At 58.6% G+C, this 56,329-nt stretch carries 55 protein-coding genes, 2 tRNA genes, 1 pseudogene and 1 riboswitch (2 of these 59 cut by a window edge); of the genes and pseudogenes, 39 read left to right on the plus strand and 19 right to left on the minus strand.

Going from position 1 to position 56,329, the window contains the following annotated elements; translation table 11 throughout:
* Positions 1-80, plus strand: the final stretch of a protein-coding gene (ppa, locus tag BLL52_RS13290) for an inorganic diphosphatase (RefSeq protein WP_075587070.1). It extends 457 nt beyond the left edge of the window; 80 of the gene's 537 nt are visible here — the last part of the coding sequence; its start codon lies beyond the left edge, outside the window; the stop codon is at positions 78-80.
* 297 nt (positions 81-377) lie between these two features.
* On the opposite strand, the gene BLL52_RS13295 is transcribed toward ppa, so the two are convergent.
* Complete coding sequence (locus BLL52_RS13295) at positions 378-1,646, minus strand: GNAT family N-acetyltransferase (protein WP_173861800.1); 1,269 nt, start codon at positions 1,644-1,646, stop codon at positions 378-380.
* Positions 1,647-1,664: 18 nt separating this feature from the next.
* Here BLL52_RS13295 and BLL52_RS13300 point away from each other — a divergent pair, with 18 nt between their 5' ends.
* Both BLL52_RS13300 and BLL52_RS13305 read left to right on the plus strand, forming a co-directional pair.
* Entirely contained in the window at positions 1,665-3,341 is a 1,677-nt protein-coding gene (locus BLL52_RS13300; protein WP_075587072.1) for an NAD+ synthase, read from the plus strand.
* 109 nt (positions 3,342-3,450) lie between these two features.
* Positions 3,451-3,789 (plus strand): P-II family nitrogen regulator, encoded by a 339-nt coding sequence (locus BLL52_RS13305; RefSeq protein WP_075587073.1) that lies wholly within the window; start codon positions 3,451-3,453, stop codon positions 3,787-3,789.
* A 9-nt stretch (positions 3,790-3,798) separates the two neighbouring features.
* On the opposite strand, the gene BLL52_RS13310 is transcribed toward BLL52_RS13305, so the two are convergent.
* A complete protein-coding gene (locus tag BLL52_RS13310; RefSeq protein ID WP_083633935.1) occupies positions 3,799-4,368 on the minus strand; it encodes an RDD family protein in 570 nt (189 codons plus the stop codon).
* 249 nt (positions 4,369-4,617) lie between these two features.
* Between BLL52_RS13310 and BLL52_RS13315 the strand changes: the two genes are divergently transcribed.
* From BLL52_RS13315 to pbpG, 6 genes are all read left to right on the plus strand, one after another.
* A complete protein-coding gene (locus tag BLL52_RS13315) occupies positions 4,618-6,420 on the plus strand; it encodes an acetolactate synthase 3 catalytic subunit (protein WP_075587074.1) in 1,803 nt (600 codons plus the stop codon).
* A 102-nt stretch (positions 6,421-6,522) separates the two neighbouring features.
* A complete protein-coding gene (ilvN, locus tag BLL52_RS13320; protein ID WP_075587075.1) occupies positions 6,523-7,014 on the plus strand; it encodes an acetolactate synthase small subunit in 492 nt (163 codons plus the stop codon).
* 109 nt (positions 7,015-7,123) lie between these two features.
* On the plus strand, positions 7,124-8,140 hold the full coding sequence (gene ilvC, locus BLL52_RS13325) for a ketol-acid reductoisomerase (RefSeq protein ID WP_075587076.1): 1,017 nt from the start codon (positions 7,124-7,126) through the stop codon (positions 8,138-8,140).
* 74 nt (positions 8,141-8,214) lie between these two features.
* Positions 8,215-9,027 carry a CDP-diacylglycerol--serine O-phosphatidyltransferase gene (pssA, locus tag BLL52_RS13330; RefSeq protein ID WP_075587266.1) on the plus strand — a complete coding sequence of 271 codons (813 nt, stop codon included), beginning with the start codon at positions 8,215-8,217 and terminating at the stop codon, positions 9,025-9,027.
* A 196-nt stretch (positions 9,028-9,223) separates the two neighbouring features.
* Positions 9,224-10,762 (plus strand): 2-isopropylmalate synthase, encoded by a 1,539-nt coding sequence (locus BLL52_RS13335; RefSeq protein WP_075587077.1) that lies wholly within the window; start codon positions 9,224-9,226, stop codon positions 10,760-10,762.
* 102 nt (positions 10,763-10,864) lie between these two features.
* Positions 10,865-11,944 carry a D-alanyl-D-alanine endopeptidase gene (gene pbpG / locus BLL52_RS13340; RefSeq protein ID WP_406681809.1) on the plus strand — a complete coding sequence of 360 codons (1,080 nt, stop codon included), beginning with the start codon at positions 10,865-10,867 and terminating at the stop codon, positions 11,942-11,944.
* Between the two features lie 44 nt (positions 11,945-11,988).
* Here the strand turns inward: pbpG and BLL52_RS13345 are convergent, their stop codons facing one another.
* From BLL52_RS13345 to aat, 3 genes are read right to left on the minus strand one after another with little or no spacing between them, the layout of a single operon-like run.
* Positions 11,989-12,768, minus strand: coding sequence for an IclR family transcriptional regulator (locus tag BLL52_RS13345; RefSeq protein WP_075587079.1), 780 nt, complete (start codon positions 12,766-12,768; stop codon positions 11,989-11,991).
* 34 nt (positions 12,769-12,802) lie between these two features.
* Positions 12,803-13,546 carry an arginyltransferase gene (locus BLL52_RS13350; protein WP_075587080.1) on the minus strand — a complete coding sequence of 248 codons (744 nt, stop codon included), beginning with the start codon at positions 13,544-13,546 and terminating at the stop codon, positions 12,803-12,805.
* On the minus strand, positions 13,543-14,307 hold the full coding sequence (gene aat, locus BLL52_RS13355; RefSeq protein ID WP_075587081.1) for a leucyl/phenylalanyl-tRNA--protein transferase: 765 nt from the start codon (positions 14,305-14,307) through the stop codon (positions 13,543-13,545). The genes BLL52_RS13350 and aat overlap by 4 nt, the downstream gene beginning before the upstream one ends.
* Before the next feature lie 136 nt (positions 14,308-14,443).
* On the opposite strand from aat, the gene BLL52_RS13360 reads away from it, so the two are divergent.
* Positions 14,444-14,520 (plus strand) — tRNA-Pro (locus BLL52_RS13360).
* Positions 14,521-14,537: 17 nt separating this feature from the next.
* Positions 14,538-14,614, plus strand: a tRNA-Arg gene (locus BLL52_RS13365).
* A 30-nt stretch (positions 14,615-14,644) separates the two neighbouring features.
* Here the strand turns inward: BLL52_RS13365 and BLL52_RS13370 are convergent.
* Entirely contained in the window at positions 14,645-15,292 is a 648-nt protein-coding gene (locus tag BLL52_RS13370; RefSeq protein WP_075587082.1) for a GntR family transcriptional regulator, read from the minus strand.
* A 140-nt stretch (positions 15,293-15,432) separates the two neighbouring features.
* Between BLL52_RS13370 and scpA the strand changes: the two genes are divergently transcribed.
* From scpA to BLL52_RS13395, 5 genes are all read left to right on the plus strand, one after another.
* Positions 15,433-17,595 (plus strand): methylmalonyl-CoA mutase, encoded by a 2,163-nt coding sequence (scpA, locus tag BLL52_RS13375; protein ID WP_075587083.1) that lies wholly within the window; start codon positions 15,433-15,435, stop codon positions 17,593-17,595.
* Positions 17,596-17,764: 169 nt separating this feature from the next.
* Positions 17,765-18,757 (plus strand): methylmalonyl Co-A mutase-associated GTPase MeaB, encoded by a 993-nt coding sequence (meaB, locus tag BLL52_RS13380; protein ID WP_075587084.1) that lies wholly within the window; start codon positions 17,765-17,767, stop codon positions 18,755-18,757.
* A gap of 66 nt (positions 18,758-18,823) precedes the next feature.
* Positions 18,824-20,356 (plus strand): acyl-CoA carboxylase subunit beta, encoded by a 1,533-nt coding sequence (locus tag BLL52_RS13385; RefSeq protein ID WP_075587085.1) that lies wholly within the window; start codon positions 18,824-18,826, stop codon positions 20,354-20,356.
* Between the two features lie 154 nt (positions 20,357-20,510).
* On the plus strand, positions 20,511-22,559 hold the full coding sequence (locus BLL52_RS13390; RefSeq protein WP_075587267.1) for an acetyl-CoA carboxylase biotin carboxylase subunit: 2,049 nt from the start codon (positions 20,511-20,513) through the stop codon (positions 22,557-22,559).
* A 75-nt stretch (positions 22,560-22,634) separates the two neighbouring features.
* Positions 22,635-23,117 carry a VOC family protein gene (locus tag BLL52_RS13395; RefSeq protein WP_075587086.1) on the plus strand — a complete coding sequence of 161 codons (483 nt, stop codon included), beginning with the start codon at positions 22,635-22,637 and terminating at the stop codon, positions 23,115-23,117.
* Between the two features lie 160 nt (positions 23,118-23,277).
* On the opposite strand, the gene rsxB is transcribed toward BLL52_RS13395, so the two are convergent.
* The 5 genes from rsxB to BLL52_RS13420 all read right to left on the minus strand — a co-directional run bounded on the left by rsxB (position 23,278) and on the right by BLL52_RS13420 (position 28,536).
* On the minus strand, positions 23,278-23,949 hold the full coding sequence (rsxB, locus tag BLL52_RS13400; protein ID WP_075587087.1) for an electron transport complex subunit RsxB: 672 nt from the start codon (positions 23,947-23,949) through the stop codon (positions 23,278-23,280).
* The gene (locus BLL52_RS13405) at positions 23,949-25,433 is read right to left on the minus strand and encodes a polyhydroxyalkanoate depolymerase (RefSeq protein WP_075587268.1); all 1,485 of its coding nucleotides are present in this window, start codon (positions 25,431-25,433) and stop codon (positions 23,949-23,951) included. The genes rsxB and BLL52_RS13405 overlap by 1 nt, the downstream gene beginning before the upstream one ends.
* A 387-nt stretch (positions 25,434-25,820) precedes the next feature.
* The gene (locus tag BLL52_RS13410; RefSeq protein WP_075587088.1) at positions 25,821-26,210 is read right to left on the minus strand and encodes a bacteriohemerythrin; all 390 of its coding nucleotides are present in this window, start codon (positions 26,208-26,210) and stop codon (positions 25,821-25,823) included.
* 209 nt (positions 26,211-26,419) lie between these two features.
* Positions 26,420-27,253 (minus strand): Rossmann-like and DUF2520 domain-containing protein, encoded by an 834-nt coding sequence (locus BLL52_RS13415; protein ID WP_075587089.1) that lies wholly within the window; start codon positions 27,251-27,253, stop codon positions 26,420-26,422.
* 86 nt (positions 27,254-27,339) lie between these two features.
* Positions 27,340-28,536 (minus strand): amino acid aminotransferase, encoded by a 1,197-nt coding sequence (locus tag BLL52_RS13420; RefSeq protein WP_075587090.1) that lies wholly within the window; start codon positions 28,534-28,536, stop codon positions 27,340-27,342.
* 232 nt (positions 28,537-28,768) lie between these two features.
* Here BLL52_RS13420 and uvrB point away from each other — a divergent pair, with 232 nt between their 5' ends.
* The 20 genes and pseudogenes from uvrB (at position 28,769) to BLL52_RS13515 (ending at position 45,600) form a co-directional block, all read left to right on the plus strand.
* Positions 28,769-30,898, plus strand: coding sequence for an excinuclease ABC subunit UvrB (gene uvrB, locus BLL52_RS13425; RefSeq protein WP_075587091.1), 2,130 nt, complete (start codon positions 28,769-28,771; stop codon positions 30,896-30,898).
* Between the two features lie 187 nt (positions 30,899-31,085).
* Positions 31,086-31,619: a Fe-S cluster assembly transcription factor gene (locus BLL52_RS13430; RefSeq protein ID WP_075587092.1), complete on the plus strand. Its 534-nt coding sequence runs from the start codon at positions 31,086-31,088 to the stop codon at positions 31,617-31,619.
* Between the two features lie 32 nt (positions 31,620-31,651).
* Entirely contained in the window at positions 31,652-32,872 is a 1,221-nt protein-coding gene (locus tag BLL52_RS13435; RefSeq protein WP_075587093.1) for an IscS subfamily cysteine desulfurase, read from the plus strand.
* A gap of 12 nt (positions 32,873-32,884) precedes the next feature.
* Positions 32,885-33,283: a Fe-S cluster assembly scaffold IscU gene (gene iscU / locus BLL52_RS13440; RefSeq protein WP_075587094.1), complete on the plus strand. Its 399-nt coding sequence runs from the start codon at positions 32,885-32,887 to the stop codon at positions 33,281-33,283.
* 66 nt (positions 33,284-33,349) lie between these two features.
* The gene (gene iscA / locus BLL52_RS13445; RefSeq protein ID WP_075587269.1) at positions 33,350-33,673 is read left to right on the plus strand and encodes an iron-sulfur cluster assembly protein IscA; all 324 of its coding nucleotides are present in this window, start codon (positions 33,350-33,352) and stop codon (positions 33,671-33,673) included.
* A 140-nt stretch (positions 33,674-33,813) separates the two neighbouring features.
* Entirely contained in the window at positions 33,814-34,338 is a 525-nt protein-coding gene (gene hscB / locus BLL52_RS13450) for a Fe-S protein assembly co-chaperone HscB (RefSeq protein WP_075587095.1), read from the plus strand.
* A gap of 5 nt (positions 34,339-34,343) precedes the next feature.
* A complete protein-coding gene (hscA, locus tag BLL52_RS13455) occupies positions 34,344-36,284 on the plus strand; it encodes a Fe-S protein assembly chaperone HscA (RefSeq protein WP_075587096.1) in 1,941 nt (646 codons plus the stop codon).
* 26 nt (positions 36,285-36,310) lie between these two features.
* Positions 36,311-36,649 carry an ISC system 2Fe-2S type ferredoxin gene (gene fdx / locus BLL52_RS13460; protein WP_075587097.1) on the plus strand — a complete coding sequence of 113 codons (339 nt, stop codon included), beginning with the start codon at positions 36,311-36,313 and terminating at the stop codon, positions 36,647-36,649.
* Between the two features lie 131 nt (positions 36,650-36,780).
* Positions 36,781-37,497: a DNA polymerase III subunit epsilon gene (gene dnaQ, locus BLL52_RS13465; protein ID WP_075587270.1), complete on the plus strand. Its 717-nt coding sequence runs from the start codon at positions 36,781-36,783 to the stop codon at positions 37,495-37,497.
* Between the two features lie 41 nt (positions 37,498-37,538).
* A riboswitch (TPP riboswitch) is annotated at positions 37,539-37,636 on the plus strand.
* Between the two features lie 54 nt (positions 37,637-37,690).
* A complete protein-coding gene (gene thiM / locus BLL52_RS13470; RefSeq protein WP_075587271.1) occupies positions 37,691-38,521 on the plus strand; it encodes a hydroxyethylthiazole kinase in 831 nt (276 codons plus the stop codon).
* 109 nt (positions 38,522-38,630) lie between these two features.
* Entirely contained in the window at positions 38,631-38,909 is a 279-nt protein-coding gene (locus BLL52_RS21770; protein WP_274534893.1) for a thiamine phosphate synthase, read from the plus strand.
* Complete coding sequence (locus BLL52_RS13475; protein WP_274534894.1) at positions 38,806-39,156, plus strand: thiamine phosphate synthase; 351 nt, start codon at positions 38,806-38,808, stop codon at positions 39,154-39,156. The genes BLL52_RS21770 and BLL52_RS13475 overlap by 104 nt, the downstream gene beginning before the upstream one ends.
* A gap of 192 nt (positions 39,157-39,348) precedes the next feature.
* Entirely contained in the window at positions 39,349-40,992 is a 1,644-nt protein-coding gene (gene istA / locus BLL52_RS13480; RefSeq protein ID WP_083633936.1) for an IS21 family transposase, read from the plus strand.
* Between the two features lie 65 nt (positions 40,993-41,057).
* Positions 41,058-41,855, plus strand: coding sequence for an IS21-like element helper ATPase IstB (istB, locus tag BLL52_RS13485; RefSeq protein ID WP_075587099.1), 798 nt, complete (start codon positions 41,058-41,060; stop codon positions 41,853-41,855).
* Positions 41,856-41,918: 63 nt separating this feature from the next.
* On the plus strand, positions 41,919-42,209 hold the full coding sequence (locus BLL52_RS13490; protein ID WP_075587100.1) for a hypothetical protein: 291 nt from the start codon (positions 41,919-41,921) through the stop codon (positions 42,207-42,209).
* Positions 42,210-42,483: 274 nt separating this feature from the next.
* Positions 42,484-42,741, plus strand: a complete 258-nt coding sequence (locus tag BLL52_RS21465; RefSeq protein ID WP_338065744.1) for a thiamine phosphate synthase — start codon at positions 42,484-42,486, stop codon at positions 42,739-42,741.
* A gap of 109 nt (positions 42,742-42,850) precedes the next feature.
* On the plus strand, positions 42,851-43,699 hold the full coding sequence (gene thiD, locus BLL52_RS13500) for a bifunctional hydroxymethylpyrimidine kinase/phosphomethylpyrimidine kinase (protein ID WP_075587102.1): 849 nt from the start codon (positions 42,851-42,853) through the stop codon (positions 43,697-43,699).
* A gap of 58 nt (positions 43,700-43,757) precedes the next feature.
* Positions 43,758-43,880, plus strand: a pseudogene (locus BLL52_RS21470) (type II toxin-antitoxin system Phd/YefM family antitoxin); the annotation flags it as partial.
* Positions 43,881-43,897: 17 nt separating this feature from the next.
* Positions 43,898-44,137, plus strand: a complete 240-nt coding sequence (locus tag BLL52_RS13510; protein WP_075587103.1) for an META domain-containing protein — start codon at positions 43,898-43,900, stop codon at positions 44,135-44,137.
* A gap of 65 nt (positions 44,138-44,202) precedes the next feature.
* Complete coding sequence (locus BLL52_RS13515; RefSeq protein ID WP_420852628.1) at positions 44,203-45,600, plus strand: phospholipase D family protein; 1,398 nt, start codon at positions 44,203-44,205, stop codon at positions 45,598-45,600.
* Here the strand turns inward: BLL52_RS13515 and BLL52_RS13520 are convergent.
* Entirely contained in the window at positions 45,577-46,980 is a 1,404-nt protein-coding gene (locus BLL52_RS13520) for a sensor histidine kinase (protein ID WP_075587272.1), read from the minus strand. The genes BLL52_RS13515 and BLL52_RS13520 overlap by 24 nt on opposite strands.
* A gap of 7 nt (positions 46,981-46,987) precedes the next feature.
* Positions 46,988-47,716: an osmolarity response regulator transcription factor OmpR gene (gene ompR / locus BLL52_RS13525; RefSeq protein WP_075587105.1), complete on the minus strand. Its 729-nt coding sequence runs from the start codon at positions 47,714-47,716 to the stop codon at positions 46,988-46,990.
* 145 nt (positions 47,717-47,861) lie between these two features.
* Here ompR and BLL52_RS13530 point away from each other — a divergent pair, with 145 nt between their 5' ends.
* Positions 47,862-48,572: an SIMPL domain-containing protein gene (locus BLL52_RS13530; RefSeq protein ID WP_075587273.1), complete on the plus strand. Its 711-nt coding sequence runs from the start codon at positions 47,862-47,864 to the stop codon at positions 48,570-48,572.
* Positions 48,569-50,263 (plus strand): HDOD domain-containing protein, encoded by a 1,695-nt coding sequence (locus BLL52_RS13535; protein ID WP_075587106.1) that lies wholly within the window; start codon positions 48,569-48,571, stop codon positions 50,261-50,263. The genes BLL52_RS13530 and BLL52_RS13535 overlap by 4 nt, the downstream gene beginning before the upstream one ends.
* A 130-nt stretch (positions 50,264-50,393) precedes the next feature.
* On the opposite strand, the gene adk is transcribed toward BLL52_RS13535, so the two are convergent.
* From adk to BLL52_RS13565, 6 genes are all read right to left on the minus strand, one after another.
* Positions 50,394-51,050 carry an adenylate kinase gene (gene adk, locus BLL52_RS13540; protein ID WP_075587107.1) on the minus strand — a complete coding sequence of 219 codons (657 nt, stop codon included), beginning with the start codon at positions 51,048-51,050 and terminating at the stop codon, positions 50,394-50,396.
* Between the two features lie 116 nt (positions 51,051-51,166).
* Positions 51,167-51,931: a 3-deoxy-manno-octulosonate cytidylyltransferase gene (kdsB, locus tag BLL52_RS13545; RefSeq protein WP_075587108.1), complete on the minus strand. Its 765-nt coding sequence runs from the start codon at positions 51,929-51,931 to the stop codon at positions 51,167-51,169.
* A gap of 72 nt (positions 51,932-52,003) precedes the next feature.
* Positions 52,004-52,186, minus strand: coding sequence for a Trm112 family protein (locus tag BLL52_RS13550; RefSeq protein WP_075587109.1), 183 nt, complete (start codon positions 52,184-52,186; stop codon positions 52,004-52,006).
* A gap of 17 nt (positions 52,187-52,203) precedes the next feature.
* Entirely contained in the window at positions 52,204-53,238 is a 1,035-nt protein-coding gene (gene lpxK / locus BLL52_RS13555) for a tetraacyldisaccharide 4'-kinase (RefSeq protein WP_075587110.1), read from the minus strand.
* A gap of 458 nt (positions 53,239-53,696) precedes the next feature.
* Positions 53,697-54,128 (minus strand): ExbD/TolR family protein, encoded by a 432-nt coding sequence (locus BLL52_RS13560; protein WP_075587111.1) that lies wholly within the window; start codon positions 54,126-54,128, stop codon positions 53,697-53,699.
* 94 nt (positions 54,129-54,222) lie between these two features.
* Positions 54,223-54,849 (minus strand): MotA/TolQ/ExbB proton channel family protein, encoded by a 627-nt coding sequence (locus BLL52_RS13565; RefSeq protein ID WP_075587112.1) that lies wholly within the window; start codon positions 54,847-54,849, stop codon positions 54,223-54,225.
* Between the two features lie 315 nt (positions 54,850-55,164).
* On the opposite strand from BLL52_RS13565, the gene xseA reads away from it, so the two are divergent.
* Positions 55,165-56,329, plus strand: partial view of an exodeoxyribonuclease VII large subunit gene (xseA, locus tag BLL52_RS13570; RefSeq protein ID WP_075587113.1) — the 5' portion only. It continues 200 nt past the right edge of the window; 1,165 of the gene's 1,365 nt are visible here — the first part of the coding sequence; its start codon is at positions 55,165-55,167; the stop codon falls past the right edge of the window.

The following is a 56,329-nucleotide window of genomic DNA, read 5'->3' on the forward strand; positions in this document are numbered from 1 at the left end:
TTCTGGGTTGGGACGGTCCTGAGGCTGCCATGCAAGAGGTCATGGAAGGCATTGCCAATTACCAGAAGTCTTTGGCGTAATCATTGCTTTTTGGCCTCTAGCCCTTATGGAATAAGCGCTAGACACTATTAATAGTAGAGCATTTTAGGCGCCTGTCGCGGCAAAGCGACAGGCGCTTTTTGTTGTGCAATGCGTTGTTGCATGGTTGGGTTTTGGCATTGCTTGCTCGCGGGTCAAACCATGCGTCTTCGCCATTGCTGGTACGCCGGGGCGGGTACTGCCGGGGGGCCGCATACTCCCCCGGCCCTGTCTGCCCCCATGCCACCACAAGGCATTCGCCGTTCATCAAGCCAAGTGTCTCGAAACAGCGCACAAGCTCACTTGAACGGGCTACGACTTTCCAACTCGCCCACATACTGGCTGATCCCGTCACGCTCCTGCGTCAAAAAGTTGTCTACTGCCGCAAAAAACTGCGGGTGCGCCAGCCAGTGGGCGCTGGTGGTGGTGACCGGCAGCAGAGCACGGGCGAGCTTGTGTTCGCCCTGCGCGCCCCCCTCAAAGCGTTGGTAGCCGTGTTCAATGCACCATTGCAGCGGCTGGTAGTAGCAGGCTTCAAAGTGCAAACAATCGACCCGCTTCAGCGCGCCCCAATAGCGACCATAGGCCACATGTTCTGTCACGCCGCTGCCTGTTGGCACGGTCGCATCACCGCCAACCTCGCTACCTGATTTCGCTAAAAGCTTAGAGTCATTTTGGTCTGTAGCCCTTGCACAGCTTGCGTTGATAGCTAGCAAACTTGATGCAATGGGCTGGCCATGTTGCTCGGCAATAAACAGCACCCAGTCCTCTGGCATGTCGGCTGCTATGCTGGCGTAGAAGGCGCGGTTGAAGTAGGGCGGGTTGCCGTGTTCCAGGTAGGTGCGCTCGTAGCAGTGGTAGAAAAAGTCCCAGTCAGCCTGGGCGATCTCGCGGCCCTGCAGCACTTTGAAAGTGACACCCGCGTCCGCCACTTTGCGCCGCTCCTGGCGGATTTTTTTGCGTTTCTCTTGCGACAAGCTGGCCAGAAAATCATCAAAGCTGGCGTAACCCGGCTGGGTGTTGGTCCAGTGAAACTGCACCGTATGGCGCAGCAACATGCCAGCAGCCTGAAACGCCACCACATCTTCGTCACTGGCAAACAGACCGTGCAAGCCGGTGAGTTGGTTCGCTTGAACCCAGTCAAGCAGGTAACTCACCAGCAGCGCCCTATCAGCCGCCGAGCGCGCCAGCAAGCGGCTGCCCGGCACGGGGATGAACGGCACCGCACACACCGCTTTGGGGTGGTAGCGCAAACCATGTTGGTGGTAGGCGCGCGCCCAGCCCCAGTCAAACACAAACTCGCCTTCTGAGTGCGCTTTGACGTAGAGCACGCAGGCCGCCACCAGCTCACCGTTGCGCTCCAGCAGAAAGAAGCGTGGCGTCCAGCCGGTTGCTGCGGTGGCGCAGCCATTGGTATGCAGGGCGCTCAAAAATTCATGGCGCATGAACGGGGTGGGCTGGCTTTGGGTAAGCAGCAGCGCATTCCAGGCTTCGGCGTTCACCGCCAGGGGCGAATCCAGCACCCCAATGACATAATCCACCGACGTTTTGGCCGCTTGTTTGTTCATCATTTTTCAGTAGGTTTCATGTCACTCAAACTCTGTATTGCGCAGCTCAATCTGGTGGTGGGTGATCTGGCAGGCAACTCGCAAAAAATCATTCAAGCAGCGCAGGACGCTTACAAGAATGGTGCCCGCCTGGTGCTGACACCTGAGCTGTCGATCTGTGGCTACGCCGCTGAAGACCTGTTTTTGCGCCCGGCGTTCATTTCTGCCTGTGATGATGCCGTCAAAGCTTTGGCGGCAGCATTGGCCCCTTTGAAAGACCTTTGCGTGGTGGTGGGTCACCCAAAAGGGGGCGACAGCCGCACCCGCTCAGTGGCGGTGCAGCAGCGTTTCAACGCCGCCAGCGTGTTGCGTGAGGGGCAGGTGCTGGCCACCTACGCCAAGCGTGAACTGCCCAATTACCAGGTGTTTGACGAGCGCCGCTATTTCACACCGGGGAACGACGTCTGCGTGTTTGAGGCAGGCGCGCCGGGCAACACCCTCAAAGTGGGCTTGCTGATTTGCGAAGACGCCTGGTTTGCAACCCCGGCGCGTCAGACGCGCGATGCCGGTGCCGAGCTGCTGGCGGTTATCAATGCGTCACCGTTTCATGTGGGCAAGGGCGATGAGCGCGAGCAGATGATGCGCGCGCGCGTGCTGGACTGCGGGCTGCCGCTGGTCTATGCGCACCTGGTGGGTGGGCAGGACGAGGTGGTGTTTGAGGGCCATTCGTTTGCCCTGAACGCTGATGGCTCGGTGGCCGCACGCGCCCCAAGTTTTATAGAAAATAGCCTTCTAGCCCTTATAGAACAAGCGCCAGCAGCTATCAATATTAAGTCAACCATTGCACCAGAGCGCACCCCCGATGAAGACCTTTGGGACGCGCTGGTGCTGGGCGTGCGCGACTACATTGGCAAAAACGGTTTTCCGTCGGTGCTGCTGGGCCTGTCCGGCGGCATTGACTCTGCGCTGGTGCTGGCGATTGCGGTGGACGCACTCGGCAAAGACCGGGTGCGCACGCTGATGATGCCGTCCCCCTACACGGCAGACATCAGCTGGATCGACGCCCGCGACATGGCGGCGCGCCTGGGCGTGCGCTATGACGAGCTGTCCATCGTGCCCGAGTTCGAAGCGTTCAAAGCCACGCTCAGCCAGGAATTCAAGGGTCTGGCAGAAGACACCACCGAGGAAAACATTCAGGCGCGCATCCGTGGCACGCTGCTGATGGCTTTGAGCAATAAGTTCGGCGGCATCGTGCTGACCACCGGCAACAAGAGTGAGATGGCGACCGGCTATTGCACGCTGTATGGCGACATGGCTGGCGGTTTTGCGGTGCTCAAAGACCTGACCAAAACCACCGTGTTCCGACTGGCGCGTTGGCGCAATGCCCACGATCCGTATGGCAGCGGCACCGAGCCCATCCCCGAGCGCATCATCACCCGCCCGCCAAGTGCCGAGCTGCGCCCCGATCAGACCGACCAGGACAGCCTGCCACCCTACGCGGTGCTGGACGCGATTTTGCAGCGCTACATGGAAAACGACCAAAGCATTGACGACATTGTTGCTGCGGGGTTTGCCAAAGCCGATGTGCAGCGGGTGACACGCCTGATCAGGATCAACGAGTACAAGCGCCGCCAGTCGCCGGTGGGTATCCGCGTGACGCATCGCAGTTTTGGCAAAGACTGGCGCTACCCTATCACCAACCGCTTTCGGGGCTGACGCGCGCCGACATTCATGCACAATGCCGGTGCATTGACAGACTGACACATCGACGCCCACTAACGTGCTGCGCTGTGCAGCTGACGCAGCATTAACTACAAGGATATTCATGAAGCAAATCACCGCCATCATCAAACCGTTCAAGCTCGAAGAAGTGCGCGAAGCGCTAGCCGATTGCGGGGTGACCGGCCTGACGGTGACCGAGGTGAAGGGTTTTGGCCGCCAGAAAGGCCATACCGAGCTTTACCGGGGTGCCGAATACGTGGTGGACTTTCTACCCAAGGTCAAGGTTGAGGTGGTGGTAAAGATCGAAGATATGGAACGCTGTGTGGATGCCATCGTCAAGGCGGCCTACACCGGCAAGATTGGCGATGGCAAGATTTTTGTTATGCCCGTCGAGCGCGTTGTGCGTATCCGCACCGGCGAGCTTGACCAGTCGGCGATCTGATTCAGCTCTTTAGACGCGCCAGCTGCGCTTAGGTGCGACGGGTGCGTTCACCAGTTGGGTGCCTGCCAGCGCGTCATGCCAGAACTGCCTGCGCGGGTGAAAGCGGCTCAAAACGGCCCAGATAGCCACCCAGCCCAGCGTAATCACTGTGGTCTCGCCCCCTGAGAGCGCAAACCACCAAGCCACCAGCAAGGGGGGGAGCAACCACAGCCAACTCCATAGGTAGCGCACAACGGCCCGGCCTTGTGTCAAGGGTTGGCCCCGCAGATCGACCACCCGAATGCGCCAGGTTTTCATGGCCAGCGTCTGCCCTTTGGACCATAACCAGCCAAAGTAGATGCCAAACACCACAAAAATAAAGGCTTGCAGAGCGTTGCGGTTGTCCATGGCGTTTTTGGTCTGGCTCAGCGTGCCAAACAGGTAGCCGGCGATGAAGACCACGCCAAATAGCAGGATTCCCTCATACAACCAACATGCCATACGACGTTTCAGAGAGGGCACCACCAGGACTTCTCTCGCTTCGATATCTACGATTTCCGGGTTTGTTGAGGTACTGAGTGAGGGCGGTTGAGTGGTCATGGAAAGCGGGCCAGAAGGAGCGCCCGGGTGTACCGAACAAGCCCGAAAATGTACTTGATTTTCGAAACTTGCCGCTTCTACACTTGGCGCAATGCCATAATGCGAGTTGCAAATTAAAGCAAACGGGTCAAAGTCTGGCGAATTATTCATAGCGCCTGTGGCTTTGGTCTTAAGTTTCAATGTAACGCCACAAGTGTTTGCAAAGAAGCACCCAAGGTTTTTCGTCAGAGAAATTCACAAAGGTTCACCATGGAAGTATCTAAGGCCGAAATCAGTTCGGTATCCACCACATCCGCCGCCACCCAAAGCAAGACCGCTCCCGATTCGGGTGTGCAAGAGCTGCGCGGTGCAGAAATCCTCATCAAGGCCTTGCAGGCCGAGAACGTCAAATACGTTTGGGGCTACCCAGGTGGGGCCGTGCTGCACATTTATGACGCGGTCTTTAAGCAGGACACCATTCAGCACATTTTGGTACGCCATGAGCAGGCGGCAGTGCATGCCGCTGACGGCTACGCCCGTGCCACCGGCGACGTCGGCGTGGCACTGGTGACCTCTGGCCCGGGTGCCACCAACGCCGTGACCGGTATTGCTACGGCTTATATGGACAGCATCCCGATGGTCATCATCACCGGCCAGGTGCCTACGGCGGCCATTGGCATGGATGCCTTCCAGGAGTGTGACACCGTGGGCATCACCCGCCCAATCGTCAAGCACAACTTCCTGATCAAAGATGCGCGCGACATGGCCGAGACCATGAAGAAGGCGTTCCACATCGCCCGCAGTGGCCGCCCGGGTCCGGTGGTAGTGGACATTCCTAAAGACGTGTCCTTCAAAAAGGTGCCCTATCACGGCTACCCCGACAAGATCGAAATGCGCTCCTACAACCCGGTGCGCAAAGGTCACGGCGGGCAGATACGCAAGGCCTTGCAACTGTTGCTGGCGGCCAAGCGCCCCTACATTTACACCGGCGGTGGCGTGTTGTTGAGCAATGCCACGCATGAGCTGCGAAAGCTGGTGGATATGCTGGGCTATCCGGTGACCCACACCCTCATGGGCTTGGGTGCTTACCCGGCCAGCGACCGCAAGTTTTTGGGCATGCTGGGCATGCATGGCACCCTGGAAGCCAACAGCGCGATGCAAAACTGCGACGTTTTGCTGGCCGTTGGCGCCCGCTTTGACGATCGTGTCATTGGCAACCCCAAGCATTTTGCGCAGAACGATCGCAAGATCATTCACATTGACATTGATCCATCGAGCATCTCCAAGCGGGTGCGGGTCGATATCCCCATCGTCGGTGACGTCAAAGAAGTGCTGACTGAACTGATTGCGATGATCAAGGAAAGCAGCGTCAAGCCTGACGCCAACGCCTTGGGCGCCTGGTGGGACACGATTGAAGGCTGGCGCAAACGCGACTGCCTGAAGTACGACCACGGCACCAATGACGTGATCAAGCCCCAATATGTGGTGGAAACACTTTGGAACATGACCAAAGACGCCGACACCTACATCACCTCGGACGTGGGTCAGCACCAGATGTGGGCAGCGCAGTACTACCGTTTTGACGAGCCGCGCCGCTGGATCAACTCAGGCGGCCTGGGCACCATGGGTGTGGGCTTGCCCTACGCCATGGGCATCAAGCTGGCCAAGCCTGACTCTGAAGTGTTCTGCATCACTGGCGAAGGCTCGGTGCAGATGAACATTCAGGAACTGTCTACCTGCTTGCAATACAACACGCCCATAAAAATTGTCTCGCTGAACAACCGCTACCTTGGCATGGTGCGCCAGTGGCAGGAGATTGAGTACTCGGGCCGTTATAGCCACAGCTACATGGACGCGCTGCCTGACTTTGTCAAGCTGGCCGAGTCTTATGGTCACGTTGGCATGCTCATTGAGCGTGCTTCTGATGTGGAAGGCGCCCTGCGCGAAGCCCGCAAGCTGAAAGATCGCACCGTATTTATGGACTTCCGCACAGACCCCACCGAGAACGTGTTCCCCATGGTGCGCGCAGGCAACGGCATCACCGAGATGCTGATGAGCGCTGAAGACCTGTAATCCAAGCCGTCCCCATTCAACCTACTAGAACAAATCTATTGCTTGCCAAGCCCTGCGGTTACCGCTGCGGGAGGAGGGCGGTGAAAAGAGGCGTCATTCACTATGAAACATATCATTGCTGTATTGCTGGAAAACGAAGCTGGCGCACTGTCCCGCGTGGTGGGATTGTTTTCCGCCCGTGGTTACAACATCGAGTCGTTGACGGTGGCCCCCACCGAAGACCCCAGCCTGTCGCGCATGACCATCCAGACCACGGGTTCGGAAGACGTTATCGAACAGATCACCAAGCACCTGAACCGACTGATCGAAGTCGTCAAAGTGGTTGACCTGACCGAAGGTGCCTACACCGAGCGCGAACTGATGATGGTTAAGGTACGCGCAGTGGGCAAGGAACGCGAGGAAATGAAGCGCATGGCTGATATTTTTCGTGGCCGCATCATCGACGTGACCGAAAAAAGCTACACCATTGAGTTGACGGGTGACCAGACCAAAAACGATGCGTTTTTGAGTGCGATTGAAAGTGGTGCGATCTTAGAAACCGTGCGCACTGGCGCCAGTGGTATTGGCCGGGGTGAGCGGATTTTGCGCGTCTAATTTGTTGAGGGCAGAGTTCACGATCTGTCCCGCAGAGTTTTAAACAGTTGAGGATAGAGCTTAAGGTCTGTCCCACAAATTTATTAGCTTTTTTATAACGGAGAGATAGATGAAAGTTTTTTACGATAAAGATTGTGATCTGAGTCTGATCAAGGGCAAAACCGTTGCCATCATTGGCTATGGCAGCCAAGGTCATGCGCACGCACAAAATTTGAACGACAGCGGCGTCAAAGTCGTGGTTGGTCTGCGCAAAGGTGGCGCTTCATGGGACAAGGTCGGCAAGGCTGGCCTGAACGTGATGGAAGTCAACGACGCAGTCAAGATCGCCGATGTAGTGATGATTCTGCTGCCGGATGAGCAAATCTCTGAGGTCTACACCAACAACATAGCCCCCAATATAAATTCAGGTGCTTCACTGGTGTTCGCGCACGGCTTCAACGTGCACTACAACCAAGTCGTGCCACGCGCCGATCTGGACGTGTGGATGGTCGCGCCCAAGGCCCCTGGCCACACGGTGCGCAATACTTATACGCAGGGTGGTGGCGTGCCCCACCTGATTGCGGTGCACCAGGACAAGAGCGGCAAGGCGCGCGATCTGGCCCTGTCCTATGCCATGGCCAATGGTGGCGGCAAGGCTGGCATCATCGAGACTAATTTCAAGGAAGAAACCGAGACCGATCTGTTTGGCGAACAAGCCGTGTTGTGCGGTGGCGCGGTTGAGTTGATCAAAATGGGCTATGAGACCCTGGTGGAAGCTGGATACGCGCCCGAAATGGCCTATTTCGAGTGCCTGCATGAGCTGAAACTCATTGTCGACCTGATTTATGAAGGTGGTATCGCCAACATGAACTATTCGATCTCGAACAACGCCGAATATGGCGAATACGTGACTGGCCCTGAAGTCATCAACGCCCAAAGCCGCGAAGCCATGCGCAACGCTCTCAAGCGCATCCAAAATGGTGATTACGCCAAAATGTTCATTCTGGAAGGCCGAACCGGCTACCCCAGCATGACCGCGCGCCGCCGTAACACGGCTGATCACCAAATCGAAATCGTTGGTGCCCAGCTTCGCGCCATGATGCCTTGGATCGCGAAAAACAAGCTGGTGGACCAGACCCGCAATTAAGTTGCCGCCAGTTCATGCAAAAGGCCACCTCGGTGGCCTTTTGTTATTATGGTTTGACTCAAAAGGCCGCCGGAATGGATGAATCTAACAACTCTGATTTTGCCGAGCTTGAAGCACCGCTCAAAAGGCGACGCAAAGGCATTTATGTTTTACCCAATCTGTTCACTCTGGCAGCCTTGTTTGGCGGTTTCTATGCCATCGTGATGGCGATCAATGGGCGTTTTGAGCTCGCAGCGATTGGCGTGTTTTGCGCCATGATTCTGGACAGTCTGGACGGCCGGGTAGCTCGCATGACCAACACGCAAAGTGCGTTTGGCGAGCAAATGGACTCGTTGTCGGACATGGTGTCTTTTGGCGCTGCACCTGCGCTGATCAGTTATGTCTGGGCGCTCAAGGGGCTGGGACGCTGGGGCTGGCTGGCGGCGTTTGTTTATTGTGCTTGCGCTGCTTTACGCCTGGCCCGTTTCAATGTCAACACGGCTGTAGTGGACAAGCGTTACTTCCAGGGCTTACCTTCACCAGCGGCCGCTGCTTTGATCGCTGGATTCATCTGGGTGGCTACCGATATGGGGGTTTCTGGCAGCAGCCTGGCTTGGCCTATGTTCGTTGTGGCGCTGTACGCTGGTTTGACGATGGTCACCAATGTGCCGTTTTACAGCTTCAAAGACGTGCGCATGAAACGCAGCGTCCCATTTGTGGTGATTGTGCTGATAGCCATTGCCATCGCGCTGATCAACATTGACCCGCCAACTGTGCTGTTCGGTATTTTTGTGGTTTACGGGTTAAGCGGCTATGCGATTTACTTCTGGCGTAAGGCCAAAGGCATCCCGACAAGTGTCATCAGCACATCGACCCAAGAGCCGGAAGAACGTGGACTTCACGATTAGTTGGGTGTTGGACATGTGGTATATTTTGTTCGTGCAGATTCAATCCCTAGCCCTACTACTGACACCCAACGGGTGGAGTTGTTAACGCCTGAGTGCATCGCAACCCCGAGAAGCCCGTATGCCATTCGCAACGGGCTTTTTTGTTGGCATGAACAAATTCTGATTGCGAATTCACAGAGATATTAGGAGTGATGACATGTCTGATAAGTTAGTGATTTTCGACACCACATTGCGCGATGGCGAGCAATCCCCGGGCGCCTCCATGACCCGTGACGAAAAACTGCGCATCGCCCGCCAGCTCGAGCGCCTGAAAGTGGACGTGATTGAAGCTGGTTTTGCTGCCAGTTCCAATGGTGACTTTGAGTGCATCAAAGCCATCGCTGAAGTGATTAAAGATTCCACCGTGTGCTCTTTGGCACGCGCCAGTGACCGCGATATTTCACGCGCTGCAGAGGCGCTCAAGCCTGCCAACTCCGGTCGCCTGCATTTGTTTTTGGCCACCAGCCCGCTGCATATGGAAAAAAAGCTGCGCATGACGCCGGACCAAGTGTTTGAGCAATCGAAGATGTCGGTGCGTTTTGCGCGTAACCTGATGGCCGATATTGAATTCAGTGCCGAAGATGCCTACCGTTCTGATCCGGACTTTTTGTGTCGTGTGTTCGAAGCGGTGATCAACGAAGGTGCCACCACCATCAACGTGCCAGACACCGTGGGTTATGCTATTCCCGAGTTGTATGGCAACTTCATCAAAGACCTTCGTGAGCGCATTCCCAACAGTGACAAGGCCATCTGGTCGGTGCATTGCCACAACGACCTGGGCATGGCCGTGGCTAACTCCCTAGCAGGCGTGAAGATTGGTGGTGCGCGCCAAGTTGAGTGCACTATCAATGGCCTGGGTGAGCGCGCTGGCAACTGCGCGATGGAAGAAATTGTGATGGCGGTCAAGACGCGTAAGGACTACTTTGATCTGGACCTGGGTATTGACACCAAACACATCCTGGCCGCCAGCCGTCTCGTCAGCCAAACCACGGGTTTTGTGGTCCAGCCCAACAAAGCCGTCGTCGGGGCCAATGCCTTTGCGCATGCCTCTGGCATCCACCAGGATGGCGTGCTCAAGGCGCGCGACACCTACGAAATCATGCGCGCGGAAGACGTGGGCTGGAGCAACAACAAGATCGTGATGGGCAAGCTGAGCGGTCGCAATGCCTTCAAACTGCGCTTGCAAGAACTGGGCGTGACGATGGACAGCGAGTCTGAAATCAATAACGCATTCATCAAGTTCAAGGACTTGGCTGACCGCAAGAGTGAGATTTTCGACGAAGACATTCTGGCGCTGGTCAGTGAGGAAAACCTTGCCCACAGTCATGATCGCTATGGTTTAGTCTCCCTGTCACAACACAGCGAGACGGGTGAAATGCCACACGCGACCGTGATCATGACCATCGACGGGAAGGAGGTCACCGGTCAGTCCAATGGAAACGGTCCGGTGGATGCGTCGCTCAAAGCGATTGAGGCGAACGTCAAAAGCGGTGCCGAAATGGTGCTGTACTCGGTCAACGCTATCAGCGGCTCCACCGAGAGCCAGGGTGAGGTGACGGTGCGCCTGCAAAACAGTGGTCGGGTCGTCAATGGCGTGGGCGCTGACCCAGACATTGTGGTGGCCTCGGCGAAAGCCTACCTGAGTGCGTTGAATAAACTTTTCAGCCAGACAGAAAGGGTTGCGGCGCAGGGCTAAGTTCATCTAAAAGGTTTAAGAAAGTCTCGCAAGTACTTGTTACTGCGAGACTTTTCAGCTTAAACTTGACACTTCGGTATAGCGCGGTTAGGAGCCCTGGTTATGACAACTTATCTGCAAGGCGTATTCGGCATAAAGTCACGCGGCCTAATTTGTCTGGTGAGTATGTTCGTCTCTTTGGCATTGGTGCCTCTTTCCGCCTCACATGCGGCGACCGGCAAGGGCCGCGTTGCCAAAACCTATATCGCCAAGGCACACACGGTAAAGTCCAAAAAGGTTGTGGTGAAAGCAAAACGCCGCGCTGTAGTGGCTTCTTCGCGCAAGAAAGCTTCAACCCGGGCGCCGGTTATAGCGGCAAAGCCGTCGTTTGGGCAGATGGCTGGTTTGCACGCCGCTTACGATGCTTTAAACCTTCGATCAAGTGTGGCTCTGGTCGTTGATCAACAAACCAATGAAGTGCTTTACAGCAAAAATGACAACGCTGTGTTGCCCATCGCGTCATTGACCAAATTGATGACCGGTCTGGTGATCAGCGAAGCGCAGTTACCCATGGACGAGGTGATCAAGATCACCTCGGAGGATGTGGACACCGAAAAGGGCAGCAGGTCGCGTTTGCGAGTTGGCAGCAGTCTCACCAGGGGTGAGTTGATGCATCTGGCCTTGATGTCCAGTGAAAACCGGGCTGCACACGCACTTGCCAGGACTGCTCCGGGTGGCATGACTGCTTTTGTGGCTCAGATGAATCTCAAGGCCCGCATCTTGGGCATGGCCCACACGGTTTATGTGGAGCCGACAGGCTTGTCCAGCAGCAACCGTTCCAGCGCGCATGATCTGGTTAAGTTGGTGAATGTTGCACATCAGTATCCCCTGCTGCGTGACCTGACGACCTCGCACGGCTACGAACTAGAGGTGGGCAATCGGATGCTGCAGTTCAACAATACCAACCGTTTGGTGAAGAACCCAACTTGGGATATTGGTCTGCAAAAAACCGGCTACATCTCCGAGGCTGGACGTTGCCTTGTCATGCAAGCCAGTGTGGCGGGCCGCAATCTGATCATGGTTTTTCTGGACTCGGCGGGAAAATTGAGTCGTCTGGGTGACGCTGAACGTGTTCGTCATTGGCTCGAAACGACCGACAACGCGGTTTCCGCCAAGACCATCCATGGCTTGACTGGCGGATGATTCGCGCTAGGTTTTAAGACTGGCGCAGTGTGCCAGCCAGCGGTTCAGTGCTGCTGATGGCCTAAATGACTTGAAATTTCTGCAGCAGTTGCCATCAATTTTGGTAGCCAAGCCTCGTCGAGTCGACTGGCTGGTGCCGAGATAGACAGGCCGGCCACCAGTTTCCCTTGATCGTCAAAAATGCCAGCAGCCATACAACGTACCCCTAACTCAAGCTCTTCGTTGTCTGTGGCGTAGGTTTCCCGGCGAACTTTGGCCAACTCTTTTTCCAGCGCAGGCAGTTGTGTCAAGCTATTTTTGGTATGCCCGCTCAGACCGGTCCGTGTGGCATAGCTGCGAATTTTTTGTGGTTCATCCGAAGCCAGAAAGAGTTTGCCTACAGATGTCAGGTGCAATGGCGCCCTGCCGCCAATCGCTCGAATCACCTGCATGCCTGAGCGCTCGCTGTAGGCGCGTTCCACATACACAATTTCGTCGCCTTGGCGCATACTCAGATTGACGGGTTGCTGGGTGATGCGGTGCAACTCGCGCATCGGATCCAAGGCAGCGTCACGGACACTGAGCCGGTTTTTGACCAGGTTTCCCAACTCCAGAAGACGCATGCCAAGGCGGTAATTTCCCGCCTGCGGCCGATCTACAAAGCGGCCGGTGACCAGGTCGTTGAGGATTCGGTGCGCGGTGGAGGCGTGCAAACCCGCTTTGTCACTGATCTCCTTGAGTGACATGGCATCTTCCCGAGAGGCCAGAATATCGACCAAAGTGAACATTCTCTCGATGACCTGAACGGTGGGTATCGGTGGAACTCCCGGATCTGCTTTTCGCATACAACTTCCTACAAATGTATCCGCAGATTTTACCTTATGAAATTTTTGACATTGGCCGCCAGGTTCCGTTCAGCATGAGTTCATAGGGTTTGAACAGCGCTTTATAGGCCATTTTTTGGCAGTCTTGGATCCAATAACCTAAATACAAGTGCTTTAGCCCGTGTTCACGAGCCTGCTGAATCTGCCAGAGCACATTGAAGGTGCCCAAGTTCTGTCCTGATTCAGGGGTGTAAAACGTGTAAACCGCTGAAAGACCGTCTTTGAGCTGGTCGATGATCGAGACCATCCGGAGCTCGCCAGCTGCCTGGTTGATCGAGGGCTCGCGAAACTCAACCATCCAGGAACGGACATTGCTGCGCACCAGAAAATCGGTGTACTGTGTCTCGTCGTCTACGTCCATACCGCCACCGGCATGGCGAGATCTTTGATAACGCTGGTACAACTCGTAATGCTCACGAAAAAATCTGGGCTCCATCACCGTGGAGGTGAGTGCGGCGTGTTTCGCCCAGGCGCGTTTCTGGCTTCGGTTGGTTTGAAAGTCCGCTACAGGCAGCCGAATCGACAGGCAGGCCTGACAGCCTTCGCACTGTGGGCGGTAGACAAACGAGCCGCTTCGCCTGAACCCGTGCCGGATCAGCACGTCATAGTTCGCTGCATCGATAGATTCGGTGGGGGCGGCTACTTGCGAACGCGCCAGTTGTCCGGCCAGGTAACTGCAAGGGTACTGGGCGGTTGAGTAGTACTGGATATCTGTGACAAATCGCTCGGAATGGTTCACGTGGCAGCAGTTGTGGGGGTCAGAATGGCATTCCAGTATACGGGTGAGAAATCCCAATCAGGAGTGCTCTGGCGCAGTGCCCCGGTGACCCGTTCGACAAACAGTGCGCGTGGCAATTCTGTTGCGCCCATTGAGGCTAAGTGCTGGGTGTTTTGTTGACAGTCAATCTGGGGTACCCCAAAAGTGCGGCACATGGCGACCAAAGCTGCCAGCGCAATTTTCGAGGCATCTGTCGCTTGGTGAAACATCGACTCCCCGAACACTGCACGCCCTAGGGCCACAAAATACAAGCCACCCACCAGTTGACCATTCACCCAAGTCTCCACACTGTGCGCCAAACCAGCCTGATGCAGTTGGCTATAGGCCTGCATCATCTCTGGCACGATCCAGGTTCCCGACTGGCCAGGGCGGTCGCTTGCGGCACAAGCGCCTACAACTGCCTCGAACGCCGAGTCCACTCGAATCTCGCAGTTGGGCGAACGAACGAATTTTTTTACACGCTTTTTCAGCGACGGATGCAAGCGAAGGTGCGACGGGTTCAACACCATTCTTGGGTCAGGGCTCCACCACAACACGGGTTGTCCGGCGCTGAACCATGGGAATACACCTGCTCGGTAAGCGTTCTGCAGCGTATTTACCGACAAATCTCCGCCAGCGCATAACAAACCCGGAGCGTCTGAACTGGCGCCCCAAGCCTGATGGGTACTTGGGAAAGTGTCGCCGGGCTCTAGCCAGGGCAAAGGAGCGTGGTCAGGGTTCATGCGGTATGCGGGAGTATCCGGCCGGGCTGTGCTGGGATCAAGATTGTTGGTCTGACGGCAAAAAATTCGATCTGAGCTTTACAAGGAGAGGTCAGCGCAGCGAAAAGCCAGCCGCGAGCCATTACAATGTGGGAGTCGGGGCGTAGCGCAGCCTGGTAGCGCATCTGGTTTGGGACCAGAGGGTCGAAGGTTCGAATCCTTTCGCCCCGACCATCAATTTCTCGTGATCTCTGCCCGTAGCTCAGTTGGATAGAGCAACAGCCTTCTAAGCTGTGGGTCGGGGGTTCGATCCCCTCCGGGCAGGCCAGTTCTTCTGGTGCCCAAACTGTCGCAGACATCAGTCAGCAGCTTCCAGACCGTTTTGAAAATGTTTCAGCATGCACTGCTGCGATAGTGCCGCGTCTCGGGCCAGCAGGGCAGCCATCAAGGCGCTGTGCTCTTTGAGCGATTCTTCTACCCGGCCGGATTTCAATAGTGAGTTGTGGCGGTTGAGTTTCATCACCTTACGTAAATCTGCCACCATCTGATTGCGCCAGCGGTTGTCCGCTACGACCAGCAGCAGCATGTGAAATTGCTCGTTGGCTAAAAAAAACTGCTCACGGTTGAATTGCGCCGGCTGAGCTGAACGCTCCAATGCTGCGTGAAGCTCCTGCAGTTGCCTCATTTGCAGATCGGTGGCATTTTGCGCCACTCTTCCCGCAGCATCTGATTCAAGCAGCCCCAGCAAATGGTAAACATCTTCCAGATCACGCTTGGAGACCTCGGTCACGTAGGCACCTCGGCGCACTTTCATCGTGACCAAGCCCTCGGTCGCCAGCACTTTCAGCGCTTCGCGCAAAGGCGTGCGGCTGATGCCGTAGTCTTGCGCGATCTTCAACTCATCAATCCAGCTCCCCGGCGCCAGTTCATGGCTGAAAATGCGCTGACGCAGCAACTCAGCGGCTTCTTCGTAGAGTGCGCGAGGTGCGAGTGATAGTGCGGGCATGCCTGAAATTGTAAGTTGAGAGGAACTTTCTGAATCAATAATTATGAATAACGTAAACTCAGTAGGCTGTGCTCAACGCGTTGTTGCATGATGTGCAATGACGGTGTACCGTTTGAACCACTGATTGGAGCGACCATCGCATGACCTCAAACTCTCCCGAATTCCAACCCGCAGACCTTCAGGCCTGGGCCAAAGCAGCTGCCAAGTCAGCGCCCAACGGTAATCCGGACGCGCTGAACTGGCAAACCCCTGACGGCATCACCGTCAAGCCGCTGTACACCGCTGAAGACACCCAAGACCTGCAGTTCACCAACACCTTGCCGGGTTTCGAGCCCTATCTGCGCGGCCCGCAAGCCACGATGTATTCGGTGCGCCCGTGGACCATTCGGCAGTATGCAGGCTTCTCCACCGCTGAAGAGTCCAACGCGTTTTACCGTAAGGCGCTGGCGGCAGGCGGACAGGGGGTCAGCGTGGCCTTTGATTTGGCTACCCACCGTGGCTACGACTCTGACCACCCGCGCGTGACCGGCGACGTAGGCAAAGCTGGCGTGGCGATTGATTCGGTCGAAGACATGAAGATTCTGTTCGACCAAATCCCGCTGGACAAGGTCAGCGTTTCCATGACCATGAATGGCGCGGTGTTGCCAGTGCTGGCGGGCTATGTGGTGGCCGCCGAAGAGCAGGGCGTCTCGCAAGACCAGCTCTCAGGAACTATTCAGAACGACATTCTGAAAGAGTTCATGGTGCGCAACACCTACATCTACCCACCCGAGCCATCGATGAAAATCATTGGCGACATCATCGAGTACACGGCTAAAAACATGCCGAAGTTCAACTCGATCAGCATTTCGGGCTACCACATGCAAGAAGCTGGAGCTAACCAGGCGCTGGAGTTGGCATTCACCCTGGCCGATGGCAAGGAATACGTCAAAACCGCCATCGCCAAGGGCATGGATGTGGACGGGTTTGCAGGCCGACTGAGTTTTTTCTGGGCGATTGGCATGAACTTCTACCTGGAAGTGGCCAAGATGCGTGCGGCACGTCTGTTGTGGTGCCGCATTATGAAAGGCTTCAACGCCAAGAAACCCAAATCTCTCATGTTGCGCACCCACTGCCAGACCAGTGGCTGGAGCTTGACCGAGCAAGACCCCTACAACAACGTCGTGCGCACTACCATCGAAGCCATGGCCGCTGTATTTGGCGGCACCCAAAGCCTGCACACCAACAGCTTTGACGAAGCCATTGCGTTGCCGACCGAGTTCTCCAGCCGGATAGCCCGCAACACGCAACTGATCATTCAGGAAGAAACCCACATCACCAGCGTGATCGACCCCTGGGCCGGCAGCTACATGATGGAAAAGCTGACCCAAGACATGGCGGACGCCGCCTGGGCCATCATCGAAGAAGTTGAGGCCATGGGTGGCATGACCAAGGCGGTGGATTCTGGCTGGGCGAAGCTCAAGATTGAAGCCGCAGCAGCTCAGAAGCAGGCCCGCATTGACTCTGGCAAAGACGTGATCGTCGGCGTCAATAAGTACAAGCTCAAGACTGAAGACGCGATCGAAACACGCGACATCGACAACGTGGCGGTGCGTGATTCACAAATTGCGCGCCTCAACAATATCAAGCAAAGCCGCGATTCAGCGCTTGTAGAGCAAGCCTTGGCTGCTCTTGAAAACGCAGCGCAAACGGGCACAGGTAATTTTCTGGATTTGGCGATCAAAGCCATCCGCGCCCGTGCCACTGTGGGTGAAATCAGTGACGCTTTGGAAAAAACATTCGGCCGCCATCGCGCCGATACACAAAAGGTGACCGGTGTGTATGCAGCCGCTTATGACAGTGCCGAGGGCTGGGAAAAGCTCACCGCCGAGATTGCCGAATTTGCCCAGGTCCAGGGCCGCCGTCCGCGGGTGATGATTGCCAAGCTGGGCCAAGACGGTCATGACCGTGGTGCCAAGGTGGTGTCCACCGCCTTTGCTGACCTGGGTTTTGACGTGGACATTGGCCCGTTGTTTCAGACGCCCGAAGAATGCGCGCGCCAAGCGATTGAAAACGACGTGCACGCGGTGGGGGTCAGCACACTTGCCGCGGGCCACAAGACGCTGGTGCCGGCCATCATTGCTGAGCTGAAGAAGCAAGGGTCGGACGACATCGTGGTATTTGTCGGCGGCGTGATTCCGCGTCAAGACTATGACCAACTGTACGAGGCTGGTGTCAAAGGTATTTACGGTCCGGGTACGCCAATTCCGGCCAGTGCCAAAGATGTGCTGGAGCAGATCAAGAAGGCGCTTGCTGGAGCCTGACGCGATTTCTTGGTGTGGTACATCGTTGATTTGTGCCAATTGGAGGGAATTAGTCGATGTCCACCGTCACCCACTTTAGCGGCGCAAAAGTGGCCAGCACCGAGTCTATTCAGGCGGTGCGGCGACCCAGAAAACGTTCAGCCAGAGGTTGGCTCCTTGGGGTTACCTGATGCTTGAATCCATCGTTCGAGGGTCTGCGGCCGTTCAGCGCCGTGCCATGGCCAAAGCCATTACTTTGTTGGAATCCACCCGCACCGACCACCGCCATCAGGCAGATGAGCTGCTGACGGCGTTATTGCCACACACGGGCAGCGCGTTTCGGCTCGGCATCAGTGGCGTACCAGGTGTTGGTAAAAGTACCTTCATTGAGGCCCTGGGGCTGTATCTCATCAAGCACAGGCACCGGGTCGCGGTGCTCGCGGTGGACCCGTCATCCAGCGTCAGCGGTGGCAGCATCCTGGGCGATAAAACGCGCATGGAGCTTTTGTCCATGCGTCAAGAGGCCTACATTCGCCCGAGCCCGAGCAGCTGCAACCTGGGCGGTGTGGCCGAAAAAACCCGTGAGGCCATGCTCGTGTGTGAGGCGGCGGGGTATGACGTGGTGATTGTTGAGACGGTGGGTGTAGGCCAGTCAGAGACCGCCGTTTCCAGCATGACCGACATGTTTGTATTGCTGCAACTCCCCAACGCTGGCGATGAACTGCAAGCCATTAAAAAAGGCGTGATGGAACTGGCCGATCTGGTGGCGATCAACAAGGCCGACCTCAACCCGGACGCGGCCATGCGCGCGCAACTGCAAATCACCTCCAGCCTGCGCCTTCTTGGCCTGCACGGCAACTCTGACAACGCCCACCACAACGAGGCGTTCTGGCACCCGCAAGTTATTCAGATCAGTGCCCTGCAAGGCACGGGTGTGGCAGCCTTCTGGAGCAAGGTGCTGGAATTTCAGGCGCTCCAGACCGGCAATGGCAAGTGGCAAGCGCGCCGCCAAAACCAGGCGTTGGCTTGGATGTGGGAGCGCATTGACGCCGGGCTGAAGCAGGCGTTTCGCCAGCACCCCTCTGTGCAGGCGCTGCTGCCGCAGCTCACTCAGGATGTATTGCAGGGGCGCTTGGCGGCCTCCACTGCAGCACGAAATATGCTTCTAGCCCAGACGCAGTAAGCGTGAGTAGCTATAAATTTAAGTAAATTGAATCCATTGAAACATTGACTCAGGAAAGAAAGAACCATGCACGACATCATCGCCTTGTTAGATAAAAAGCGCGAACTCGCCCGTTTGGGCGGTGGCCAAAACCGTATCGACGCGCAGCACAAAAAAGGCAAACTTACTGCCCGCGAGCGCATCGAAATGCTGCTGGACGAAGGCACGTTTGAAGAGTGGGACATGTTCGTCGAGCACCGCTGCGTTGATTTTGGCATGCAAAACAACAAGATCCCCGGTGACGGCGTGGTCACCGGCTACGGCATGATCAGCGGGCGCTTGGTGTTTGTCTTCAGCCAAGACTTCACCGTTTTTGGCGGCGCTTTGTCGGAAGCCCATGCGGAGAAAATTTGCAAGATCATGGACCAGGCGATGAAAGTTGGCGCGCCGGTGATCGGCCTGAATGACTCCGGCGGCGCGCGTATTCAAGAAGGTGTAGCGTCTTTGGGCGGCTACGCCGACGTCTTCCAGCGCAATGTGATGGCCAGCGGCGTGATTCCGCAAATCAGCATGATCATGGGGCCGTGTGCGGGTGGTGCGGTGTATTCACCTGCCATGACCGATTTCATTTTCATGGTCAAAGATTCAAGCTACATGTTTGTGACCGGCCCCGAAGTGGTCAAAACCGTCACGCATGAAGACGTCAGCGCCGAACAACTCGGCGGCGCCATCAGTCACACCACCAGAAGCGGCGTGGCTGATCTGGCGTTCGAGAACGATGTGGAAGCGCTGCTGTTGCTGCGCCGCCTGTACAACTATCTTCCGCTGAACAACCGCGAGAAGCCGCCGGTGCGCAAGAGCGGTGACCCGGCAGACCGGCAAGACTTCAGCCTAGACACGCTGGTGCCCGACACCGCCAACAAGCCCTACGACATGAAAGAGCTGATCGTCAAGACCATGGACGACGGTGACTTTTTTGAGCTGCAACCCGAGTACGCCAAAAACATCCTCATCGGCTTTGGCCGCATGGAAGGTCGCACGGTGGGTATCGTGGCGAATCAGCCGCTGGTGCTGGCGGGTTGTCTTGACATCAAAAGCGCCATCAAAGCTGCGCGTTTTGTGCGCTTTTGTGACGCTTTCAACATCCCGGTCATCACCTTTGTGGATGTGCCCGGCTTCATGCCCGGCACCGCGCAGGAATACGGCGGCATCATCAAGCACGGCGCCAAGCTGCTTTACGCCTACGCCGAATGCACCGTGCCCAAAATCACCGTGATCACGCGCAAAGCCTACGGCGGTGCGTACGACGTGATGAGCTCCAAGCACTTGCGCGGTGACGTGAACCTGGCCTGGCCGAACGCCGAGATCGCGGTGATGGGTGCCAAGGGCGCAGTGGAGATCATCTTCCGCGAAGACAAGGGCAATCCAGAAAAGCTCGCCGCCAAAGAAGCCGAATACAAGGCCCGCTTTACCAATCCGTTTGTCGCCGGCGCGCGGGGCTTCATTGACGACGTGATCCAGCCGCACGAAACGCGCAAGCGCATCTGCCGCAGTCTGGTCATGCTGCGCGAGAAAAAGATCGAAAACCCGTGGCGCAAGCACGGCAACATTCCTCTGTAACAGTGGCACACCCCCAGGCTATGCGCACTTCGTGTCGCTTAGCCATCCCCCTTGCAGGGGGCAACACCAGCGGCCCGGTAAAGCCGGTTGCGTGTTGTTATTAGCTGGAGCAGGACACCTCCGTATCAAACGCAAAGTTGAATTGGACTAAATGATGTTTACAAAAATATTGATTGCTAACCGCGGCGAGATCGCCTGCCGCGTCATCCTCACCGCTCGCAAGATGGGCATCAAGACGGTGGCGGTGTATTCCGAAGCTGACCGCGATTCGCGCCATGTGGAACTCGCCGACGAGGCGGTGCTGATTGGCCCCCCCGCCAGCCGCGAGAGCTATTTGGTGGCTGACAAGATCATTGCTGCCTGCAAGCAGACCGGCGCGCAAGCGGTGCACCCGGGCTACGGTTTCTTGAGCGAAAACGCCGGGTTTGCCAAGCGCGTGGAAGAAGAGGGCATTGTTTTTATCGGCCCCAAGCACTACTCAATTGCCGCCATGGGCGACAAGATCGAGTCCAAAAAGCTCGCCGGTGCGGCCGGTGTGAACTGCATTCCCGGCGTGAATGACGCCATCGACACGCCCGAGCAGGCGGTTGAGATTGCCAAGGGCATTGGTTACCCCGTCATGATCAAGGCCAGCGCCGGCGGCGGTGGCAAGGGCCTGCGCGTGGCGTTCAACGACAAGGAAGCGCTGGAAGGCTTCACCAGTTGCAAGAATGAGGCGCGCAACAGCTTTGGCGATGACCGCGTGTTCATCGAGAAGTTTGTCGAAGAGCCGCGTCACATCGAAATCCAGCTTATTGGTGACAGCCAGGGCAATGTGCTGTACCTGAACGAGCGGGAATGCTCCATTCAGCGCCGCCACCAGAAAGTCATCGAGGAAGCGCCCAGCCCTTTCATCAGCGACGAAACTCGCCAAGCGATGGGCGAGCAGGCGGTGGCGCTGGCTAAGGCGGTCAAATATCAAAGTGCGGGCACGGTGGAATTTGTTGTTGGCAAAGACCAGAGCTTCTACTTTTTGGAGATGAACACCCGCCTGCAGGTGGAGCACCCTGTGACCGAGTGCATTACCGGCTTGGACCTGGTGGAATTGATGATCCGCGTGGCCGCAGGCGAGCCGCTGCCGTTGACGCAGGCCGATGTCAAACGTGACGGCTGGGCCATGGAATGTCGCATCAACGCCGAAGACCCGTTCCGTAATTTTTTGCCGTCCACCGGTCGTCTGGTCAAGTTCCAGCCGCCGCTGGAAACCATGTTTGCCTCTGACGTGTCGAAATGGTACGGCGTGCGGGTCGATACCGGTGTGCAAGACGGCGGCGAGATCCCGATGTATTACGACTCGATGATCGCCAAGCTCATCGTGCATGGCAAAGACCGCTCGGAAGCGATTGCCAAGATGCGCGATGCCTTGAACGGCTTTGTGATTCGCGGCGTCTCCAGCAACATCCCGTTCCAGGCGGCGCTGTTGGCGCATCCCAAATTTGTCGCCGGCGATTTCAACACCGGCTTCATTGCCGAGAACTATGGCAAAGGTTTCCGTGCAGAAGACGTGCCGCACACCGACATCGAGTTTCTGGTGGCGTTGGCAGCCTTTGTGAACCGCCGTTACCTGAGCCGCTCCAAGGCAATCACCGGTCAGCTCGAAGGCCATGAGTTGCGCATTGGCGACGACTTTGTGGTGGTCACCGTGGGGCAGGAGGGCAATGGCACCTCGTACCCGCTGCGCTTCACCGAATTTGATGACAAAGCGCGCTCTGGCCGAATAGAAGTGCGCGACAGATGCTATGAGATCCATAGTGATTCAAAGTTTGGCCAGGTGCGCATGTCGGGCACTTGCAATGGTGTGTACTTTTGCGCCCAGGTGGAGCGCGGCACACCCAAGAAGCCGTTGGCGATTCGCGTTATCCACAATGGCACGCAACTCGACGTGATGGTGCTGCTGCCGCGCGCTGCCGAATTGCACGCCCTCATGCCCTACAAGGCGCCGCCGGACATGAGCCGCTATGTGCTGTCACCGATGCCAGGCTTGCTGGTGGAGGTGGCGGTGACGCCCGGCCAAAAGGTGGTGGCTGGTGAGCGCGTGGCGGTGATTGAAGCCATGAAGATGGAAAACGTGCTGTTTGCAACCGCTGACGGCGTGGTGGGCAAGCTGCTGGCGGCCAAGGGCGACAGCCTGGCGGTGGACCAGCCGATTGTTGAGTTTGTATAAGAAATCGTACTCCAGCCCTTGTAGAATAAGCGCTGGCAGCTATCATTTTAATATTTACTTTAAAAAGGAGATCCCATGAGTCAGATCCAACGTCCGTTCAAGGTGCTGGGTATCCAGCAAATCGCCATCGGTGGCACCAGCAAGGCGCGCCTGCAAAAACTGTGGGTCCAAATGCTGGGCCTGGAGCTGACCGGCAGCTTCAGGAGCGAGCGCGAAAACGTTGACGAAGACATCTGCACCATGGGCAAAGGCCCCTTCAAGGTGGAAGTGGACCTGATGGAGCCGGTGGACATTGAAAAAAAACCTGCCGTGCATGCCACCCCGCTGAACCACGTCGGCATCTGGATTGACGACTTGCCCAAAGCGGTGGAATGGCTTACTGCGCAGGGCGTGCGTTTTGCGCCCGGTGGTATCCGCAAGGGTGCAGCGGGCTTTGACATCTGCTTTTTGCACCCCAAGAGCAATGATGAGTTTCCGATTAGCGGCGAAGGCGTTTTGATCGAGATGGTGCAGGCACCGTCGGAAGTGATTGAGGCGTTTGCCAAGCTGGCGGCTTAAGCATTAACGTGTAATACAGCCGTCATTGCGAACGCCAGTAAAGCAATCTATGTTGCCGAATCCCTGAGCTGCCGCGCAACGCTGGTAGTGAATACAAAGTTTTCTTGCTTTGGGGCGGCTTGGTTGCTTGTGCAGTTAGCGCGTAGAAGAAGCGCGCCTATCAGCCTGAATTTGCCGCAATAGCTTCGCGCTTGGCCCGGGCCCGGGCCAGAGCCGCTTCAATCACCGCGCGTTTCTTGTCCAGCACAACCGGATCGGTGTGCTGTGATTGATGTTCCAGGTCCGCCAACTTCATCTGCGCTTTTTCTTCAGGCCTATTGTCGTTCTCGCCCTCGTCCCGTTTGACGCGATAGCTATGAAATGCATAGCTATCGCGAGCCTGCTCTGCCGCATCCTGCGACCACGCCGCCCAGCCGGTAGCGTTGCCTGAAGCGTTTTCCACCAGAATGCAATCCACCGGGCAAACCGGCAAGCACAAGGCGCAGCCGGTGCAATGGGCTTCCAGCACGGTGTGCATCAGCTTGTTGCTGCCGATGATCGCGTCCACCGGACAGGCTTTGATGCACAGCGTGCAGCCAATGCACCAGTCCTCGTCGATGAACATCATGCTGCGCGGCGCTTGCGGGCCGTTGGCCGGATTCAGCGCCACGACGGGCTGGCCGGTGATGGCGGCCAGCTTGGCCACGCCTTCAGCACCGCCGGGCGGGCATTGGTTGATGGCTGCTTCGCCACACGCCACCGCCATTGCGTAGGCGGCGCAGTCCGGGTAGCCGCAACGCGTGCACTGGGTTTGCGGCAGAGCCGCAAGCAGTCGCGCGGCCAGACTGGTCATCAAGCTTTGCGGAGTACGGCCTTTTTGCGGGCGGGGGCTTTGCCAGCCGCTTTGGCAACGGCCACCACGGGCGTTTTCGGCGCAGGTGTTTTGGCTTGGATTTCAGGCTTGGCGGCAGGGACCGATGGCGCCTCGACCACAGCGAGGCTGACTGCCGGTGTCGCTTCGGCGGCAACCCGTGCAACGTTTTGGGGCGCGGCAGGCGCGCTGGTTGCCGGCTGCGGCTGGTAGCGCAGGATGAAGACCTTGACCTGCGGGTAGACCATTTCGCGCCAGCGCCGTCCGGAAAAAATACCGTAGTGGCCAGCGCCTTCCACTTCATAGTGCTCTTGCATGGCTTTGGGCACGCCACTGCAGAGGGTGTGCACCGCCGCAGTCTGACCCGAGCCGGAGATGTCGTCCAACTCACCTTCCACGCTCAGCAGGGCGGTGGTTTTGATGTCTTGCGGGGCCACATGCTCGATCTGGCCGTCCACGCCGCGTACGTCCCAGGTGCCGTTGACCAGCTTGAAGTCCTGGAACACGGTCTGAATCGTTTGCAGGTAGTAATTCGCGTCCATGTCGAGCACTGCGTTGTACTCGTCGTAAAACTTGCGGTGCGACTCGGTGCTGGAGCGGTCACCCTTGATCAGGTTCTGAAAATAATCGTAGTGGCTGCGGGCGTGGTTGCTGGGGTTCATGGCCACAAAGCCTGAATGCTGCAAAAAGCCAGGGTAGACGCGCCGGCCGACGCCAGGAAAGCCATCGGGCACTTTGAAGATCAGATTGTTCTCAAACCAGCTCATGCGCTTGTCCGTGGCCAGGTCGTTGACCTTGGTAGGTGATTTGCTGGCGTCAATCGGGCCGCCCATCATGACCATACTTAAAGGGGTCAACTCGCCTCGGCTGGCCATCAGCGACACGGCAGCCAGCACCGGCACGGTGGGCTGGCAAACGCTCATCACATGGCAGTTTCCATAGCTCTTTTGCAGATGGCGGATAAATTCCTGTACATAGTTGACATAGTCGTCCAGGTGGAATTTGCCCTCAGACAGCGGCACCAGCCGCGCGTTGGTCCAGTCGGTGATGTAGACCTTATGGTCTTTCAGCATGGTTTTGACGGTGTCGCGCAGCAGCGTGGCGTAGTGCCCCGACAACGGCGCCACGACCAGCACCACCGGCTGGTCTTTGAGTTTGGCCAGCGTGGCCTGGTCGTCGCTGAAGCGCTTGAAGCGGCGCAGTTCGCAAAACGGTTTTTTCAGCTCAATACGCTCGTGGATGGCCACATCGACACCATCAACATCGGCGGTACGCAGATCAAATTCGGGCTTTTCATAGCCCTTGCCCAGACGGTGCATCAGGTCGTAACCGGCCGAGATGCGCTGCGACATCGGATACTGGCTAAACAGTGACGTCGGGCTGGCATACAGTTTGGCGGCTATTCCAGCCAAGTCGGTGAACGGTTCCATCAGCGAGCGCTGGGATTCGTAGAGTTTGTAAAGCATGACCGCCACCTTTTGGTTGATTATGTTGCAGTGCAATATAGCAGGACTGGCTCAAAATAACATCAGTTGAATCACTAGGTTGTGAAAGAAAACCTGCAATTCCAAACGGCATGCACTCGCCTGCAAAAACAGACTGCAGGCTGGTACTTTGTCTGGGGCACAGCAGCCCGATAAACGCTTTAGCAGAAACGCTTTTGACCAAAGCTGGCAGGCGCTGGTGGCCGACCGTCATGGCGCAGCCCAATCGAAGCTACCACCTACCCCTTGCGGCACGAGGCGGGTGCTATCGGTTGGGCCGTTAGGGCCATCTGATTCCGCGCGGTGATGTCTCTGAGTACCACCGTCTTCTTTGCAGAGCGGGTTTGAAGCTAGCAGCCTGTTGGACTGCTAGTCCCCAGCATGCAATTTCACATACGCTGCCAGCTTTGTGTCACTTGAGCGAATGTGGGTCAATAACCAATCTGTGAGAAATTTTTCCAGGTCGGCAGTGACCAGGGTCTCGTTGGCGATGCTCTGAGAAATTTCATTCAACCTGTTCACCAAGTCGTTGTGTTGCTCGACATGTGGCACCAGCCCGGGGTAACCGACTCTTTGCATGAGTTGTTCCTCATGCCCGAAGTGTTCCCGTGTGTATTTGTAGAGCCCCATTGCAGAGGCCACCAGTTCGGTCTTGCCCTGCGCCTCAAGAAATGTGTTGATTTTTCGAAACAGTTCTTGATGCTGGTTATCTATCTCAGTGTCGCCAATTTTGTAGGTGTCTTTCCATTGAGTGGTCATACCGTGCTCTGGGTAAATTGAAAACTTATTGCTTCTCCCTAGGAGCGGTATTTTAGCGGTGCTGCTTGGTCTTACGGAGGTTGGACGACCGACCGAAACGGGTCGCTTGGCGCGGGAGGCGGGCTTTCAGGAAATGGCGAACCTGCACAATGTATGGGACTAAAGTCACCGCCCACGTCAGGATTTTTTGAGTTGCCCAATTCTCAAAATCATGATTGACGTGTTTGGCGAGCCAATTCCCCAGCAAGTTGACTCAGCGCGGTATAGGCAGCACTGGCCTGAGCATTCCAGTCAGCCAGCGCTTGAGCCTGCCGGTTGACCAGTTCCCAATCACCTCGTGCAGCCGGGCCGGTAAGCGACGCTTGCGGCCCAAGAGCCACGATGTTGTTCACTGCGTTTTGCAGCAAGGTGGCGCGCATCTGCTGGGCCAACTCTGCGGGCATGCCAGTGTGTTGCCACAAGCGCTCGGCCAGGTCTTGGAGCACCGCCATGAAGTTGGTGGCCAGCACGGCGCCTGCGTGGTAAAGCAATTTGTCCTGCGCGGCCAGCGTGAAGCAGCGGCCACCGATGTGGGTAAAGGCTACGCTTAGCCCGAACAGTGCCGATGCGTCGCCTTCCAGCGCACAGGGCGTGCCAGCAAATTGCGCCAAGGCGCGTGCAGGCTGGGCAAAACTTAGCAAGGGGTGCGCGCTGGCGGTTTGCCAGCCCAGGGCGCGCAACGGGTCGAGGATTTGCGCGGTAAGCGCGCCACTGCAGTGGAAAGCCAGGGCAGGTGCGGCTGCTGGGTGCAACGCAGCCAGGGTTGCGGCCAGCGGGGCAATCTGACTGTCTGGCACCGTCAGCAGCCAAACCTGTGCAGCGGGCAGATCGGCAAGGTCACAACACGCCTGGCCAGCGCCGATGAATGCGACTGCCTGTTCTGCGCTGGCCTGCGAGCGTGCCACCACGGCTTGCACTTGGTAGACCCTAGCCTCGTGCCACAGGCGCCCTAGCGTCTGGCCGACCCGGCCTGCACCGATGATATTGAGCGTTTGCCTAGTCATAGGGCAGCAGTTTTACTCTCAAAAAAATAGCTGCCTGCGCCCGTGGAATAAGGGCTGGACAGCTGTTTCTTATATAAGTGTGAAGATCAGATCACTTTGGCAATGCAGGCACACACATAGTCAATATTCTTGCTGTTGAGCGCGGCCACGCACATGCGCCCGGTGTCGGTGCCATACACGCCAAACTCGCTGCGCAGGCGCACCATCTGGTCTTTGGACAAGCCCGAATAGCTGAACATGCCGATTTGTTGCGTGATAAAGCTCATGTCTTGCTTGACGCCAGCAGCCTTGAGGCCGTCGACCAGCTTCTGGCGCATAGCTTTGATGCGCACCCGCATTTCACCCAGTTCACTTTCCCACAGCGCGTGCAACTCAGGGTTGCCCAGCACGCCCGCCACAATCGCGCCGCCATGGGTGGGCGGGTTGCTGTAGTTGGTGCGGATCACGATTTTGAGCTGGCTCAGCACGCGGGCCGCTTCTTCCTTGCTGGCGCACAGCACCGACAAGGCGCCGACACGTTCGCCGTACAGGCTGAAGCTCTTGCTGAACGATGTGCTGACGAAAAAGTCCAGCCCCGCTGCTACAAATTTTCCGATGACAGCGCCATCTTCGGTAATGCCGTAGCCAAAGCCTTGGTAAGCCATGTCCAGGAACGCCACCAGATTCTTCGCCTTGACGGCAGCAATAACTTCGCCCCACTGTTGGGCAGTGATGTCGTAGCCGGTGGGGTTATGGCAGCAGGCGTGCAACACCACCACGGTTCCTGCGGCAGCGGCATTCAGGTCGTCTAGCATGCCGGCAAAGTCAAGACCACGGGTTTCAGCGTTGTAGTAGCGATAGCTTTCCACAGTGAAACCGGCGTTGGTGAACAGCGCGCGGTGGTTTTCCCAGCTTGGGTCAGAAATCAACACCTTGGCGTCAGGGTTCATACGCTTCAAAAAGTCGGCGCCAATCTTCAGGCCACCGGTGCCGCCCAGGGCCTGGATGGTGGCTACGCGACCGCTTTTGACCGGCTCGCTGTCAGCGCCAAACACCAGGTTTTTCACCGCAGCGTCGTAAGCGGCAATGCCGTCAATGGGCAGGTAGCCACGCGGGGTCGGCTTGTCCATCATGGTTTTCTCGAACGCCTGCACGCATTGCAGCAAGGGCAGCTTGCCGTTGTCGTCAAAGTACACACCGACGCCCAAGTTGACCTTGGCGGGGTTGGTGTCGGCGTTGTATTGCTCGTTCAGACCCAGAATCGGGTCGCGCGGGGCCATTTCGACGGCAGAAAAGAGTGACATGAGGCAGTCCTGTGGAGTGGGTGGGGATCAGCAGCCGGGCAAGCGCCGGGCAACCGATTATTTTACCGGCTCATCAAACCGCAAGGGCAACTCTTTGGGTGCTGGTCACCCGCCCTCAAAACATCCGAAGCCTACAGGCGCGCTATCGGGCGTGCGGCTCAACCTGGGCAGGTGACGCGCAGTTAGCGCTTGGGTAACAATCCGCGTTTCACTTTTTGAGCAAATTTCTAAGATGTCCGCCAAGAGCCCACTGAAACTCGTGCCCGCTGATGACGCAGAGGTGGTCCGCACCGGCACCTTCGTCAGTTTTCCCGGCTCGCCATTCGAGCTGTACCAGCCGTACCCGCCTGCGGGTGATCAGCCTGTAGCCATCAACCAGCTGGTGGAAGGCGTGGAAGACGGCGAGGTGTTCCAAACCCTGCTGGGTGTGACCGGCTCCGGCAAAACCTTCACCATGGCCAATGTGATCGCCAGGCTGGGGCGCCCGGCGATTATTTTTGCACCCAACAAGACCCTGGCGGCGCAGCTGTACAGCGAATTCCGCGAGTTCTTTCCGAAGAACGCGGTGGAGTATTTCGTCAGCTATTACGACTACTACCAGCCCGAGGCCTATGTGCCGCAGCGCGACTTGTTCATTGAAAAAGACTCGGCCATCAACGAGCACATCGAGCAGATGCGCCTGTCTTGCACCAAGAGCGTGCTGGAGCGGCGCGATGTGGTGATCGTCGCCACCGTGTCAGCTATTTACGGCATTGGCCAGCCCGAGGCCTATCACAAGATGGTAATGACCCTGCGCGCGGGCGACAAAATGGGCCAGCGCGACATGATTGCGCAGCTGGTGCGCATGCAGTACACCCGCAATGACGTGGATTTTTCGCGCGGGGCGTTTCGGGTGCGCGGCGACACCATTGACATTTTTCCGGCAGAACATTCTGAAATGGCGATTCGCGTGGAGCTGTTTGACGACGAGATTGAATCGCTGCAGCTGTTTGACCCGCTCACCGGGCGCATCCGGCAAAAAATTCCACGCTTCACCGTCTACCCCAGCAGCCATTACGTGACCCCGCGCGAGCAGGTGCTGTCTGCGGTGGAAGCTATCAAAATTGAACTGGCTGGGCGCATCAAGGAGTTCGTGGCTCAGGGCAAACTGGTAGAGGCGCAGCGTATTGAGCAGCGTACCCGGTTCGATCTGGAAATGCTCAGCGAGGTGGGCCATTGCAAGGGCATCGAAAATTATTCACGCCATCTGAGCGGTGCCGCACCGGGCGAGCCCCCCGCCACGCTGACCGACTATTTGCCCAAAGACGCAGTGATGTTTTTGGACGAGTCGCATGTGCTGATTGGCCAGTTTGGCGGCATGTTCAACGGCGACCGCTCGCGTAAAACCACGCTGGTGGAGTACGGTTTCAGGCTACCCAGCGCGCTGGACAACCGGCCACTGAAGTTTGAAGAGTTCGAAGCCCGCATGCGCCAGGCGATTTTTGTCTCTGCCACGCCCGCGCAGTGGGAAAAAGACCATTCTGGAAAGGTCGTTGAACAACTGGTGCGCCCCACTGGCCTGGTCGACCCCGAGGTGGAAGTGCGCCCCGCTACCAGCCAGGTGGATGACGTGTTGCAGGAGATTCGCATCCGTGTGGACAAACATGAGCGGGTGTTGATCACCACCCTGACCAAACGCATGGCCGAGCAGCTCACCGACTATTTGAGCGACAACGGTGTCAAGGTGCGTTACCTGCACAGCGACATTGACACCGTCGAGCGGGTCGAAATTTTGCGTGACCTGCGCCTGGGCACTTTTGACGTGTTGGTGGGCATCAACCTGCTGCGTGAAGGCCTGGATATTCCGGAAGTCTCGCTGGTGGCGATTCTTGACGCTGACAAGGAAGGTTTTTTGCGCTCGGAGCGCTCGTTGATTCAGACCATTGGCCGCGCCGCCCGCAACCTGGAGGGCAGGGCGATTCTGTACGCCGACAAGATCACCAATTCAATGGAACGTGCCATTGGTGAAACCCAGCGCCGCCGCGCCAAACAGGTGGCGCACAACCTGGTGCATGGCATCACGCCGCGCAGCATCATCAAGGAAGTGCGTGACCTGATTGACGGCGTTTACAGCGAAAAGGCCGGCAAAGAGGCTGAAAAGCTGGAGCGCGACGCGATGCAACGAGCGCAGGTGGAAGACATGAGCGAGAAAGACATCTCACGCGAGATCAAGCGCCTGGAAAAACTCATGATGGAACACGCCCGCAACCTCGAATTTGAGAAAGCTGCGCGGGTGCGAGACCAGCTGGCTATCCTGAAAGAGCAGGCTTTTGGTGCGCCGGGCACTGACAACATGACCACAATCGTACCGGTGCATACATAGAAAAATGGCGTCCAGCCCTTTTAGATAAAGCGTAAGGTGCTATGAATAATGAGTCAGCATTGGAATAACCTTACTAAATTACCGATCAGTCTACTTATCCGACTAATGCACTAGGTTTTTGGTATACTTGACTTAGTTAGTCGGCAAAGCAGTCGACTTGTTGTTAACCGAATGTCAGGAGCTTGCCATGCGTCTTACCACCAAAGGCCGTTTTGCGGTCACCGCGATGATTGATCTGGGCCTGCGTCAGGCAGGTGGGCCGGTCACGCTGGCAGCCATCAGTCAGCGCCAGCAAATTTCCCTGTCGTATCTGGAGCAGCTGTTTGGTAAGCTTCGCCGACATGCGTTGGTGGAGTCCACCCGAGGCCCTGGCGGCGGCTACACCCTGGCCAAAGCCGCTGATGACATCACCATTGCCGAAATCATCACCTCGGTCGACGAGCCCATGGACGCCACCCAGTGTGGCGGCAAAGGCAATTGTCTGGGCGAAGGCCATCGCTGCATGACGCATGACCTGTGGGATTCGCTCAACGTCAAAATGGTCGAATTTCTGGATTCGGTCAGTTTGCAAAAGCTCGTTGATGAGCAGCTGGCCAAAGGCTTCCAGATGGAAGAAAAGCCCTCGGTCAAGCGCGCCATTTCCAGCATGCCGATCAAGCCAATGCGGGTGAACGCGCCCAACTCAGTGTTTGCGCTTGGCAACGCGTTTTCCAAGATTTAAGTTTGACCTCTTTTCCTTCAAAAGACACAGATATGGACACCACCCCACATTTCCCGATTTATATGGATTACAGCGCCACCAACCCGTGCGATCAGCGCGTGGTGGACGCGATGATTCCTTGGCTACGCGCGCACTTCGGCAACCCAGCATCCCGCAGCCATGCCTGGGGCTGGGAGGCTGAAGCCGCGGTTGAAAAGGCCAGAGGCCAGGTGGCTGACCTGATTGGGGCAGACCCACGTGAGATCGTCTGGACCAGCGGCGCCACCGAGTCCAACAACCTGGCCTTGAAAGGTGCGGCGCACTTTTACCAATCCAAAGGCAAGCACATCATCACCGTGAAAACCGAGCACAAAGCCGTGCTCGACACCTGCCGTGAGTTGGAGCGCCAAGGCTTCGAGGTGACTTACCTTGATGTGCAAGCCGATGGTCTGGTTGACCTGGAGGTTTTCAAAGCCGCCATTCGCCCGGACACCATTCTGGCCAGCGTCATGTTTGTCAACAACGAGATTGGCGTGATTCAGGACATTGAAGCCCTTGGCGCCATCTGCCGCGCCCAGGGCGTGATCTTCCATGTGGACGCAGCGCAAGCCACTGGCCGTGTGGCGTTCGATTTGAGCAAGATGCCGGTTGATTTGATGAGCCTGACCTCGCACAAAACCTACGGCCCCAAAGGCATTGGTGCCCTGTTTGTACGGCGCAAGCCACGCATCCGCATCGAGGCGCAAATGCACGGCGGCGGTCATGAGCGCGGCATGCGCTCAGGCACTCTGCCCACGCACCAGTGTGTGGGCATGGGCGAGGCCTACCGCATTGCCAAGGAAGAAATGACCGCTGAGAACGTCCGAATCCAGGCGCTGCATGACCGCATGCTGGCGGGTCTGAAAGATGTGGAACAGGTTTTCGTTAACGGCCACCTCACAAAACGTGTGCCGCATAACCTGAACATGAGTTTCAACTATGTTGAGGGCGAGTCGCTCATCATGGGTATCAAAGGGTTGGCGGTGTCCAGTGGCTCGGCTTGTACTTCAGCGTCTCTTGAGCCGAGCTATGTGCTGCGCGCCCTGGGCCGCAGCGACGAGTTGGCCCATAGCAGCCTGCGCATGACGATTGGCCGCTGGACCACCGAGGCCGAAATTGACTACGCCGTGGACACCATCAAGGTCAACGTGGCGAAACTGCGCGAACTCAGCCCCTTGTGGGATATGTACAAAGACGGTATCGATATCAGCACCATCCAATGGGCTGCTCACTAAAGGAGAAACACCATGGCATATTCTGAAAAAGTTGTTGATCATTATGAAAACCCCCGCAATGTGGGCTCATTCGACAAGGGCGACGATAGCGTTGGAACCGGTATGGTGGGTGCACCCGCTTGCGGCGACGTGATGAAGTTGCAGATCAGGGTCAACGCTGAGACCGGCGTGATTGAAGACGCCCGTTTTAAGACCTACGGTTGCGGCTCAGCGATTGCGTCAAGCTCACTCGTCACCGAATGGGTCAAGGGCAAGACGCTGGACCAGGCGGCCGCGCTTAAAAATAGCGAGATTGCCGAAGAATTGGCTCTGCCACCTGTCAAAATCCACTGTTCGATTTTGGCGGAAGACGCCATCAAGGCAGCGGTCAATGACTACCGCCAGAAACACACTGACGCTCAAACCGCTTAATTTCCCTTGCAACCCCTGGCCGAACCTGGCCGGGGCGTTGATCTGAATCAGAAACTTCAAGACATCATGCCTATATCGCTCACTGACAGGGCCGTTGCGCAGCTCGCCCGCTACCTCGCCAAACGTGGGCAAGGGGTGGGTGTGCGCCTCGGGGTCAAAACCACCGGCTGCTCAGGCATGGCCTACACCCTGGAATATGTGGACTCTGTAGAAGATGAAGACATGGTGTTAGAGGCCCCAGGCGTCAAAGTGATCGTTGACCCGAAGAGCTTTGTTTATCTGGATGGCACCGAGCTGGACTTTGCGCGCGAGGGCTTGAACGAGGGCTTCAAGTTCAACAATCCCAAAGAGAGAGACCGTTGCGGCTGCGGCGAGTCTTTTCGTGTTTAAAGCTACTGCGCGGCTGCCATGCGTCGTTGCACAGTGCTCGAAATCCTCACGTACTTGAAGTACGTTCCGGTTTCTGTGCGCCGTGCGCCTAGCCTGACAGCCGCTCGCTACGCTTTAAATCACGAAAAGGACTGTTCAAATTGAAATCTATCCAGTCTGACGACTTTGAGCTGTTTGAGCTGACGCAGCGCTTCGCGCAAGACCGTGCGCAGCTCGATGCGCGCTGGAAAGACCTGCAGCGCGAGGTGCACCCTGACAAGTTCGCCGGCCAGGATGCCGCCGCGCAGCGCGTGGCCATGCAATGGTCGGTGCGCGTCAACGAGGCTTATCAGCGCCTCAAAGATCCGCTTAAGCGCGCTGCGTATTTGTGTGAACTCAATGGCGCGCCGGTCAATGCCGAAAACAACACCGCCATGCCTGCGGCATTTTTGATGCAGCAAATGCAGTGGCGTGAAGAGCTTGATGAGGCAAAGAGTGCTGAAGATATTCAGCAAATCAGCCAACAAGTTCAGCTGGCACGGCGTGGCATGCTCGAAAATATAGAGCGCCTGATTGACCTGCAACACGCCTTTGACGAGGCAGTGGAGCAGGTTCGTGCGCTGATGTTTGTCGAGCGTTTTGAAGACGACGTCAACACCCGACTCGACCAGATTGAAACTTTTTAAGAACCATGGCGTTACTCCAAATCTCTGAACCAGGCCAGACGCCTGATCCGCACCAGCGGCGCATTGCCGTGGGCATTGACCTGGGCACCACGCATTCTCTGGTGGCCTCTGTGCGCAGCGGCGTTGCCGAATGTTTGCCTGACAGTGAGGGCAGGGTGATCTTGCCTTCTGTGGTGCGCTACCTCAGCGGTGGCGGTCGCCAGATTGGCTGGGACGCGGTGGCCGACGGTGTGGCTGACCCGGTGAACACAATTGCCTCGGTTAAGCGCTTCATGGGTCGTGGCTTGAAAGATGTGGCGCTGGCAGGCAAGCTGCCGTACCAGTTCGTGGACCACCCCGGCATGCTCGGCCTGCAAACCGTGCAGGGCGAAAAGTCTCCGGTGGAAGTGAGTGGTGACATTCTGGCCACGCTGCGCTACCGCGCTGAAGACACCTTTAACGACGACCTGTACGGTGCAGTCATCACCGTGCCCGCCTATTTCGACGAGGCCCAGCGCCAGGCCACCAAAGACGCGGCACAGCTCGCCGGACTGAATGTGCTGCGCCTGATCAATGAGCCCACCGCTGCGGCCATTGCCTACGGCCTGGACAACGCCGCTGAAGGCGTTTACGCAATTTACGATCTGGGTGGCGGCACCTTTGATATCTCCATCCTGCGCCTGACGCAAGGCGTGTTTGAGGTGGTAGCTACAGGTGGTGACTCCGCCTTGGGTGGCGACGATTACGACCACGCGCTGGCCGACTGGGTGTTGACGCAAATGGCTGAGCAATCGGGCGGCGCTACCAGTGCGTGCAGTAATCTGGGCGTTGAGCCCCAGTGCGCTACCAGTTGTGCCAACTACGATGTCTCGAACATCCGTAGTCCTACCGACAAAGCCGCGCTGAAAGCCGCAGCCCGCGCCTGCAAAGAAGCCTTGACTGCTAGTGATGTTGTAGCTTTCGACGCCCTATTGACGGGGGCTAGAGTCACTTTTGACGTAAAGCGTTCAGACTTTGACGCTGCTACCACTGCCTTGACCGCACGCTCTCTGAGCGCGGTACGCAAGGCGCTGCGCGATGCCAAACTCAGCGTCGAAGAGGTCAAAGGCGTGGTGATGGTGGGCGGCTCCACCCGCATGCCGCAGATTCAGCGTGCGGTGGGCGAGTTCTTTGGTCATGCGCCGCTGAATAACCTCAACCCTGACGAAGTCGTGGCCCTCGGTGCTTGCATTCAGGCGAACCAACTGGCTGGCAACAACCCCGCCAGCGATCTGTTGCTGCTGGATGTGATTCCGCTGTCTCTGGGCGTGGAAACCATGGGCGGCCTGGTGGAGCGCATTGTGTTGCGCAACGAAACCATTCCTACCGCCAAGGCACAAGACTTCACCACTTACATCGACGGCCAGACCGCTTTGGCCCTGCACGTGGTGCAGGGTGAGCGTGATCTGGTGTCTGACTGCCGCAGTCTGGCGCGCTTCACCCTGCGCGGCATTCCGCCAATGGCAGCTGGCGCAGCCCGCATCCGGGTGACCTTTACCGTCGATGCCGACGGTCTGTTGAGCGTGTCTGCGCTGGAGCAGGTCAGCGGGGTTGAGGCGCATATCACCGTCAAGCCCTCGTATGGCCTGGGTGATGAGTTGATCACCCGCATGCTGCAGGAAAGCTTTACTTCTGCTGAGAGCGACATGTTTGTGCGCGCCGTGGTTGAAGCCCGTGTCGATGCCGACCGCATGATTCTGGCGGCGCAGAGCGCGCTGGCCGCCGATGGCGACCTGCTCGATGCCGCCCAGCGCGGCGAGATCGAGCAGCTTATGCGCCAGGTGCGCGCCGCCTGCGACCTCGAAGACCCCGCCGCCATTGAAGCCATCACCGCCATGCTGGCCAAGGGCACCGAAGCCTTTGCCGCGCTGCGCATGAACCGTGGCATTCAGCGCGCGCTGTCTGGCAAAAATATCGAAACCGTCTGACGTCTTTGAGTTGACCTGAAACCGCCATGCCCACCATCAAAATCCTGCCCAATGCCGAATACTGCCCAGAGGGCGCCGAGATATCGGCCCCAGCGGGCACCTCGATCTGTGAGGCGCTGCTGGACAACCACATCAACATCGAGCATGCCTGCGAGATGAGCTGCGCCTGCACCACCTGCCACGTCATCGTCAAAGTTGGTTTTGAGGCGCTGGCGCCTTCTGAAGAAGAGGAAGATGACCTGCTCGACCGCGCCTGGGGTCTGCAACCCAAGTCGCGCCTGAGCTGCCAGGCGATACTGACGCAAAAAGACTTGGTGATTGAGATACCCAAGTACACCGTCAACCACGCCAAAGAAAACCACTGAACCAGCGAGAAACAGCGCCATGCGTCGTTGCCGTGCTCACCGGGTATTGAACCCGGTTGCGCGCGGCGCCTAGCCTGACGCGGTTTTCGCTGGCCAGTTGTTCAAAAGCTCTGCCAACCATCATCCCTGCCATGCGCCAAATCTTCCTCGACACCGAAACCACTGGCCTGTCTGCCGACAACGGCGACCGCATCATTGAGATCGGCTGCGTGGAGATGGTCAACCGCAAGCTCACCGGCAACAACCGTCACCTGTATGTGAACCCTGGGCGCGACAGCCACGAAGAAGCGCTGAAGGTGCACGGCATCACCAGCGAGTTTCTGAAGGACAAGCCCAAGTTTGCAGAAGTGGCGGACGACCTGCTGGCCTATCTGCAGGGGGCTGATGTGGTCATACACAACGCACCGTTTGACCTGGGTTTTCTGAATATGGAGTTTGCCCAGTTGGGCTACTCCACGGTGCAAGCGGTGGTGGCCAGCGTGACCGACACGCTGGTCATGGCCAAAGAGTTGTACCCCGGCAAACGCAATTCGCTCGATGCCCTGTGCGACCGGCTGGAGGTGGATAACTCCGGGCGCACCCTGCACGGCGCGCTGCTTGATGCCGAGCTGCTGGCCGACGTGTTCATCAACCTCACGCGCGGGCAAAACGTGCTGCTGATGGACGACAGCTCGGCCAACGATGCAGCAGGCAATGGTGCCCCACTGATGGATCTGCGCGTCTTCAAATTGCCGGTTCTGACTGCCAACGAGCAGGAACTGGCCGCCCATGAAGCGGTGCTCAAACAGATCGACAAAGACAGCAAAGGCAAAACCGTCTGGCGGGTGCTGGAGCCAGCAGCTGCCTGAGCCCGTTGGCTCGTTTTGTACACCGATGCATCGGTCATAATCCCCCCCGCTAGAGGTGCCGCCCGGTTGTGGTGGCTGAGAAATACTCTTAGAACCTGATCTGGGTCGTGCCAGCGTAGGAAAGCGTTTACAAGCGTGCCGGGCTTGTGCCATCCAGATCACCCTGAAACCTGTGTCTTTGTGGGATCTGTTTGTGACTCATCAACTTCAAGCTTCTGACCTCTGGGCCGACGTGCTGGCCGTGCGCAGCCAGCGCCCGCTGGTGCATTCCATCACCAATCTGGTGGTGATGAACTACAACGCCAACTGTCTGCTGGCCATGGGTGCCTCACCGGTGATGGCGCATGCGCATGAAGAGGTTTGCGGCATGGCCGCCATCGCGCAGGCGCTGGTGCTCAACATTGGCACGCTGGAGCCGTACTGGATCGAGAGCATGCGTCAGGCCCTGTCGGTGGCTGAAAAGCGAGGCATCAAAACCGTGCTCGACCCAGTAGGCGCGGGCGCTACCAGCTATAGAAATCAGAGTATTGCAGCGCTGCTGGCGCAGGCTAACCCGTCGGTGATTCGCGGCAATGCCTCGGAAATCATGAGTGTGGCGGGTGTCGCCGTGCAGACGCGCGGCGTGGACAGCGGCGCGGATGTGGCTGACTCGCTGCAACCGGCGCGCGCGCTGGCGGCCAAAACCGGTGGTGTGGTGTGCGTCAGCGGTGAGGTCGACCATGTGCTGGACGCCAGCGGCCGCCACGCAAGTCTTTCCAACGGCCATGAGTGGATGACGCGCATCACCGGCGTGGGCTGCTCGGCCAGCGCGTTGGTGGGCGCGTTTTGCGCGGTGCAACCCGACGCCTGGCGCGCCACGCTGTCAGCCATGGCCTATCTGGGTGTGGTGGGCGAGGTCGCCACCGAACAGGTCATGGCGCAAGGCAAAGGCGTGGGCAGCCTGCAGATCGCGCTGCTGGACCAGCTGCAGCTGCTGGATCAGGCCACGTTTGAGCAACGTCTGAAGTTGGCGGTATCGGCGTGATGGCTGACTTTTTGGTGCCCGCAAGTCGCGCCACATTGCAGTGGTGTTCTTCCCCAGCGCCCAGCTTGTTGCCAGATGCGTCGTGGTGTGTGCCGCAGTGGGGGCGATCATGACCATTGATTTGCGTGACGCGCTGCGCCTGTACCTGGTCACCGACCAGCAGGCTTTGCGCGGGCGCAGCCTCACCGATGTGGTGCTGCAGGCAGTGCAGGGCGGCGTGACCTGTGTGCAGTTGCGTAGAAAAAACCGCCAGCACGCGAGATTTTGTGGCCCTGGCTTGTGCCTTGAACGCGCTGCTGAAACCCTACCGCGTGCCGCTGGTGATCAACGACCGCATCGACGTAGCCCTGGCCTGCGGCGCGCGGGGTGTGCATTTGGGCCAATCTGACATGCCGGCAGCGCAGGCCCGCCAGTTGCTGGCGCCCGAAGTGTTCATTGGCCTGTCGGTCGAGTCGCCCGATGATGTGCGGCGCGCCGCTGTAGAGCCGGTGGACTATCTGGGTGTCAGCCCGGTATTTGCCACGCCGACGAAAACCGACACCGCGCCGCCCTGGGGGCTGGCGGGTTTGCGCCAGGTGCGTACCATGACTGATTTGCCGCTAGTGGCCATCGGTGGGTATTCCGGTCGAGCGTGACCGGTGATTCCGGTGATCGTGACCGATATCATTTCAGGAGCATGAAATCGGGATTCCGGTATCGTGACCGATGATTCCGATCTCGTGACCGGCCATTGCGGCGATCGTGACCGGTAGTTGACTGCACGGCAGATCACAGCGCAAACCCTCATCCACCCGGGCTAGTCTCGCGGGCTCCAACCAGGAACCCCGATGCCGACCCAACCCATGAAGATGCGCATGATCAAAGAAGCCTTACGCTACAAACTCGAACTCGGACACTCGCTTGAACGCACCGCCCGAGCCCTCAATATCTCTAAAGGCGTTGTCGCCAAATACGTCACGCTGGCCAAAGCAGCCGCCCTTGATTGGGCGCAGATTGCCGCCATGACGGAGCTCGAACTGCAAACGAGACTCCTGCACGTAAAACCCAAAGCCAGTCCAAGCGCCATTGAACGTGCCGCTGCGCAGGTCTGTAACGGCAGTAACGGCAGTGACGACGCAAACGGCAGCAACACCCGCGATGACACCCTGTGTGAAGGCCCCATCCCCAGCAGCGGCCCCTTTGTACAACCCGACTACGCCCAAATGCACCGCGAGCTCAGCCGCAAAGGCATGACCCTGATGCTGCTGTGGCAAGAACACCAGGCCAACCACCTGCATGAGCGCACCCACCAGTATTCCCAATACTGCGAGAACTACCGGCGCTGGGCCAAAACCCTCAAGCGCTCCATGCGCCAAGTCCACAAAGCCGGCGAGAAACTGTTCGTCGACTTTGCCGGCCCCACCATTGGCATGAGCGATGGCAGGCGGGCCCACATCTTTGTCTCAAGCGTGGGCGCCTCAGGCTACACCTTCGCCTTGGCCACCCCGGCTGAGAAGACCGCAGACTGGATTGAGGGCATGACCGGTGCGCTGCACTACATGGGCTGTGTCTGCGCCTTGATCGTGCCCGATAACCCACGCGCCGTCATCGCTGTGCCTGATCGCTATGAGCCACGCGTCAATGACAGCGTGCTCGACTTTGCCAGCCACTACGGCCTGACTGTGCTGCCCGCGCGTCCGCTTTCCCCACAAGACAAGGCCAAAGCCGAGTCGGCAGTGCAAGTGGTGGAGCGCTGGATCATGGCCAGACTGCGCCGTAGGGTGTTTGCCAGCGTGGCCGAAGTCAACCGGGCTATTGCGCCGCTGCTGACTGATCTGAATGCTCGACCCTTTCAAAAGCTGCCCGGCTCACGCCTGAGCGTCTTCACCGAAGTCGATGCCCCGGCCATGCAGGCCCTACCCCAGCAACGCTACGAGATGGCCAGCTTCAAGACGGTACGCGTGCATATTGACTACCACGTTGAAGTGGATCGCCACTACTACAGCGTGCCCCACCCATTGGTCGGGCAAAGTCTGGACGCACGCATCACCAAAAATTGCATCGAACTGCTATACCGCAGCCAGCGCGTGGCCGCCCACGCCCGCAGTGACAAGGCTGGGCACTTTACGACGGTGGATGCACACATGCCAGCGGCGCACCTGGCTCACCGGGACTGGAGCCCACAGCGGCTCATTGACTGGGGTCTGTCCATTGGGGTGGCCACCGGTGGCCTGATTCAGAAGTTGCTCGAACAATTCAAACACCCCGAGCAAGGCTACCGCTCCTGTCTTGGGCTGCTGGGCTTGAGCAAGCGCTACGGCAAAGACCGCCTGGAAGCGGCGTGCGCTCTGGCGCTGAGCCTGGGCACCTGCAGATACCGGCATGTCAAAGACATCTTGGCCAGCGGGCGCGATCGGGTCTTGCCGACGGTGACCCAGCAGTGGGTCAGTCCGGCGCATGACCACGTCAGAGGCGCGGGGTATTACCAATGAACGCTGTCAATTCAGCTAGCCCAACCCCAACCCCAAACATTGCTCCAATCCAGAGCCCCCACATCATGATGACCCAACAAACCCTGACCCAATTGCGCAGCCTCAAACTCAGTGGCATGGCCGATGCCTTGCAGGCGCAGATGGCCCAACCCAGCATGAGCGCCTTAAGCTTTGAGGAACGCTTGGGCCTGCTGGTGCAGCAGGAGAGCGCCAGTCGCGATGACCGCAGGCGTACCCGGCTGCTGAGTCTGGCGCACCTGAAGTATCCGCAGGCCGCCATAGAGGATATCGATACCCGCACCGGACGCGGTATCGAGCGCAGTCAGATCACCAGTTTGGCCCTGGGTGACTGGGTCAAGACCGGCCACACGGTGATCATCACCGGGGCCACCGGCAGCGGTAAGACCTGGCTGGCTTGTGCGCTGGGGCAGTATGCGTGTCGGCGTGGTCACAGCGTCACTTACCTGCGCACGCCCCGATTGGCTGAAGAGTTGCGGGTGCTCCACGGTGCGGGCAGCTTTGGCAAGTGGTTGTTGCAGTTGGCTAAGACGGACGTGCTGATTCTGGACGATTGGGCCCTGGCGACACTCGATGCCAGTACCCGGGCGGATTTGCTGGAGGTGATTGATGACCGGGCGGCCCACCGGGGCACGATCATCACCAGTCAATTGCCGGTAGAGCATTGGCATGGCTGGATTGGTGATGTGACGATTGCGGACGCGATGCTCGATCGGCTGCTTGAGCGCACGCACCGGATCACGCTCAAGGGGGAGAAGTCGCTGCGCAGTGTGGGAGCGAAGTCAGAGCAGAAATGCACTGCAGTGGCCAACGTCGCTGCCACAGCCCATGGTGAGGTGGTGTGATGGCGAGCACCCAACAGCACTCAAAGTCGTTACGCAGTAACACCATAACCTCTGGAGTCAGTCATGGCGATGAGTAATGCACAGCGACAAGCGGCCTATCGGGCGCGCCATCTCAAAAGCGCGGATGTGTTGGATCTGCGTCTGAACCTGATGATTGATCTGCATGCCAAATGTGCCTTGGAACGTTTGGCGCTTTGTTACGGTGTAACGCAGCGCGCGCTGCTGCAGAGCTTGCTGATACAGGCCCAACGCGCGGTGATTCAACGCCTTGATGCCATGTCTGAGTTGCCCAATGCGGTCAACCAGTACTACGACAAGTGCCTGCCCATCGTGTTGGACAACGTTACTGCGTAACGTCATTCATACCGGGTGCAGCAGCGCCGCGCCCGTTCTGCTTGATGGATAAGTGGGGGGTCGACGTGGAGATGTGGACAAGCTTGCAAAACGCCCAGCTTGCCCACATCCCCACCTCTCCCACCCCACTTACCCACAAGGGTTGCGCCTTCGGCCTGACGCGCTTGCGCTTGCCAAACAGCCGTTTGAAAAGAAGTCAAAAACTCCCAAGACCAAGCCAGCAAACCGGGGACAGACACCCCAAACTGCAAAAATCTACAATTCCCGCTGCACTGTGATTTGCTGGCATCAACCATCGGTCACGCTCGACCGGAATGACCGGTCACGATGCCGGAATCATCGGTCACGATCACCGGAATACGCAATCGGCGGCATTGACTTGCATAACGCAGCAGATGTGCTGGATGCTGGCGCCCACGGCCTGGCGGTGGTGAGTGCTCTTTGTTCGGCGGATGACCCGCGTGCTGCGGCGCAGTCTTTTCGAGCGCTTTTCGCGCAGCCCTTGCCAAGCGATGGCTGCGGTTGCTTGTAGGCCTTGGACTAGAAATCAGGCCATTGCTGCCACCATCAGACCAGACTCCGGTCTCTTATTTTTTATATCTTTTAGCCCTCTAGCCCTTACAGAATAAGCGCTGACTACTATGATTATTGAACTCACTCACCAATACCCTTGCGTCTTGAGTATTGCCGGCTCCGACAGCGGTGGCGGTGCCGGCATTCAGGCTGACCTGAAAACCTTTGCCGCGCTGGGCTGTTTTGGCATGACCGCCATGACCGCCATTACTGCGCAAAACACCTGCGGCGTGCGCGCCATCCACGGCGTGCCGCCCGAGATGCTGCGCGACCAGATTGACGCGGTGGTCGACGACATTGGCGTCGACGCGGTCAAGATCGGCATGTTGCACTCTCCTAAGATTGTGCGAACGGTGGCGCAGGCGGTGGCACGGCACGCCTTGCCGCATGTGGTGTTTGACCCGGTGATGGTGGCCACCAGCGGCGCCAAACTGATCACCGACGAGGCGATTGGCGTGCTGGTGGCCGAATTGTTTCCACGTGCGGCCGTCATTACCCCCAATCTGGACGAAGCTGGGCTGCTGGTTGGTCAGCCTTTGCACACGCTGCAAGACATGCACCAAGCCGCGCAAACGCTGCTGGGCATGGGCGCACGCGCGGTGCTGGTCAAAGGCGGCCATTTGCCGGGCAATGAGGTGGTGGACTTGCTGCTGGCAACCGACGCCGAGCCCCTGTGGATGCAAGCCCCGCGCATCCACAGCTTCAACACCCACGGCACCGGTTGCACCTTGTCAAGTGCCATTGCCGCGCACCTGGCGCTGGGGCTGACGCTGGCCGAGGCGGTACAGCAGGCGCGCTCTTTTGTGCGATCAGCCTTGCTGGCCGGGGCATCCGTGAAAACCGGGCAGGGGAGTGGGCCGTTGAATCACGGGTTTGCGCCGGTGGTGATGCGGGTTAAGCCGTTTTCAGCACACTGACCTTTGAATTGTCAATGTATCAACATATTTACAAAATCTAGTTGTGCGAGGCATTGACATGACCATCACAACCGTTTCAAGCCGAGGGTTCAACCGATCCGCCAGCGGAGCAAAGCGGGCCGCAAACAAGGGGCCGGTGTTTATCACAGATAGGGGCAAGCCAGCCCATGTTTTGATGAGCATGGCTCTTGCCTGACCTTGCAAGACCTTGCCGCAAGCGCCACCTGCAACCGCATTCTTGGAAGCTACCAGTCGGATGGCAAGCGCCTGACCATTGCGCCTGCTGGAACGACGATGATGGCCTGCCCCGAAGCGCTGATGAATCAGGAGCGCAAACTGCTTGATCTGTTGCCCACAGTCAAAAGCTACCGTATCGACGAGACCGGTGCGCTTGTTCTGACGACAGCCAATAAGACGACGATCAAGGCCCGACGCTAAATACACTCGCACGCGTTGTGTAGCTGATCGCCGCCGCGCCCCCGCGGGGGGCTGTTTCAACGCCGATACCGGGGCATTTTGGAGACACCGCTATTCACATTCTCTACATAGGGTTGTGCGCTCTGCTGTTGGCTGGCTGCGCGTTGCCGGCGATGCCAGACCGCGCTGTGTCCCACGCTTTGGAGCCTGCGCAAGCCGCGCAAACCTCTCTGGGCCAGTCCGCTGCGCCGCAGTTGCTGCTGCACCCCGGCCAAAGCGGCATTCATCCGCTGTCAGATCCGCTAGCAGCCTTTGCCGCGCGCATGCTGCTGGCGCACACCGCTGGGCGCAGCCTAGACGTGCAGTACTACATCTGGCGCGGTGACCAGAGCGGCACGCTCCTGCTGCAAGCGTTGGTGGGTGCTGCCGACCGGGGCGTGCGCGTGCGTCTGTTGCTGGACGTCGGCGGCACATCGGGGCTGGATGGCATGCTGGCGGCGCTTGCGCTGCACCCGCAGATTGAAGTGCGGCTGTTTAATCCCTTCGTGGTGCGCAAGCCCAAGCCGCTGGGTTATCTGACGGACTTTGGCCGCGCCAACCGGCGCATGCACAACAAGTCATTCACCGCAGACAACCAAGCGACGATTGTGGGTGGACGCAATGTGGGCGACGAGTATTTTGGCGCCACCGATGGCGTGCTGTTCAGCGATCTGGACGTATTGGTTGTGGGCGCTGTCGTGCCCGAGGTGTCGCATAACTTTGACCGTCACTGGGCTAGTGCGTCGGCGTACCCGGCGCAGGTCATCGTGTCCGCCGTGGGGCCGGCCGAGCTGCAAGCGCTAGGCACTGAGGCCACGCGTGTTGAGGCGTCCGATGCAACCCAGGCCTACATGCAGGCCGTGCGCGACACGCCTTTTATCCAGCATTTGCTGGAACAGAAACTGAACATGGAATGGTCGCGCACCACGCTGGTCAGCGACGACCCGCTGAAAGGCCTGGGCCAGGCCAAGCGCGCCGGGCTGCTGGTGCACGCGGGTTACGCAAAGCACCGCAAGGCAATGCTGCAACACGGCGCGGAGTTACACGAAATGCAGCGCCTGGCGCCACCCAGCAGGCACGCACGGCTGAATCCGCTGGGCAGTTCAGGCTCCAGCCTGCACGCCAAAACCTTTGCCGCCGACGGTACGCATGCTTTTGTCGGTTCGTTCAATTTCGACCCGCGCTCGGCGCTGCTCACTACCGAGCTCGGTGTGGTTATCGACAACCCGCGGCTGGCGCGGCAGATTGAGCAGGCTTTTGAGACGCAGATTCCGGGCCAGTCGTGCCGCGTTCAACTGTCGGAAAGCGGCGAGCTGGAGTGGCAGTCGGGCCAAGATGGCACCGAAACGCCGCCCACCATCTACTCGGTCGAGCCGGGCAGTAGCTGGCTGAGCCGCTGGGGCATGCGTGTGCTGGCGCTGCTAACCATCGATCGGTTGCTGTAAGGCCACGCCTTCAGGCAACCCACCAGGGGCCCGCTGCAGCGCAATGTTGGCGCATAAGCCGCCACCGCTGGCGATGCTTAGGTCAAAGCTGCCGCCCATGCGCAAGATGATCTGCTCCACAATCGTCAGCCCGAGACCGGTGCTGTTGGCCGCCGTGCGCGCTGACTCGCCGCGAAAAAAGGGCGCGGTGAGCTGCTTGAGCTGGTCGGCAGGCACGCCGACACCATGGTCGCGCAGACGCAGCAGCACTTTGTTGGTAGACGCGCGGGCCGAAATATCCACGCGGGTTACCTCCACCCCGTCTGACTTGCCATAGCGCGCCGCGTTCTCCAGCAGGTTGTCCAATGCCCGTTGCAACTCTACCGGGTCGGCCAGCACCATCAGTCGGTCTTGCAGCGCCACCTTAAAGACAAGGTCAGGTCGCTTGCGCAGCGGCTCCAGGCAGGCTTCGACCATGTCATTGAGTGACACCGGGTAAAGCCGCACGTCGCCCGGGCGCGCGTAGTCGAGAAATTTGCCAATGATGGCATCGAGTTGGGCGATATCGCCAGCCATCGCGTCGCGTGCCTGAGGGTCGGGCACGCTCATCTCTGTTTCCAGGCGCAGCCGGGCCAGCGGCGTGCGCAGGTCATGCGAGATACCGGCGAGCATCACCATGCGGTCCTGCTCGATCTGCGCCAGTTTGCGCGTCATGCGGTTGAAACCAAAGTTGACCGCCCGGATCTCTTGCGTGGCTACCGTTTCATCGAGTGCTGTGGCCTGAAAGTCGCCCTCATGTACCCGGCTGGCAGCCCTCGACAGGTCTTTCAGCGGGCGGTTGATCAGGCGGGCAATACCGGCTGCACCGGCCAGCGACAGGGCTACCGCGGTGAGCAGCCAGATGGTCCAAATTCTGCCGCTGGGCTGCTCAAAACGGTTGCGGTCGGTTTGCAGCCAATACTGGTCCCTGTCGATGGAAAAACCGATCCATAGGCCAGGCTGTTGATTGACGCTGTCGGCCACTACCGTATCAAGCCCTAGCCGTGACTGCAGTTGCCCAACCATGCGGCTGTTCAGGGTGCTTTTGGCCAGCGGTTCAAACACGTCCTTGGGCTCGCGCGGGCGAATGATCAGTTGCTCCTGGTCTTTCATGGTTTTGAAGAGTGACACGCGGGCAATGGCGTCTGCGTGCATCACCGCCGCTCGGCTCAGATTCACCACCGAGGCGATCTGGTTGGCCGTCTGAACCGTGCGCGGCTCCAGCTCCATCTCCTGCAGGGTTTGCGTCCAGGCGATGGCGCTGCCCACCAGCAGCAAACCGAGCAGGAAAAAAGTGCGCCAAAACAGGCTGATGCCAAGCTTGGCTTTGGGCTGCCCGCTGTCATCCAGCGGTGCAGGCATGGTCAGGTCACTCACTGTCGTCAGGAATGAACACGTAACCCACACCCCAGACGGTCTGGATGTAACGCGGCGCCACAGCATCTTGCTCGACGAGCTTGCGCAGGCGTGACACCTGCACGTCCAGGCTGCGGTCAAAAGGCTCAAAGTCACGCCCACGGGCGAGCTGGGCCAGTTTCTCGCGTGACAGCGGCTGACGAGGGTGGCGCACCAAGGCCTTGAGCATGGCAAATTCGCCGGTCGTCAAGGCCAGTTCCTCGTCGTTTTTGTGCAAAGTGCGTGCACCCATGTCAAAGCAGAAGGGGCCGAACTTGACCACCGCTTTGTCCGCCGAGGGCGAGCCCGGCACCTCGGCCGGTGGGCGCCTGCGCAACACCGCGTGGATACGTGCCAGCAGCTCGCGTGGGTTGAAGGGCTTGCCAAGGTAGTCATCAGCGCCCACCTCCAGCCCGACGATGCGGTCAATGTCCTCGCCCTTGGCGGTCAGCATGATGATCGGCGTGCGGTCATTGGCACCGCGCAGGCGCCGGCACACCGACAGGCCATCTTCGCCGGGCATCATCAGGTCTAGCACGATCAAGTCAACCGGCTCGCGCCCCAGCACGCGGGTTAGGGCGCGGCCGTCTTCGGCCAGCAGCACCTCAAAGCCCTCCTGCGTGAGGTAGCGGCGCAGCAAGTCGCGAATGCGCGCGTCGTCATCTACCACCAGAATTTTGTCAACACGGGAAATTGCGGCCATACTACGCTCCACCAAATTTGTAACAAGCGCGATTGTTGCGCGTAGTCGCCGCTATCTTCCGGTTTTGGCCAATGCTTCACACGCTGTTACAAATTTTGCAGGTGACAAGATGTCGTTGTGTCAGCAGATTTATGGATTAGTCATTTTGAAAAACATACAAAAAGTTATAGCGTACATCGCTTTCTCAGCTTGGGCTGGAGCCGGTTTTGCTCAGACAAACCTGCAGCCCTTGCCCGCCCAGCGGGTGAACCTGTCGGCGCAGTCCAGCGTGCAGGTGGCAGAAGACCTGCTGACCCTGTCGCTCAGCACCACCCGTGAGGGAACGGACGCCCAAGTGGTTCAAAACCAGCTCAAAACCGCGCTGGATGCCGCCTTGGTATTGGCTAAGAAAGACGCCCAGGCGCTGCTCATGGAGGTGCGTACCGGGCGCTTCGGCCTGTCGCCGCGCTATAGCCGTGACGGCAAGATTACCGGTTGGCAAGGCACAGCTGAGCTGGTGCTGCAAGGCCAAGACGTCGCGCGTATCAGCGCGACGGCTGGCAAGCTCACCACGCTGAGCGTTGCCAGCGCCAGTTTTGGCCTGACCCCGGCACAGCGTCAGGCGGCGCAGGCACAAGCGCAAAACCAGGCAATAGCGCTGTTTCGCCAGCGCGCTACCGACATCGCCAAAGCCTTTGACTTCGGCGCCTACACCTTGGGTGAGGTCAGCGTGAATTTTGACGAAGGCGGGCCGCCCAACTACCGTGCGTCGATGATGGCGGTGCGCGCCGAGGCCGCTGAAACTGCGCCCGTGCCCGTGGAAGCGGGTCTGGCGTTGGTGTCGGTCTCCGTGTCAGGCTCGGTGCAGTTGAAATGACAGCGGCGATAGGCCGGTGTGACGACGTGCCCGGCCTGACATTGGCGCAGCAGCTGACGCAGCAGGAAACGCTGCCAGCGACTCAGACCAGCGACGCTACAACCCCCAGCGGCAAGCAGAACAGCACGCTGGATTTTTTGCTGCGTCGCATGCGCAACAAGGGCGATTTCCCGGCGTTGTCAGAGTCGATCGGCCGTATCCAGAGCATGGCCAGTTCGGAGAAGGAAAGCATCAACAGCGTCACCAATGAGATCCTGAAGGACGTGGCGCTGACCAACAAGCTGCTGCGCCTGGTCAACAGCGCCCACTACGCTCGCGGCAGCAGCGTGGGCACGGTGTCGCGGGCGGTGACGCTGGTCGGTTTCAACGGCATTCGCAACATGGCGCTGAGCCTGGTGCTGTTGGAACATATGCAGGACAAAGCCAATGCGCACCTGCTAAAAGAAGAGTTTTTGCGCGCCCTGATGGCAGGCGCCATTGCCGCCGAGCTGGGTGGCTCCCAGGCTGAGGGCGAAGAGGCCTTTATCGGCGCCCTGTTCCAGAGCTTGGGGCGCATGCTGTCGCAGTTTTATTTTCCAGAAGAAGCGTTGGCCATCCACGACCAGGTGAGCGACCCGTGTGGGCCGATCAGCGAAGACGCCGCCTCCACCCGTGTGCTGGGCCTGAGCTACGAGGCGCTTGGCCTGGGCATCTCCAGGGCCTGGAGCCTGCCCGAGAGCATTCAGCGCTGCATCATTAAACCCTCGGGCGACCCACCCAACCAGCCACCCAAAGACCCGCTTTTGCGCCTGCGCTGGAACACCCGCGCCGCCAACGACATGGCCGACGCCATGCTGCACAGCGAAGCGCAGGTGGTTGATGCGCGACTGGCGAAGCTGACCAAAACCTATTACAGAGCGCTGGGTATTAGCACCGAGCAGGTGCAGGCAGCCACCGCTGCGGCGCGCAAAAAACTGGTGGAACTGGCCCAGGCTATGGACATCACCGTGCGCGCCGATTCGCTGGCGGCGCATCTGCTGAACCAACAGGTGCATCTTGCGGTGGCTGGGCAGGCTGGTCCGGGCCGCAATCAGGATATAGACACGATCATTTCCAACGAGTTTCACGCCATGCCGGTCCTGTCTGCTCAGCCAGCCACGATGGCAGCGGCTACCCAAGCGAGTGTTTCAGGCCAGCGATCGCAGACCCTGGTCGCCGGTGTTCAGGACATCACCAACGCGATGGTGGAAGACTTCAATCTCAGCGATGTGTTGCGCATGATTTTGGAGACCATGTTTCGCGCGCTGGAATTTGACCGCATCGTCTTTTGCATGCGCGACCCCAAAACTGACACCCTCACCGGTCGTTTCGGGCTGGGCAACGGGGTGGAAAGCCTGGTCAACCAGTTTCATGTGCCGCTACATACGACGGGCACGCCAGACCTGTTTGCCACCATCTGCAGCAAGGCTGCAGACACCTTGATCAGCGATGCCAGCGACCCACGCATCCAGCAGCGATTGCCCGCTTGGTACAGCCAGAGCTACAACGCGCCCACTTTTTTGATCCTGCCACTGTTGCTCAAAGGCAAATCCTTTGGTCTGATCTACGCCGACAAGGCGCAGAAAGGTGGGCTGGAGTTGGACGAGAAAGAGCTGTCTTTGCTGCGCACGCTGCGCAATCAGGCGGTGATGGCTTTCAAGCAGTCTGCTTGAATTTATAAGCCTTTTAGGCCTCTAGCCCTTTAGAAATAAGCGCTGACAGCTATAGAAAAAATAGTAATAAAAAAGCTGCCTCAGCGCTCTTTCAGCGCCTGCAGGCAGCTATCGGCAAGCGGTGTGCGACTTAGCTGGTCAGCGCCTCAAACGCCCGGGCGGTGATGTCTTCCACGCTGCCAGTGCCGCTGATGGCGCGGTATTTGGGGGCAGCAGCGGGCTCTGCGGCGGCCCATTGGCTGTAGTAGTCCACCAGCGGGCGGGTTTGGGCGCTGTACACGTCCAGACGTTTTTTGACGGTTTCTTCCTGGTCGTCAGCGCGCTGCACCAGCGGCTCGCCGCTCACGTCATCCACGCCGGCCACTTTGGGCGGGTTGAACGTGACGTGGTAGGTGCGCCCTGAGGCCGGGTGCGAGCGCCGTCCACCCATGCGCTCGACGATGGCGTCAAACGGCACGTCCATTTCCAGCACATAGTCGATCTTGACACCGGCGGCCTTCATCGCGTCGGCCTGTGCAATGGTGCGCGGAAAGCCGTCAAACAGGAAACCGTCGGCGCAATCGGCCTGTGCGATGCGCTCTTTCACCAGGTTGATGATCAGGTCGTCACTGACCAGACCGCCGGCATCCATGATCGCCTTGGCTTGTACACCCAGCGGCGAGCCGGCCTTAACCGCGGCACGCAGCATGTCGCCGGTGGAAATTTGCGGAATGCCGTATTTCTGGCAGATGAAGGTGGCTTGTGTGCCTTTACCAGCGCCAGGTGCGCCCAACAAGATCAGTTTCATGTGTGTCCTCGGGATGTTTTTAAAAAATGAAAGCGGGTCGGGCACCCGTCTTTGAGGGGGCAAAAAGGTCTAAGCAATCGAGATTGAAGAATAGCATGCGCGCTGTGTTGAATAACTTACGACAAAGGCGGAACTGCGGCGAAGTGTTGCCGCACACGTGCCAGGTCTTCGGGTGTGTCGACGCCCGCGCCAGGCGCCTGGTCGGTGATGTGCACGGCAATGCGATAGCCATGCCAGAGCGCGCGCAATTGCTCCAGTGATTCGGTCACCTCCAGCGGCGCCTGGGCCAGCAGGGGGAATTGGCGCAAAAAACCGACCCGGTAGCCGTAAATGCCGATGTGCCGCAGCGGGGCAGGGTGCGGCAGATGATCTGGCGTGTCACGCGGGTAGGCAATCGGTGCGCGGCTGAAATACAAACCCATGTTGTGCGCGTCCAGCACCACCTTGACGACATTCGGGTTATGAAAGTCAGCTACAGAGTCTATAGCGTGTGCCGCAGTACTCATCTGGGCTAGAGGCGTTTTTTGCAACAAGGTGGCAACGGCAGACACCAGCCCTGGGTCGATCAGCGGCTCGTCACCCTGCACATTGACCACGACCTCGTCATCGGCCAGGCTCAGCAGGGCACAGGCCTCGGCCAGGCGGTCTGAGCCAGAGGGGTGATCGGCGCGGGTGAGCACCGCGTCCACACCATGCGCCTGGCAGGCGGCCACGATCTCGGCACTGTCGGCGGCCACCACCACACGTGGCTTCGTTGCCTGGATGGACAACACGCGCTGCGCCACGCGCACCACCATTGGCACGCCTGCAATGTCCGCCAGCGGCTTGTTGGGCAGGCGTGTAGAAGCCAGTCGCGCGGGAATCAGGACAGTAAAGGACACAGCAGGATTGATGCAGAAGTTACAAAAAAAGGGCAATCAGGCCAGCGCGGCTGCACCACCAGACGGGTCAGGCTACAGCCCAAGTTCTTCGTCGGTCAGGGTGCGGGCTTCGTTTTCCAGCAGGATCGGAATGCCGTCGCGCACCGGGTAGGCCAGGCGGGCGCTGCGCGAGGTGAGCTCCTGCGTCTCGCGGTTGTATTCGAGCGGTCCTTTGGTGACCGGGCATACCAGCAGTTCAAGTAGTCGTGTGTCCATGGCGTGATGATAGCTTCTCAAAAGCTGGTGGGGAGGTCCAGCAGGGCGTTGGTATGCGCGTCCAGCGCGGCCCAAAAGTCGTCTGGCAGCACCGAGATCAGCGGCACCGCCAGTGCATCCGGGCACAGTGGCCACAACTTGACCGCATCTTTTTCAGTACAAATCAGCCTGTAGCCCTTGTATTCATTGCGCGAGAAGCTCTTGAAATCATAGTGATCCGGTAAACCCAATGTGTGCGCCAGCGTCAGCCTCTTGGCGCGCAGCATGCTGAAAAACACCTCGGGCTGGGCAATGGCGGCCAGCGCCAACACCGGCTTGGCGCTGGCGCCTGGCGTGTCGATCAGCCTGGCGAGTGGGACTTGCTCACCACTGGCGGTGACGGCGTGGTCGGCCAGCGTGCGCTGGATGCGATAGCCATCAAACGCCGGCTCGATGCCCGAGCGCAGCACCAAGTCCAGCTTGCGCGGCCAGGGCTCGCGCAGTGGGCCCGCTGGCAGCAAAAAGCCGTTGCCCACACCGCGCTCATCAAACACGCCAATCTCCAGGTCGCGGTGCAGCGCCAGGTGTTGCAGCCCGTCGTCGCTGAGGATGATTTGGGTGTCCGGGTGGCGTGCCAGCAGGGCACGGGCTGCGTCAATGCGCCGCTCGGCCACAAACACCGGTGCGCCAGTGCGCCGGTGGATCAGCGCGGGCTCGTCACCCACCTCTTGTGCAGCGCGCTCACGGGTGACTTCCAGGCAACCGGGTGTGCTGCGCCCGTAACCCCGAGAAATCACGCCCACCCGAATGCCGCGCTGGCACCAATGCTCCGCTAGCGCGATCACCACCGGCGTTTTGCCCGCGCCCCCAGCGACCACATTGCCCACCACCACCACGGGTACCGGCACGCGCTGAGCCTTAAATACGCCCCAGTGGTAGAGCGTCGTACGGATGGCGACCAGCAGCCCGTAGAGCATGGACATCGGCCACAACAGCCAGGCCAGTAACCCGCGCTGCGTCCAAGCGCGTCGTAGCGTTTGCTGCCAGGCGGGCGTGGGGGTGAGTGCAGGCATGGCGGGTTGATCGTGTAGAAATTGAGCAACGCCTACGGGTCAGCGCGTGCCTTGAGCGTAGAGGCCGCAAGCGCTAAACTTTTTGCCGCTGCCTCGGCGCAGCGGCAGTTTTACGGCCAGAACAGGCTGCAAGCCTTGGGCGGCAGCGGGTGGGGTATTGGGGCCCACCTCATACGCGCTTGGCTTTGCGAAATCGGCGGTCCCCAATACCCCACCCGCTGCTGCGAGCGCGCGGGTTCGCCGAAAGGAAATAGCCGGGTTCCTGAAATGCATCGCGCACCCCGACTGTCTCAGGCCATATGGGGTCAGGCAGGGGGTTGATTTCGCAAAGCGCAGCGCGTATGAGGTCTCCTGCCTGACCCCATGTGGCCCGTCACGCCAGTTAGCCCATCCATGAATGCACCCTGTAGTCAACCGGCACGCCGCTTCAAACTTCACTCGCACAAACTAAGGGTTGACTAATTGTTGGCCCCGGCAGCGCTGCTCGACTGCGTGGCAAAGGTCACCTGCGAAAGCCCGGCGCGTCTGGCGGCCTCCATCACCGTGATCACCGCCTGATGCCGGGCGGTGGCGTCGGCGTAGATGATGACCACCGATTCCTTGCCTGCTTTGGCACCCTCTTGCAGCGCTTGCGCCAACTCAGCCACGTTGCGCCCCGCCACCGGCACCTTGTTCACGCTGTAATTGCCCTCGCTGTTAACTGACACCAGCACCTCCTTGGGGTAGTCGCGTTGAGCTTCGGTGTCAGCCAGTGGCAGCCGCAGCTCGATCTCGGTGAACTTGCTGTAGGTGGTGGTGAGCATCAAAAAGATCAGAATCACCAGCAACACGTCGATGAACGGGATCAGGTTGATTTCCGGCTCTTCCTTGGGGCGGGTGCGAAAGTTCATAAAGTCTCACAGAGTCACGATTGAGCGCCGCCGGGCCGCCCCAAGACACGAGGGCCCCCTCGGGGGGCAGCGAAGCATATGCAAGGGGGCATCATCATTTTGGCAAGCTGATCAGATGCCGCGCCAAACGCTCGGCCGCCAACTCCAGTGTCAGCAGAAATCCATCCACTCGGGCGCGAAAGTAGCGCCAGAAAATCAGCGAAGGTATGGCAATGATGAGGCCAAACGCGGTGTTGTACAGCGCCACCGAGATGCCGTGCGCCAGTTGCGCTGGGTTACCGCCGGTGGCACCGCCGGGTGCTTGTGAGCCAAATATCTCAATCATGCCGATCACCGTGCCAAACAGGCCCAGCAGCGGTGCGGCAGAAGCGATGGTGGCCAGCGCGCTCAGATAGCGTTCCAGCCGGTGCGCCACCAGGCGGCCACTACTTTGCATCGCCGCGCGCAACTCGTCGTCGCAGCAGCGCGGGTTCTGTGCCAAGGCGCGCATTCCGCTGGACAGCACTTCGCCCAGCGCCGAGTTTTTTTCAAGCTGGTTGATCACGTCGGGGCCGGGCACGCCGTTGCGGGTGACGGCCATTGCTTCGTCAAGCAAATTGGGCGGTGCTACTTTGGCGACTTTGAGACTGATGAAACGCTCAATCACCAGCGCCAGCGCCAGTATGGAGCAGGCAATCAAAGGCCAGATGGGCCAGCCTGCGGCTTGTATGATGGAAAACAAAATAGGACTCCGCTGAAGAGATAAGCCGGTCAATTATGGCGCAGCACTTTGACAGATTTGCGGGCTGACAACACACAAGTTCTGTGGATAACTTTGTGGAGAACCCGTTGCAGAAGTGGCTGCAAGCCGCGCCCCGCTTGGTGTCTGACAGATTGATGATAAATTAGGCAGCTAAAAATACAATGAAATCAACGACATTTGACGAACATTCGAGATTCAACGCTATCCATTTTGGCACCAAGTTTGTTTCGTCAAACTGTGGATGACTTGACTTTATGAAAACCGAAGAACAGCATTTGTCAAGGGGGTTGGATCATGTTTGACATAAAAAACACACCGGCAAAACCCCTAGTATGGCAAGTGGGCGCGTTGTGCCGGGCCATTGCCGATGCGCTGGCGGCGCGTTTCAACCCGGTCACGGTGCTTGGGGAGTTGTCGGGCGTCTCCAGGGCGGCCAGCGGGCACTGTTACTTCACGCTGAAAGATGCCACCGGCCAGCTGCGCTGCGCCATGTTCAAACGCGCCGCAGCTGGCCTAGCATTTGTGCCGCGCGACGGCGAACTGGTCGAAGTGACCGGCAAGCTCAGTGTGTACGAGCCACGGGGCGACCTGCAGTTGATCGTCGAGAGCATGAGCCGCGCAGGCCAAGGCAGCCTGTTTGAGCAATTTTTGTTGCTCAAGGCCAAGCTGGAAGCTGAGGGGCTGTTTGAAGCCAGCCGCAAACGCCCCTTGCCGCTGATGCCACGTGCCATTGGCCTGGTCACCTCGCTCGGCGCAGCGGCCTTGCACGATGTGGTGACCGCGCTGCAACGACGTCTGCCACACATCCCGGTGCTGCTTGCACCGGCTTCAGTGCAGGGGGCGCAGGCACCCGCTGAGTTGACTCAGTCGCTCTTAAATTTATATCTGCTCACGCAATCAGAACAAGGGCTAGAGGCCGATTTTCCTTATAAAAAGGCGCGTGGTGTGGCGACACCGCCACCTGTGGATGTGATCCTGTTGGTGCGCGGCGGCGGGGCGATGGAAGACTTGTGGGCGTTCAACGACGAGCAACTCGCCCGCGTCATTGCCAGCAGCCCGGTGCCGGTTATTTGTGGTGTCGGTCATGAGACGGACTTCACCATCGCTGATTTTGTGGCCGACCTGCGCGCACCCACGCCCACCGCCGCTGCCGAACTGGTAGCGCAGCCGCGCGATGCCTGGCTGGGCGCGCTGGATGGGGTGCAGCGCCGCTTGCAAGACGCGCTCAACCGCCATCTGGACCGGCAAAGCCAGCGGCTTGACACGGCGGTTGCCCGGCTCGGGCGGCCGTCTGCCCGACTGGCGGGCCAGCGCCTGCGCCTGAGCGGCTGCGCGCAAACCCTGCAAAGCGCCACACGCCACGCGCTACAAGTGCACCGCCAGCAGCTGCAGCGCCTGTCTGAGCACCCGCCGCTTGCTTTGCAGCGCGGCCTGCAGGTGCACCATCAGCGGCTGGAGC

The sequence above is a fragment of the Rhodoferax antarcticus ANT.BR genome, from assembly GCF_001938565.1.
GTDB classification, from domain to species: domain Bacteria; phylum Pseudomonadota; class Gammaproteobacteria; order Burkholderiales; family Burkholderiaceae_C; genus Rhodoferax; species Rhodoferax antarcticus.

Excerpts from the sequence above, each read along its gene's own strand:
- BLL52_RS13295 (WP_173861800.1), bottom strand. The coding sequence starts at position 1,646 with ATGAACAAACAAGCGGCCAAAACGTCGGTGGATTATGTCATTGGGGTG.
- BLL52_RS13300 (WP_075587072.1), top strand. The coding sequence starts at position 1,665 with ATGTCACTCAAACTCTGTATTGCGCAGCTCAATCTGGTGGTGGGTGAT.
- BLL52_RS13305 (WP_075587073.1), top strand. The coding sequence starts at position 3,451 with ATGAAGCAAATCACCGCCATCATCAAACCGTTCAAGCTCGAAGAAGTG.
- BLL52_RS13310 (WP_083633935.1), bottom strand. The coding sequence starts at position 4,368 with ATGACCACTCAACCGCCCTCACTCAGTACCTCAACAAACCCGGAAATC.
- BLL52_RS13315 (WP_075587074.1), top strand. The coding sequence starts at position 4,618 with ATGGAAGTATCTAAGGCCGAAATCAGTTCGGTATCCACCACATCCGCC.
- ilvN (WP_075587075.1), top strand. The coding sequence starts at position 6,523 with ATGAAACATATCATTGCTGTATTGCTGGAAAACGAAGCTGGCGCACTG.
- ilvC (WP_075587076.1), top strand. The coding sequence starts at position 7,124 with ATGAAAGTTTTTTACGATAAAGATTGTGATCTGAGTCTGATCAAGGGC.
- pssA (WP_075587266.1), top strand. The coding sequence starts at position 8,215 with ATGGATGAATCTAACAACTCTGATTTTGCCGAGCTTGAAGCACCGCTC.
- BLL52_RS13335 (WP_075587077.1), top strand. The coding sequence starts at position 9,224 with ATGTCTGATAAGTTAGTGATTTTCGACACCACATTGCGCGATGGCGAG.
- pbpG (WP_406681809.1), top strand. The coding sequence starts at position 10,865 with ATGACAACTTATCTGCAAGGCGTATTCGGCATAAAGTCACGCGGCCTA.
- BLL52_RS13345 (WP_075587079.1), bottom strand. The coding sequence starts at position 12,768 with ATGCGAAAAGCAGATCCGGGAGTTCCACCGATACCCACCGTTCAGGTC.
- aat (WP_075587081.1), bottom strand. The coding sequence starts at position 14,307 with ATGAACCCTGACCACGCTCCTTTGCCCTGGCTAGAGCCCGGCGACACT.
- BLL52_RS13370 (WP_075587082.1), bottom strand. The coding sequence starts at position 15,292 with ATGCCCGCACTATCACTCGCACCTCGCGCACTCTACGAAGAAGCCGCT.
- scpA (WP_075587083.1), top strand. The coding sequence starts at position 15,433 with ATGACCTCAAACTCTCCCGAATTCCAACCCGCAGACCTTCAGGCCTGG.
- meaB (WP_075587084.1), top strand. The coding sequence starts at position 17,765 with ATGCTTGAATCCATCGTTCGAGGGTCTGCGGCCGTTCAGCGCCGTGCC.
- BLL52_RS13385 (WP_075587085.1), top strand. The coding sequence starts at position 18,824 with ATGCACGACATCATCGCCTTGTTAGATAAAAAGCGCGAACTCGCCCGT.
- BLL52_RS13390 (WP_075587267.1), top strand. The coding sequence starts at position 20,511 with ATGTTTACAAAAATATTGATTGCTAACCGCGGCGAGATCGCCTGCCGC.
- BLL52_RS13395 (WP_075587086.1), top strand. The coding sequence starts at position 22,635 with ATGAGTCAGATCCAACGTCCGTTCAAGGTGCTGGGTATCCAGCAAATC.
- rsxB (WP_075587087.1), bottom strand. The coding sequence starts at position 23,949 with ATGACCAGTCTGGCCGCGCGACTGCTTGCGGCTCTGCCGCAAACCCAG.
- BLL52_RS13405 (WP_075587268.1), bottom strand. The coding sequence starts at position 25,433 with ATGCTTTACAAACTCTACGAATCCCAGCGCTCGCTGATGGAACCGTTC.
- BLL52_RS13410 (WP_075587088.1), bottom strand. The coding sequence starts at position 26,210 with ATGACCACTCAATGGAAAGACACCTACAAAATTGGCGACACTGAGATA.
- BLL52_RS13415 (WP_075587089.1), bottom strand. The coding sequence starts at position 27,253 with ATGACTAGGCAAACGCTCAATATCATCGGTGCAGGCCGGGTCGGCCAG.
- BLL52_RS13420 (WP_075587090.1), bottom strand. The coding sequence starts at position 28,536 with ATGTCACTCTTTTCTGCCGTCGAAATGGCCCCGCGCGACCCGATTCTG.
- uvrB (WP_075587091.1), top strand. The coding sequence starts at position 28,769 with ATGTCCGCCAAGAGCCCACTGAAACTCGTGCCCGCTGATGACGCAGAG.
- BLL52_RS13430 (WP_075587092.1), top strand. The coding sequence starts at position 31,086 with ATGCGTCTTACCACCAAAGGCCGTTTTGCGGTCACCGCGATGATTGAT.
- BLL52_RS13435 (WP_075587093.1), top strand. The coding sequence starts at position 31,652 with ATGGACACCACCCCACATTTCCCGATTTATATGGATTACAGCGCCACC.
- iscU (WP_075587094.1), top strand. The coding sequence starts at position 32,885 with ATGGCATATTCTGAAAAAGTTGTTGATCATTATGAAAACCCCCGCAAT.
- iscA (WP_075587269.1), top strand. The coding sequence starts at position 33,350 with ATGCCTATATCGCTCACTGACAGGGCCGTTGCGCAGCTCGCCCGCTAC.
- hscA (WP_075587096.1), top strand. The coding sequence starts at position 34,344 with ATGGCGTTACTCCAAATCTCTGAACCAGGCCAGACGCCTGATCCGCAC.
- fdx (WP_075587097.1), top strand. The coding sequence starts at position 36,311 with ATGCCCACCATCAAAATCCTGCCCAATGCCGAATACTGCCCAGAGGGC.
- dnaQ (WP_075587270.1), top strand. The coding sequence starts at position 36,781 with ATGCGCCAAATCTTCCTCGACACCGAAACCACTGGCCTGTCTGCCGAC.
- BLL52_RS21770 (WP_274534893.1), top strand. The coding sequence starts at position 38,631 with ATGACCATTGATTTGCGTGACGCGCTGCGCCTGTACCTGGTCACCGAC.
- istA (WP_083633936.1), top strand. The coding sequence starts at position 39,349 with ATGCCGACCCAACCCATGAAGATGCGCATGATCAAAGAAGCCTTACGC.
- istB (WP_075587099.1), top strand. The coding sequence starts at position 41,058 with ATGATGACCCAACAAACCCTGACCCAATTGCGCAGCCTCAAACTCAGT.
- BLL52_RS13490 (WP_075587100.1), top strand. The coding sequence starts at position 41,919 with ATGGCGATGAGTAATGCACAGCGACAAGCGGCCTATCGGGCGCGCCAT.
- thiD (WP_075587102.1), top strand. The coding sequence starts at position 42,851 with ATGATTATTGAACTCACTCACCAATACCCTTGCGTCTTGAGTATTGCC.
- BLL52_RS13520 (WP_075587272.1), bottom strand. The coding sequence starts at position 46,980 with ATGCCTGCACCGCTGGATGACAGCGGGCAGCCCAAAGCCAAGCTTGGC.
- ompR (WP_075587105.1), bottom strand. The coding sequence starts at position 47,716 with ATGGCCGCAATTTCCCGTGTTGACAAAATTCTGGTGGTAGATGACGAC.
- BLL52_RS13535 (WP_075587106.1), top strand. The coding sequence starts at position 48,569 with ATGACAGCGGCGATAGGCCGGTGTGACGACGTGCCCGGCCTGACATTG.
- adk (WP_075587107.1), bottom strand. The coding sequence starts at position 51,050 with ATGAAACTGATCTTGTTGGGCGCACCTGGCGCTGGTAAAGGCACACAA.
- BLL52_RS13550 (WP_075587109.1), bottom strand. The coding sequence starts at position 52,186 with ATGGACACACGACTACTTGAACTGCTGGTATGCCCGGTCACCAAAGGA.
- lpxK (WP_075587110.1), bottom strand. The coding sequence starts at position 53,238 with ATGCCTGCACTCACCCCCACGCCCGCCTGGCAGCAAACGCTACGACGC.
- BLL52_RS13560 (WP_075587111.1), bottom strand. The coding sequence starts at position 54,128 with ATGAACTTTCGCACCCGCCCCAAGGAAGAGCCGGAAATCAACCTGATC.